At 53.2% G+C, this 57,671-nt stretch carries 51 protein-coding genes (2 of these 51 running past the window's edge); 34 read left to right on the top strand and 17 right to left on the bottom strand.

Translation table 11 applies throughout. The features are described 5' to 3' along the window. Positions 1 to 1,388, bottom strand: partial view of a ribulokinase gene (locus ETA_RS09970; protein ID WP_012441506.1) — the 5' portion only. The gene continues 304 nt to the left of window position 1, outside the view; 1,388 of the gene's 1,692 nt are visible here — the first part of the coding sequence; the start codon lies at positions 1,386 to 1,388; the stop codon falls past the left edge of the window. A 358-nt stretch (positions 1,389 to 1,746) separates the two neighbouring features. Between ETA_RS09970 and ETA_RS09965 the strand changes: the two genes are divergently transcribed. From ETA_RS09965 to ETA_RS09945, 5 genes are all read left to right on the top strand, one after another. Next, entirely contained in the window at positions 1,747 to 2,730 is a 984-nt protein-coding gene (locus ETA_RS09965; protein ID WP_012441505.1) for an arabinose ABC transporter substrate-binding protein, read from the top strand. Positions 2,731 to 2,791: 61 nt separating this feature from the next. After that, the gene (araG, locus tag ETA_RS09960) at positions 2,792 to 4,339 is read left to right on the top strand and encodes an L-arabinose ABC transporter ATP-binding protein AraG (protein WP_012441504.1); all 1,548 of its coding nucleotides are present in this window, start codon (positions 2,792 to 2,794) and stop codon (positions 4,337 to 4,339) included. Next, entirely contained in the window at positions 4,332 to 5,312 is a 981-nt protein-coding gene (araH, locus tag ETA_RS09955) for an L-arabinose ABC transporter permease AraH (RefSeq protein ID WP_012441503.1), read from the top strand. Before araG ends, araH begins: the two co-directional genes overlap by 8 nt. Positions 5,313 to 5,323: 11 nt before the next feature. Then, complete coding sequence (gene araC, locus ETA_RS09950) at positions 5,324 to 6,235, top strand: arabinose operon transcriptional regulator AraC (protein WP_012441502.1); 912 nt, start codon at positions 5,324 to 5,326, stop codon at positions 6,233 to 6,235. Positions 6,236 to 6,310: 75 nt separating this feature from the next. Beyond that, positions 6,311 to 7,351 (top strand): oxidoreductase, encoded by a 1,041-nt coding sequence (locus tag ETA_RS09945; RefSeq protein ID WP_012441501.1) that lies wholly within the window; start codon positions 6,311 to 6,313, stop codon positions 7,349 to 7,351. Positions 7,352 to 7,425: 74 nt separating this feature from the next. On the opposite strand, the gene add is transcribed toward ETA_RS09945, so the two are convergent. Both add and ETA_RS09935 read right to left on the bottom strand, forming a co-directional pair. Next, positions 7,426 to 8,424 (bottom strand): adenosine deaminase, encoded by a 999-nt coding sequence (gene add / locus ETA_RS09940; RefSeq protein ID WP_012441500.1) that lies wholly within the window; start codon positions 8,422 to 8,424, stop codon positions 7,426 to 7,428. Positions 8,425 to 8,578: 154 nt separating this feature from the next. Next, the gene (locus ETA_RS09935) at positions 8,579 to 10,075 is read right to left on the bottom strand and encodes a YdgA family protein (RefSeq protein WP_012441499.1); all 1,497 of its coding nucleotides are present in this window, start codon (positions 10,073 to 10,075) and stop codon (positions 8,579 to 8,581) included. A 403-nt stretch (positions 10,076 to 10,478) separates the two neighbouring features. On the opposite strand from ETA_RS09935, the gene fumC reads away from it, so the two are divergent. Next, positions 10,479 to 11,876 carry a class II fumarate hydratase gene (fumC, locus tag ETA_RS09930; protein WP_012441498.1) on the top strand — a complete coding sequence of 466 codons (1,398 nt, stop codon included), beginning with the start codon at positions 10,479 to 10,481 and terminating at the stop codon, positions 11,874 to 11,876. 64 nt (positions 11,877 to 11,940) lie between these two features. On the opposite strand, the gene tus is transcribed toward fumC, so the two are convergent. Next, entirely contained in the window at positions 11,941 to 12,870 is a 930-nt protein-coding gene (gene tus, locus ETA_RS09925; protein ID WP_042958913.1) for a DNA replication terminus site-binding protein, read from the bottom strand. 243 nt (positions 12,871 to 13,113) lie between these two features. On the opposite strand from tus, the gene ETA_RS09920 reads away from it, so the two are divergent. Then, entirely contained in the window at positions 13,114 to 13,911 is a 798-nt protein-coding gene (locus tag ETA_RS09920; RefSeq protein ID WP_012441496.1) for a DUF1460 domain-containing protein, read from the top strand. A gap of 89 nt (positions 13,912 to 14,000) precedes the next feature. Here ETA_RS09920 and ETA_RS09915 read toward each other — a convergent pair whose 3' ends face one another. After that, a complete protein-coding gene (locus ETA_RS09915) occupies positions 14,001 to 15,269 on the bottom strand; it encodes an MFS transporter (protein ID WP_012441495.1) in 1,269 nt (422 codons plus the stop codon). Between the two features lie 99 nt (positions 15,270 to 15,368). Between ETA_RS09915 and ETA_RS09910 the strand changes: the two genes are divergently transcribed. The 3 genes from ETA_RS09910 (at position 15,369) to bioD (ending at position 18,472) form a co-directional block, all read left to right on the top strand. Then, complete coding sequence (locus ETA_RS09910) at positions 15,369 to 16,256, top strand: LysR family transcriptional regulator (RefSeq protein ID WP_012441494.1); 888 nt, start codon at positions 15,369 to 15,371, stop codon at positions 16,254 to 16,256. Positions 16,257 to 16,447: 191 nt separating this feature from the next. Next, positions 16,448 to 17,665 carry a sugar metabolism global transcriptional regulator Mlc gene (mlc, locus tag ETA_RS09905; protein ID WP_012441493.1) on the top strand — a complete coding sequence of 406 codons (1,218 nt, stop codon included), beginning with the start codon at positions 16,448 to 16,450 and terminating at the stop codon, positions 17,663 to 17,665. Positions 17,666 to 17,782: 117 nt separating this feature from the next. Continuing rightward, on the top strand, positions 17,783 to 18,472 hold the full coding sequence (gene bioD, locus ETA_RS09900) for a dethiobiotin synthase (protein ID WP_012441492.1): 690 nt from the start codon (positions 17,783 to 17,785) through the stop codon (positions 18,470 to 18,472). A gap of 93 nt (positions 18,473 to 18,565) precedes the next feature. Here the strand turns inward: bioD and ETA_RS09895 are convergent, their stop codons facing one another. Further along, complete coding sequence (locus ETA_RS09895) at positions 18,566 to 19,477, bottom strand: LysR family transcriptional regulator (protein WP_012441491.1); 912 nt, start codon at positions 19,475 to 19,477, stop codon at positions 18,566 to 18,568. A gap of 104 nt (positions 19,478 to 19,581) precedes the next feature. On the opposite strand from ETA_RS09895, the gene ETA_RS09890 reads away from it, so the two are divergent. Both ETA_RS09890 and ETA_RS09885 read left to right on the top strand, forming a co-directional pair. Beyond that, on the top strand, positions 19,582 to 20,778 hold the full coding sequence (locus ETA_RS09890; protein ID WP_012441490.1) for an MFS transporter: 1,197 nt from the start codon (positions 19,582 to 19,584) through the stop codon (positions 20,776 to 20,778). A gap of 120 nt (positions 20,779 to 20,898) precedes the next feature. Continuing rightward, the gene (locus tag ETA_RS09885) at positions 20,899 to 22,356 is read left to right on the top strand and encodes an MDR family MFS transporter (protein WP_012441489.1); all 1,458 of its coding nucleotides are present in this window, start codon (positions 20,899 to 20,901) and stop codon (positions 22,354 to 22,356) included. Between the two features lie 43 nt (positions 22,357 to 22,399). Here the strand turns inward: ETA_RS09885 and ETA_RS09880 are convergent, their stop codons facing one another. From ETA_RS09880 to ydfG, 3 genes are all read right to left on the bottom strand, one after another. Then, positions 22,400 to 22,696 carry a DUF1161 domain-containing protein gene (locus ETA_RS09880; protein ID WP_012441488.1) on the bottom strand — a complete coding sequence of 99 codons (297 nt, stop codon included), beginning with the start codon at positions 22,694 to 22,696 and terminating at the stop codon, positions 22,400 to 22,402. Between the two features lie 48 nt (positions 22,697 to 22,744). After that, positions 22,745 to 23,092, bottom strand: coding sequence for a DUF1283 family protein (locus ETA_RS09875; protein ID WP_012441487.1), 348 nt, complete (start codon positions 23,090 to 23,092; stop codon positions 22,745 to 22,747). Positions 23,093 to 23,269: 177 nt separating this feature from the next. Beyond that, positions 23,270 to 24,016: a bifunctional NADP-dependent 3-hydroxy acid dehydrogenase/3-hydroxypropionate dehydrogenase YdfG gene (gene ydfG / locus ETA_RS09870; RefSeq protein ID WP_012441486.1), complete on the bottom strand. Its 747-nt coding sequence runs from the start codon at positions 24,014 to 24,016 to the stop codon at positions 23,270 to 23,272. A 366-nt stretch (positions 24,017 to 24,382) separates the two neighbouring features. Here ydfG and guaD point away from each other — a divergent pair, with 366 nt between their 5' ends. Then, the gene (gene guaD / locus ETA_RS09865) at positions 24,383 to 25,750 is read left to right on the top strand and encodes a guanine deaminase (RefSeq protein WP_042958909.1); all 1,368 of its coding nucleotides are present in this window, start codon (positions 24,383 to 24,385) and stop codon (positions 25,748 to 25,750) included. A gap of 107 nt (positions 25,751 to 25,857) precedes the next feature. Then, positions 25,858 to 27,996 carry a peptidyl-dipeptidase Dcp gene (gene dcp, locus ETA_RS09860; protein WP_042958906.1) on the top strand — a complete coding sequence of 713 codons (2,139 nt, stop codon included), beginning with the start codon at positions 25,858 to 25,860 and terminating at the stop codon, positions 27,994 to 27,996. A gap of 51 nt (positions 27,997 to 28,047) precedes the next feature. On the opposite strand, the gene hpxO is transcribed toward dcp, so the two are convergent. After that, positions 28,048 to 29,205 (bottom strand): FAD-dependent urate hydroxylase HpxO, encoded by a 1,158-nt coding sequence (hpxO, locus tag ETA_RS09855; RefSeq protein ID WP_012441483.1) that lies wholly within the window; start codon positions 29,203 to 29,205, stop codon positions 28,048 to 28,050. Between the two features lie 252 nt (positions 29,206 to 29,457). On the opposite strand from hpxO, the gene ETA_RS09850 reads away from it, so the two are divergent. The 3 genes from ETA_RS09850 (at position 29,458) to ETA_RS09840 (ending at position 31,104) form a co-directional block, all read left to right on the top strand. Continuing rightward, positions 29,458 to 30,090: an aspartate/glutamate racemase family protein gene (locus tag ETA_RS09850; RefSeq protein WP_012441482.1), complete on the top strand. Its 633-nt coding sequence runs from the start codon at positions 29,458 to 29,460 to the stop codon at positions 30,088 to 30,090. Positions 30,091 to 30,188: 98 nt separating this feature from the next. Beyond that, positions 30,189 to 30,635 (top strand): DUF441 domain-containing protein, encoded by a 447-nt coding sequence (locus ETA_RS09845; RefSeq protein ID WP_012441481.1) that lies wholly within the window; start codon positions 30,189 to 30,191, stop codon positions 30,633 to 30,635. A gap of 49 nt (positions 30,636 to 30,684) precedes the next feature. Next, positions 30,685 to 31,104, top strand: a complete 420-nt coding sequence (locus tag ETA_RS09840) for a hypothetical protein (protein WP_012441480.1) — start codon at positions 30,685 to 30,687, stop codon at positions 31,102 to 31,104. Positions 31,105 to 31,214: 110 nt separating this feature from the next. On the opposite strand, the gene ETA_RS09835 is transcribed toward ETA_RS09840, so the two are convergent. Continuing rightward, positions 31,215 to 32,489 carry a Glu/Leu/Phe/Val family dehydrogenase gene (locus tag ETA_RS09835; RefSeq protein WP_012441479.1) on the bottom strand — a complete coding sequence of 425 codons (1,275 nt, stop codon included), beginning with the start codon at positions 32,487 to 32,489 and terminating at the stop codon, positions 31,215 to 31,217. A gap of 500 nt (positions 32,490 to 32,989) precedes the next feature. On the opposite strand from ETA_RS09835, the gene fabV reads away from it, so the two are divergent. Further along, complete coding sequence (gene fabV, locus ETA_RS09830; protein ID WP_012441478.1) at positions 32,990 to 34,189, top strand: enoyl-ACP reductase FabV; 1,200 nt, start codon at positions 32,990 to 32,992, stop codon at positions 34,187 to 34,189. Between the two features lie 137 nt (positions 34,190 to 34,326). Here the strand turns inward: fabV and ETA_RS09825 are convergent, their stop codons facing one another. After that, entirely contained in the window at positions 34,327 to 35,244 is a 918-nt protein-coding gene (locus ETA_RS09825) for a bestrophin family protein (RefSeq protein WP_042958905.1), read from the bottom strand. Between the two features lie 217 nt (positions 35,245 to 35,461). On the opposite strand from ETA_RS09825, the gene ETA_RS09820 reads away from it, so the two are divergent. From ETA_RS09820 to ETA_RS09795, 6 genes are all read left to right on the top strand, one after another. Continuing rightward, positions 35,462 to 36,808, top strand: coding sequence for an LLM class flavin-dependent oxidoreductase (locus ETA_RS09820; protein WP_012441476.1), 1,347 nt, complete (start codon positions 35,462 to 35,464; stop codon positions 36,806 to 36,808). A 113-nt stretch (positions 36,809 to 36,921) separates the two neighbouring features. Further along, the gene (locus ETA_RS09815; RefSeq protein ID WP_012441475.1) at positions 36,922 to 37,401 is read left to right on the top strand and encodes a GNAT family N-acetyltransferase; all 480 of its coding nucleotides are present in this window, start codon (positions 36,922 to 36,924) and stop codon (positions 37,399 to 37,401) included. A 183-nt stretch (positions 37,402 to 37,584) separates the two neighbouring features. Then, complete coding sequence (locus ETA_RS09810; protein WP_012441474.1) at positions 37,585 to 39,222, top strand: ABC-three component system protein; 1,638 nt, start codon at positions 37,585 to 37,587, stop codon at positions 39,220 to 39,222. After that, on the top strand, positions 39,215 to 40,015 hold the full coding sequence (locus ETA_RS09805) for an ABC-three component system middle component 1 (RefSeq protein WP_012441473.1): 801 nt from the start codon (positions 39,215 to 39,217) through the stop codon (positions 40,013 to 40,015). Before ETA_RS09810 ends, ETA_RS09805 begins: the two co-directional genes overlap by 8 nt. After that, positions 40,005 to 42,449 (top strand): ATP-binding protein, encoded by a 2,445-nt coding sequence (locus tag ETA_RS09800; RefSeq protein ID WP_012441472.1) that lies wholly within the window; start codon positions 40,005 to 40,007, stop codon positions 42,447 to 42,449. Before ETA_RS09805 ends, ETA_RS09800 begins: the two co-directional genes overlap by 11 nt. Before the next feature lie 235 nt (positions 42,450 to 42,684). Continuing rightward, entirely contained in the window at positions 42,685 to 45,069 is a 2,385-nt protein-coding gene (locus ETA_RS09795; RefSeq protein WP_012441471.1) for a TonB-dependent receptor domain-containing protein, read from the top strand. Between the two features lie 47 nt (positions 45,070 to 45,116). On the opposite strand, the gene ETA_RS09790 is transcribed toward ETA_RS09795, so the two are convergent. Both ETA_RS09790 and ETA_RS09785 read right to left on the bottom strand, forming a co-directional pair. After that, positions 45,117 to 45,410, bottom strand: coding sequence for a SelT/SelW/SelH family protein (locus ETA_RS09790; protein ID WP_012441470.1), 294 nt, complete (start codon positions 45,408 to 45,410; stop codon positions 45,117 to 45,119). 100 nt (positions 45,411 to 45,510) lie between these two features. Next, positions 45,511 to 46,143: a TetR/AcrR family transcriptional regulator gene (locus ETA_RS09785; protein WP_012441469.1), complete on the bottom strand. Its 633-nt coding sequence runs from the start codon at positions 46,141 to 46,143 to the stop codon at positions 45,511 to 45,513. Positions 46,144 to 46,248: 105 nt separating this feature from the next. On the opposite strand from ETA_RS09785, the gene ETA_RS09780 reads away from it, so the two are divergent. Then, positions 46,249 to 46,911, top strand: a complete 663-nt coding sequence (locus ETA_RS09780) for a DUF3313 domain-containing protein (RefSeq protein WP_012441468.1) — start codon at positions 46,249 to 46,251, stop codon at positions 46,909 to 46,911. Positions 46,912 to 46,962: 51 nt separating this feature from the next. Here ETA_RS09780 and ETA_RS09775 read toward each other — a convergent pair whose 3' ends face one another. Next, positions 46,963 to 47,862: a LysR family transcriptional regulator gene (locus tag ETA_RS09775; protein WP_012441467.1), complete on the bottom strand. Its 900-nt coding sequence runs from the start codon at positions 47,860 to 47,862 to the stop codon at positions 46,963 to 46,965. 98 nt (positions 47,863 to 47,960) lie between these two features. After that, positions 47,961 to 48,356, bottom strand: coding sequence for a (R)-mandelonitrile lyase (locus ETA_RS09770; protein WP_042959313.1), 396 nt, complete (start codon positions 48,354 to 48,356; stop codon positions 47,961 to 47,963). Positions 48,357 to 48,705: 349 nt separating this feature from the next. Between ETA_RS09770 and ETA_RS09765 the strand changes: the two genes are divergently transcribed. The 6 genes from ETA_RS09765 (at position 48,706) to ETA_RS09740 (ending at position 52,994) form a co-directional block, all read left to right on the top strand. After that, the gene (locus ETA_RS09765; protein ID WP_012441465.1) at positions 48,706 to 49,893 is read left to right on the top strand and encodes an aminotransferase-like domain-containing protein; all 1,188 of its coding nucleotides are present in this window, start codon (positions 48,706 to 48,708) and stop codon (positions 49,891 to 49,893) included. Between the two features lie 84 nt (positions 49,894 to 49,977). After that, complete coding sequence (locus tag ETA_RS09760; RefSeq protein ID WP_012441464.1) at positions 49,978 to 50,631, top strand: SDR family oxidoreductase; 654 nt, start codon at positions 49,978 to 49,980, stop codon at positions 50,629 to 50,631. A 228-nt stretch (positions 50,632 to 50,859) separates the two neighbouring features. Then, positions 50,860 to 51,069: a glycine zipper 2TM domain-containing protein gene (locus tag ETA_RS09755; RefSeq protein WP_012441463.1), complete on the top strand. Its 210-nt coding sequence runs from the start codon at positions 50,860 to 50,862 to the stop codon at positions 51,067 to 51,069. Between the two features lie 108 nt (positions 51,070 to 51,177). Next, positions 51,178 to 51,651, top strand: coding sequence for a GNAT family N-acetyltransferase (locus ETA_RS09750; protein WP_012441462.1), 474 nt, complete (start codon positions 51,178 to 51,180; stop codon positions 51,649 to 51,651). Positions 51,652 to 51,706: 55 nt separating this feature from the next. Next, positions 51,707 to 52,168, top strand: coding sequence for an acetyltransferase (locus tag ETA_RS09745; RefSeq protein ID WP_012441461.1), 462 nt, complete (start codon positions 51,707 to 51,709; stop codon positions 52,166 to 52,168). Between the two features lie 76 nt (positions 52,169 to 52,244). Beyond that, complete coding sequence (locus tag ETA_RS09740; protein ID WP_042958903.1) at positions 52,245 to 52,994, top strand: 5'-nucleotidase, lipoprotein e(P4) family; 750 nt, start codon at positions 52,245 to 52,247, stop codon at positions 52,992 to 52,994. Positions 52,995 to 53,082: 88 nt separating this feature from the next. On the opposite strand, the gene ETA_RS09735 is transcribed toward ETA_RS09740, so the two are convergent. After that, complete coding sequence (locus ETA_RS09735) at positions 53,083 to 54,552, bottom strand: catalase (RefSeq protein WP_012441459.1); 1,470 nt, start codon at positions 54,550 to 54,552, stop codon at positions 53,083 to 53,085. Positions 54,553 to 54,847: 295 nt separating this feature from the next. Between ETA_RS09735 and ETA_RS09730 the strand changes: the two genes are divergently transcribed. From ETA_RS09730 to ntrB, 3 genes are all read left to right on the top strand, one after another. Beyond that, complete coding sequence (locus ETA_RS09730) at positions 54,848 to 56,065, top strand: nitrate regulatory protein (protein ID WP_042958902.1); 1,218 nt, start codon at positions 54,848 to 54,850, stop codon at positions 56,063 to 56,065. Positions 56,066 to 56,350: 285 nt separating this feature from the next. Then, positions 56,351 to 57,613 (top strand): CmpA/NrtA family ABC transporter substrate-binding protein, encoded by a 1,263-nt coding sequence (locus ETA_RS09725; protein WP_012441457.1) that lies wholly within the window; start codon positions 56,351 to 56,353, stop codon positions 57,611 to 57,613. 45 nt (positions 57,614 to 57,658) lie between these two features. Then, on the top strand, positions 57,659 to 57,671 hold the beginning of the coding sequence (ntrB, locus tag ETA_RS09720) for a nitrate ABC transporter permease (protein ID WP_012441456.1). Its footprint extends 851 nt past the window's final position; the window shows 13 of its 864 coding nt (coding positions 1–13); its start codon is at positions 57,659 to 57,661; its stop codon lies beyond the right edge, outside the window.

The raw sequence follows: 57,671 nt of genomic DNA, 5'->3' as shown, positions 1-57,671 counted from the left end.
CCGCCCAGCGCCAGGATCTGCTGCACCGGGAGATCCTGCTGGTCGAAGCACTCCATAATGGTGCGTGCGCCAAAGGCGGTGGCGGCAATAAAGCCGCCGAACAGCGCCGGGGCATCCGTGCCGAGATTCAGATCGGCGATCGTGCCTTTCAGGCGCTGGTTAGCAAAAGGCGTGCGCCGACCGTTAAACCAGTCAAGCACCACCGGCAGATGGTTGAGCTGCGGATCGGCAGCCCAGGCGGTGGTCAGATCCTCCAGCAGCGTTTCACGGACGTGCTCAAACTGCTGACTCAGCGCAGGCTGCTGCCGCGCGGCCTGCACCAGCGGCCAGCCCAGCAGGCGGCTGAACCAGGCGTACATATCGCCAAATGCCGACTGCCCGGCCTCCAGCCCAATCATTCCCGGCACTACGCTGCCGTCCACCTGTCCACAAATGCCGTTTATCGTCCGGTCAGCGACCCTTTGTGCATCGGCGATCATAATGTCGCAGGTCGAGGTGCCGATCACCTTCACCAGGGTGTAGGGCCGCGCGCCTGCCCCGACCGCGCCCATATGGCAGTCGAACGCGCCGCCAGAGATAACCACATCCTCCGGCAGGCCGAGGCGAGCGGCCCACTCGCGACTGAGCGTGCCCACCGGGCGGTCGGCGGTCCAGGTGTCCTGGAAAAGCGGATAGTCCAGGCTGCGCGTCAGCAGGGGATCGAGGGCGTTAAGAAAGCTCGCCTGCGGCAGGCCGTGCCACAAAGGGTGCCAGAGTGACTTATGTCCGGCGGCACAGCGGCCACGTTTCAGATCGCCGGGCGCCGTCGTGCCGCTTAACAGAGCCGGTACCCAGTCGCACAGTTCGACCCAGGAAACCGCCGCGTCACGTACGGCTTCGTCAACGTGGCTGATATGAAGAATTTTGGCCCAGAACCACTCCGACGAATAAACGCCGCCGACAAAGCGTGAATAGTCCTGATACTCACCGCTACGACAGAGTTGGGTGATCGCTTCCGCCTCCTCAATCGCGGTGTGGTCTTTCCACAGCACAAACATCGCATTGGGGTTGTCGGCGAACTCGGGGCGCAGGGCCAGCACCCGGCCTTGCCGATCGATGGGAGCAGGCGTAGAGCCGGTCGAATCCACGCCGATACCCACCACGTCACGCCGCTGTTGCGGCGTGAGCTTAGTGACAACGTCACGAACGGCCCGTTCCATCGCGTCAATATAATCCTGGGGATGGTGGCGAAACTGATTGCGTGCGGGAAGGCAGTAGCGCCCGTCCTGCCAGCGTGGATACGCCGCCGCCTGCTTATGCAGCTCGCGGCCGGTAGCGCACTCCACCGCCAGCGCCCGTACCGAGTCGCTGCCGAAATCCAGGCCGAGGGTAATCGCGCCCTTATACATAGTGATCCTCCAGCTTGCCGTAATAGTGACCTCTATCCTGGGAAGTCAGGGAGATAACGGTTAGCCCGCTCAGGCTGTAAATATGTATTTTTCTGTCGTGGGCGATGCTTATGTGATGATGCGCAAATGTTGACTTAAGGTTAAATCGACTGAAGTTATGGAGTAATCAGCTGTAATTTCAGGGTGTGATAACGCTCTACCTATTTTTTTCCGCTTGCAGGTAGAACTAAGCACATACCCCACTACGAGGCTGCCGGTGTTCAGGTAATTACTTGTTAAAAAGCATCAATTTTTATTCTCGTCATTTTGTTACCGGTTACACAAACCGCCTGATACGGGCACTGAAGCGGAGAGCATCATGCACAAACTGACTCAATCACTGGCGGCGATTGGCCTCGCTGCCGTTATGTCACAATTCGCTATGGCAGAAACGCTGAAGCTCGGCTTTCTGGTTAAGCAGCCGGAAGAACCCTGGTTTCAGACCGAATGGAAATTTGCCGACAAGGCGGGCAAGGAACTGAATTTTGAGGTGATCAAAATCGCCGTACCGGACGGGGAGAAGACCCTGAACGCCATCGACAGCCTGGCGGCCAGCGGTGCCAAAGGGTTTGTCATCTGTACCCCTGACCCGAAACTCGGCGCGGCGATCGTGGCGAAAGCGCGCAGCTATGACCTGAAGGTGATCGCCGTCGACGACCGGTTCGTTACGGCAAAGGGTAAACCGATGGATAGCGTGCCGCTGGTGATGATGGCGGCGACCAAAATTGGCGAACGGCAGGGCAACGAGCTGTATCGAGAGATGCAGAAGCGTGGCTGGGAGACAAAAGAGACCGCGGTCATGGCGATCACCGCCAACGAGCTGGATACCGCACGCCGTCGCACAGGGGGATCTCTGGCGGCGCTACGGGCTGCCGGCTTCCCGGAAAAACAGATCTATCAAGTGCCGACTAAATCGAACGATATTCCCGGCGCGTTTGATGCCGGTAATTCCCTGCTGGTGCAGCATCCCGAAGTCAAACACTGGCTGATCGTCGGCATGAATGATAACACCGTGCTGGGCGGCGTGCGCGCCAGCGAAGGGCAGGGATTTAAGGCCGCGGACGTGGTTGGTATCGGCATTAACGGCGTGGATGCCGTCAGCGAGCTGTCAAAAAGTCAGGCGACCGGATTCTATGGGTCGCTGCTGCCGAGCCCGGACGTTCACGGCTATCGCAGTATCAAAATGCTGCACGACTGGGTGGTAAACGGCACTGAACCGGCGAGATTTACCGAAGTGACTGATGTCGTGTTGATAACAAGAGATAACTTCAAAACCGAGCTGGCGAAAAAAGGGCTGATGTAATCTGCTCACGCGGCGAGGGCGATACGCCCGGCTGCGGCCAACAACCTCACCGGAGGACATGATGACTCAACAAGCCGCCCTGCTGCGCTTTCACGGCATCGGTAAAAGCTTTCCCGGCGTCAGGGCACTACAGGATATCAGCTTCGAGTGCCGTGCCGGGGAAGTCCACGCTCTGATGGGTGAAAACGGCGCGGGCAAATCGACACTGTTAAAAATACTTAGCGGCAGCTATCAGCCGGGGGCGGGTGAGATCCGCCTTGAGGGGCAGCCGGTAAAATTTATGCGGGCCACCGATGCGCTCAACGCTGGGGTAGCGATTATCTATCAGGAGCTGCATCTGGTGCCGGAAATGTCGGTAGCGGAGAATATTTTCCTCGGCCAGCTACCGCAGCGCGGCGGGCTGGTTAAACGTGGCAGGCTGAGATCAGAAGCGGCACGGCTGTTGAAAACCCTCGGTATGGATATCGATCCTGATTTGCCGCTGAAATATCTTTCACTGGGCCAGTGGCAGATGGTTGAGATCGCCAAAGCCCTGGCGCGCAATGCCCGCATCATCGCCTTTGATGAGCCGACCAGTTCGCTGTCGGCGCGGGAAATCGATCGGCTGTTCCGCGTTATCCGCCAGCTTCGCGCCGACGGCAAGGTGGTGCTGTACGTGTCGCACCGCATGGAGGAGATCTTCGCGCTGAGCGATGCGATCACCGTGTTCAAAGACGGGCGCTTTGTACAAACCTTTAACGACGTGGCGAGTACCAGCCAGGATCAGCTGGTGGCGGCGATGGTGGGGCGTAAAATTGGCGATATTTATGGTTACCATCCGCGTCAACAGGGCGAAGTGCGTCTGCAGCTAAAAAACGTGCAGGCGCAGGGGGTGCGCAGCCCGATATCGCTTAGCGTGCGCGCCGGGGAGATTGTCGGTCTGTTCGGCCTGGTGGGCGCAGGGCGCAGCGAACTGCTTAAGGGCATCTTTGCGGCCACGCGCCTCTGCGGCGGCGAACTGTGCCTTGATGGTAAAAAGCTGAATCTCAAAGCGCCGGGCGATGCGATCCGTGCCGGGATCATGCTGTGCCCGGAGGATCGTAAGGCCGACGGCATCATTGCGGTACATTCGGTGCGCGACAATATCAACATCAGCGCCAGGCGGCATCATCTGAAAGCGGGGTGGCTGATCGACAGCGCCTGGGAAACGAAAAACGCCGAGGTACATATTCGCTCGTTAAATATCAAAACGCCGTCAGCCGATCGGCTGATGATAAATCTGTCCGGCGGCAACCAGCAGAAGGCGATCCTCGGCCGCTGGCTGTCGGAAGAGATGAAGGTGCTGCTGCTGGATGAACCCACGCGCGGCATTGACGTTGGGGCAAAAAATGAAATCTACCGGCTGATTTACGCACTGGCGCAGCAGGGGGTCGCGGTACTGTTTGCTTCCAGCGACCTGCCGGAGGTGATGGGGCTGGCAGATCGTATCCTGGTGATGCGTGAAGGGGAAATAGCCGGAGAGCTTGACCATAACGATGCAACGGAAGCCCTGACCCTGAGTCTGGCAATGCCTAAATCCGCCCGACCGGTATCCGGCTGGCCTGATCCCACAGGAGGAAATCATGTCTGACACGTCATCTACCACGTCAGTTACACCGTCACTTTTTAGCCCCGCGCGTATCTGGGAGAATTTCGGCATGCTGGTGGTCTTTGCCGCCCTGTTTATCGCCTGTACGTTGTTTATTCCTAACTTTGGTTCACTGATCAATATGAAAGGGCTGGGCCTGGCGATATCAATGTCCGGCATGGTGGCCTGCGGCATGCTGTTCTGCCTCGCTTCCGGTGATTTTGACCTGTCGATTGCCTCGGTCATTGCCTGCGCCGGGGTTGTCTGTGCGGTGGTGATTAATCTGACCGAAAGCCTGTGGTTTGGCGTGACCGCCGGACTGCTGCTGGGCGTGGCCTGCGGGTTTATCAACGGCTTTGTGATTGCCAGACTGAAGATCAATGCGCTTATCACCACGCTGGCCACCATGCAGATCGTGCGCGGGCTGGCCTATATCTTCTCCGACGGTAAGGCGGTGGGGATTGAAGACGAACGCTTTTTTGCGCTCGGCTCTGCCAGCTGGCTCGGCGTTCCGGCCCCGGTATGGCTGACCGTCATCACCCTGCTAATCTTTGCTTTTCTGCTGAATAAAACCACCTTCGGCCGCAATACGCTGGCGATTGGCGGTAACGAAGAGGCGGCGCGTCTGGCCGGAGTGCCCGTTGTCCGCACGCGCATCATTATCTTTATCCTGTCCGGTTTGGTCTCGGCGGCGGCGGGAATTATCCTCGCTTCACGTATGACCAGCGGTCAGCCGATGACATCTCTGGGCTATGAGCTGATCGTTATCTCCGCCTGCGTATTGGGCGGCGTATCGCTGAAGGGCGGCGTCGGAAAAATTTCTTACGTGGTGGCCGGTGTGCTGATCCTCGGTACGGTTGAGAATGCGATGAATCTTCTCAATATCTCGCCTTTCTCACAGTACGTGGTGCGCGGACTGATATTGTTAGCGGCGGTCATCTTCGACCGCTACAAACAGAAAGTGAAAGCGGTCTGACGGGAGGGGGTATGTATCATCGTCTGGCGCCTGTGGCGCAATCCAATCCGCTGCTACCGGGCTATCCTTTTAGCGCCTGGCTGGTGGCGGGGTTAACGCCCATTGATGCGGCAGGCCCGCTCGACTTTTTTATCGACCGGCCACAGGGCATGCAGGGTTTCATTCTTAATCTGACGATTAAAGGGTGCGGGCGCGTTGAGCACGGCCAGCAGGCTTTTGACTGTGAACCCGGTGACCTGCTGCTGTTTCAGCCGAAAACGCCGCACTATTATGGCCGCTCGTCGGCCAGCGACTGCTGGTGTCACCGCTGGATCTATTTCCGTCCGCGTGCCTACTGGGGTGACTGGCTGGCGTGGCAGGAGCAGGCCGAAGGGATCGGCCGTTTGCGTCTGACGCAGGCGCTGCGCGACGAATTTGAGCGGCTGTTTGAAGGCATTGAAGAAACGCACAATTCCGGGCGACGTTATGCCGAAGAGCTGGCAATGAATCTGCTGGAACGCCTGCTGCTGCGCGCCATTGAGGAAGATCCGCACAGCCATCAGCAGGTGCGCGATGCGCGCGTGGTGGAAGCCTGTCAGTACGTTATGCAGCATTTGGCGGCAGAGGTAAAAATAGATGAGGTCGCGAGGCATGTCTGCCTGTCTCCTTCGCGCCTGGCACACCTTTTCCGCGAGCAGATGGGGGTCAATCTATTGCGTTGGCGCGAAGATCAGCGGGTGATACGTGCCAGGCTGCTGCTACAGAACACCCTGCAGCCCATTGCCAGCGTGGGCAGGGAGGTCGGCTACGACGACCAACTCTATTTCTCCCGCGTGTTTCGTAAACGGGCAGGCGTTAGCCCCAGCGATTTTCGCCGCCGACGTCTGGATACCCCGGAGGCGCAGGGCGAAAGCTGGCATTTAGCCGACGATGCTATCGGGTAAGTTTTCAGCCAAATCCGGCTTGTCCTGCTGCGGTTGATGGTCTTAAATCAACGCACAACTACGTGAGGGACAAAAATGAGTGATAAAATCCGTGTTGGATTGGTGGGCTTCGGCTTCGCCAGCAAAACCTTCCATGCGCCGCTGATTTCCGGCACGTCCGGCATGGAGCTGGCAGCCATTTCCAGCAGCGATGCGGGCAAAGTGCATGCCGGGTATCCATCGATGCGCGTGGTATCCGACCCGCAGCAGCTGTTTAACGATCCATCATTAGAGCTTATCGTCATCCCAACGCCTAATGATACTCACTTCCCGCTGGCGAAAGCGGCGCTCAACGCGGGCAAACATGTGGTGGTGGACAAGCCTTTTACCGTCACACTGTCTCAGGCGCATGAGCTGGAAGCGCTGGCTAATGCCAAAGGACTGCTGCTGTCAGTCTTCCATAACCGGCGCTGGGACAGTGATTTTCTGACGCTGAAAGCGCTGCTCGCCGATGGCGCGCTGGGCGACGTGCGCTATTTTGAATCTCACTTCGACCGCTTCCGCCCAGAGGTTCATCAGCGCTGGCGCGAGCAGAAAGGCGCAGGCAGCGGCATCTGGTTCGATCTGGGCCCGCATTTGATTGACCAGGCGCTACAGCTGTTTGGTTCACCGGTCGCGATCCATCTTGATATTGCCAACCTGCGGCCGGGCGCGGTGACGACCGATTATTTCCACGCCACGCTGATCTACCCGCAGCGCCGCGTGATCCTGCACGGCAGTATGCTGGTGGCCGCTGAATCGCCGCGTTATCAGGTACACGGCACGCACGGCAGCTTCGTTAAGTATGGTCTCGACCCCCAGGAGCAGAGCCTGAAAGCCGGTGCACGCCTGCCTCAGGAAGAGTGGGGCTACGATATGCGCGACGGCGTGCTGACGGTAGTGGAGGGGGATGGGATGGTGGAAAAGACGCTGCTGACTATTCCGGGCAACTATCCGGCTTACTATGCGGCAATACGCGATGCGGTGAACGGGGCGGGTGAAAATCCGGTAAAAGTGGCGGAGGCGATTCAGGTGATGGAGTTAATAGAGCTGGGACTTCAGTCGGCTGAGAGGCGTCAGACCGTTTCGCTGAAATAGTCCGGCACGTTGCGCGCCGGTCATGCTTATTTGCCTTAGCCGCGCGCGTCGACAGCAGACGCGCGCGGGAGAGGTTAAGCCGCCAGACGGGCGCGAACGGCGGCTTTCTCCTCCTCGCTCAGGAAAGCAATTTTAAGGCCATTTTCCTGTGCCACGCGCATCTGCTGCACGCTCAGGCCAGCAGCCGGGGCCGCCACATGATATTCGTGTTCGATCTCAATGCCCTGTACCGCCGGGTCATCAGTATTGATCGTTGCCAGAATGCCGTGATTAAGGAACGTTTTCAGCGGATGATCCGCCAGTGTCGCAACGGTGCTGGTCTGGATGTTTGACGTCAGGCAGGACTCAATGCCAATACCTTCCTGTGCCAGGAAATCCATCAGCGCCGGATCTTCCACCGCTTTTACCCCGTGACCAATGCGCTCGGCGCCCAGTTCGCGGATCGCCTGCCAGATACTTTCCGCGCCTGCCGCTTCGCCCGCATGCACGGTGATGCGTAGACCGGCATCGCGCGCACGGTTGAAGTGACTGAGGAAGCGGCGGCCCGGGAAGCCCAGCTCATCGCCAGCGAGATCGAGTGCGGTAATGCCATCACGATGGGCAAGCAGGCCGTCCAGCTCGCGCAGGCAGGCGTCTTCACCAAAGGTACGGCTCATAATACCAATCAGTCTTACGTCAATATTGTGGGCGGCACAGCCGGCCCTGATGCCGTCGATAACCGCTTCTACCACGCCCGCCACCGGCAGACCGTGCGTCATGGCCATGTAGCCCGGCGAGAAACGCAGCTCGGCATAGTGGATCCCCGCGCGTGCAGCGTCTTCAACATTTTCCAGCGCCACGCGGCGGCAGGCGTCCAGAGAGCCCAGCACTTTGACCCCCCAGTCCAGCTTGTTGAGGAAACTCACCAGGTCCGGTTCAGCTTCAATGACCTGCACGTGCGGACGCAGAGCGGCAAGCGTGGTGGCGGGCAGGGTGAGATTAAACTCACGACCCAGGTCAAGAATGGTTTGCGCACGAATATTGCCGTCAAGATGGCGATGAATATCGGTAAGGGGAAGCTGAGAATCGATCATTTCGGCACTCTCTGTATTTATCAGTCAAAGTGCAGAACATTATAAAAACAGTTTGCGCAACAGCGCCAGCAAATTGCGCAAAGGACTCGCCGGTTGCTGAAATATCAGGCTGCTATGCAAAAAAAAGAGCGCCTGGTGGCGCTCTGAAAGGAAATTACTCTGAAGTGCCCGGGATGGCGGTGCCCAGCATATAACGCATCAGGAACTGATCGAGCGGCATTTTCTCGCCGTTCATGGTGACCTGACCGGCGCCATATTGCAGGCTGGTCACAATATTGTTGTCCTGCTGGGTGGTTATCTTAAACATCTGGCCCATCGCAGCCAGTCCCTTAACCTGCTGCTCGGCCAGCTTAGCGGCCTCTTCCTTCGAATAGCCTTCAGCCAGCGCCACGTGAGTCATGGTATCGGTAGCCATATCCATTGAGATGGTCAGTTTGGTGTCCAGCGCTTTCAGCACGTTATCAAGCTGCTGAGGCGGCGTTTGGGCCGTCTTGGGAGCGTTGGCCGGATCTTTGAACTGGGCCGACAGGGTAAAGCTGCTCTCACCCTTCTCATTTTTCCAGCTGAGTGGCGCAACAGTGATGGAAGGATCGCCTTTCAACAGCAGCGGGAGATTAGCGGTGAGGATTTCGCCCGCGCGCTGCTGGTACAGCTCAGGGTTGGCCTGCAGCGCGGTATCCGCACTCAGTGCCTGTAGCTGGCTGTTATAGTTTTCAGAGAAGGCCTTCATCGCTTTGCCGTCGAAGTCCGCCAGCTTCATGGAGAGTTTGCCCTGCCCGAAATTCTGACCTTCTATTTTCAGCGCGTCGAGGGTGTAGTCAATCTGACCGCTTACGCGGTTTTCTTTAGAATCAAAGCTCGATTTACCGTTCAGGCCTTCGGCAGTCAGCGCCTCTTTACCGTCGACCGAAGCCACCAGTTTTTGCAGCTTGACAACCTGGTCGCCAATACGCATTCCTTCCGGGCTGAGGTGGGTATTCGCATCCAGACGCAGGCCGCTAAGGTTAACGGTAACTGCGGCGTCCAGCTGGTTTTTTCCGGTCAGCTGCAGGTTGCCAACGTCACCGCTGAAGGTGACTTCGTCGCCCTTGTCGTCGGCGGCGATTTTCAGCATACCGCCATCAAACGCGAAGCGTTCTCCGCTCTCGGCATCGCTGTAATCGGTTGGCAGCAGGTGGATATCGGAATGCGTGCTTCCGCCATAGCCAATACGGGTTTCACCCTGCACGATCGACTTGCCTTTGGTGATTTCAAACAGCTTTTTCACCGCGTCAGTGTTGAGCAGCTCGGTGTGAACCGACGCCATGCTGGGGAGCAGGTTGAATTTTTTCAGCTGGCCGAGCGGGAAGGGACCGTGATCGATGGTCTCTTTGAATTCCACCGTCTGACCGGGTTTTAGCACGGAATTATCTTCAGTTTGCGAGCTGCTTTGTAAGACAAATCGGGTCGTACTGCTGAAAACGCCGCGCTGGAAATCCTGGTAGCTGACCTTCAGGCGGCTCTCCGGGTAGACTTCCTGAATCTGTTCATTGGCCTGTTGCACCATCTGATCCATTTTCTTTTCCAGCTGTTTACCGGTAAACCAGGCTCCAGCAGTCCAGACTACGCCAAGAGCGACAATCACCCCCACGGCAATTTTTGTTTTATTCATCTGTATTGTCGTCCTTATTTCAGTTCACGAACGCCGTGTGTTCCGTTTCAATCAGCAGGCAATCTTCTGGCGACGAAAACGCCTGCGCGGCGTAATGGTTAGTATTTTATTGATATTAGCAATTCTGCCTGCTGCCGTCAGCGCAATTCGGCAAATCCTTATAAACCTTAGTTAAAGAAAGCCTGTTATCTGCGGGTAGCCGACTCTGAATATGACCGATCCCGCGGTGTTTTTAGATTTTATACGCGAGCTGCATTCTGTGGTCAGCTGACATTGAAGGTGCAAGAAACGCGAATGAGTCGCATAATCTTAAGCAAGGCTATGTCAGACTGTCGCCGCACATCAGACCATGAGGTGCTTAAAAATTAAGGTTTATCATTACTTTATATAACAGGAGAGAGGAATGGCCGCGAATCGCGTTGAAAAAGACTCAATGGGACCGATTGATGTACCTGCCGATAAACTCTGGGGCGCGCAGACGCAGCGCTCGCTGGAACACTTCCGTATCTCCTCGGAAAAAATGCCGATCGAGCTGGTATACGCGCTGGCGCAGACTAAACGGGCCGCCGCCAGGGTGAATTGCGACCTCGGGCTGCTGCCCGCAGAGCGTGCCGAAGCGATTGTTCAGGCCGCTGACGAAGTGCTGGCCGACAAACATCCGGGTGAGTTTCCGCTGGCGATCTGGCAGACCGGCTCCGGCACGCAAACCAATATGAATATGAACGAAGTCCTGGCCAACCGCGCCAGTGAGATCCTCGGTGGCGAACGCGGGATGTCGCGACGGGTTCATCCTAACGATGACGTGAATAAAAGCCAGAGCTCTAACGACGTTTTCCCCACCGCGATGCACGTTGCGGCGGTGGTGGCGCTGCGCGAGCATCTTATCCCCGAATTGCGGGTGCTGCGAAAAACGCTGCACGAGAAGGCGGGATCTTTCAAAGATATTGTCAAAATTGGCCGTACTCACCTTCAGGATGCCACGCCGTTAACTCTGGGGCAGGAGATCTCCGGCTGGGTGGCAATGTTGAGCCATAATTTGAAGCATATAGAGGACAGCATTCCCCATTTGGCAGAGCTGGCGCTGGGGGGAACGGCGGTAGGCACCGGACTGAATACCCACCCGGAGTATGCGGAGCGTGTCGCCCGTGAACTGGCCTCTCTGACCGGACTGCCGTTTGTCACTGCGCCGAACAAATTTGAAGCGCTGGCGACCTGCGATGCGCTGGTTCACGCGCACGGGGCGCTGAAGGGGCTGGCGGCTTCGCTGATGAAAATTGCCAACGACGTGCGCTGGCTCTCCTCCGGCCCACGCTGCGGCATTGGTGAACTCGCTATTCCGGAAAATGAGCCGGGCAGTTCCATCATGCCGGGTAAGGTAAACCCAACCCAGTGTGAGGCGGTGACGATGTTATGTTGCCAGGTGATGGGTAATGACGTGGCGGTGAATATGGGGGGGGCATCGGGAAACTTTGAGCTGAACGTTTACCGGCCGATGATTATTCATAATTTCCTGCAGTCAGTCCGCATGCTGGCTGACGGCATGGACAGCTTCAATCACCACTGTGCGCAGGGTATTGAGCCCAACCGTGACCGTATTTCGCAACTGCTTAATGAGTCACTGATGCTGGTCACCGCGCTGAATACTCATATCGGCTATGACAAGGCGGCAGAAATTGCGAAAAAGGCCCATAAAGATGGGCTGACGCTGAAGGGAGCCGCGTTGAAGCTTGGCTACCTGACGGAAGAGCAGTTTGATGCCTGGGTTCGGCCGGAAGAAATGGTCGGCAGTATGAAGGTTTAAGCCGGATTTCCCTCACTGGGGCGACGCTGCCTCAGTGAGGAGCATTTCTTTATCGCGCCGGGCCTCACGCCAGGCGATCGGTATAGAGATGCAGTCGTGGAATAATCAGGTGCAGCGGCTGTGCATCCGGCTTGTAGCGGTGCACCACCTTATCCGCATCATAATTCAGCAACTCACCCAGCCTGGGCACGCTGTTGGCATCCGGGCATAACACCAGCAGCGGAGAAGGGCAGGCCAGCTGGATCTGTTTCTGCTGCTCTGCATGCCAGACGCGGGCTATTGGCTGAACTTTTACCGGACGTTTTATTTTTAACACCGCACCCGCGGGCAGCGCCTTCAGGAGCATTATCTCGTCCTCCACGCGTTCAGCCCACTGTTCACGCGACCAGGGCGCGACGGCCCGCCCCGCCTTGAGGCTTTTCTGAAGCTTCTCCAGTATCTCGCTGAGGCTAACCTTCTTGATAATGTGCTTATTTGCCCAGCCAAAACGCACCGAGTCCGGCGAGTCGATCAAAGCGATGTTGCGATAAGCATTCAGGGTGATCAGCCCGTGCAGGTGAGTATGCACAAACTCAAAACGCTCTTCGCTCGGTAGCCCGGATTCAACGGTGATGAGCTGTTCAAGACGCCGCTTAAGCTGATTAATGGTTTCTGTTTGCTCTCGCAGCAGGGCAGACTGCGTGCTGCTGGTTTCCATGCAGATAGCGCCGGGTAGACGCACTGCGGCTTTGGTACTGAGCTTTTCCGACTGATGTTGCATAAACAGCCGGTTGAAATGCGCCAAAGTACGTTGCAGCGCCGGCTGCCCCGTCAGTTGTCTTACTGAAATCTGCGTCAGCGGCTCGTGTTCCTGACCTTTTGCCACATCAGGTAACTCGAAAACGCGTGCAGCCAGCAGTCGCAGGCTCATTATCTGCTGTTGTAACCCGTGCAGCTCATGCTCCAGTTGAGCGACAACGGCATGAAGCTGTTCGATAACATCATAACGACTCATTCCCACCTCGACATTTAGTTACAACATACTAATAATTATATAAGGGATGGCGATGAACATCAACAACGAAGACTGTAGATGTCGGGCAGGGGGATAAGGCGGCATTTACGCGTTAATCCCCGGCGAAACAGGGCCACTATTATCCATTAATTAACAAAATGTAAACGAACGGGTATTAACGTTTGCGGTCACAGGGATATGTCATTAAATGTGTGCCGGGAATCATTATTAAGGAAGATACCAATGAAAAAGACGGCGTTGTTTCTATTACTTTCCGCCTGCCTGGCCTCTTGCACCAAAAGTAACGGCAATCAATATGAGGTGAAAATGGATCGGTTCACTTTCGAAAAGGTGAACGAGGTTATCCGCGAAAAGGTGATGACGTCAGGAGAGGTTGAGCACGGGAATCTGGTCAGCTCTGTGTCATCGGCCTTTCTGAATACGCCATACAAGGGCAACACGCTGGTGGGTTCTGCGGATACTAATGAAATCCTGGTAGCAGATTTTAACGGGGTCGATTGTTTCACCCTGATTGATTACGTTGAGGCGCTGACGCGAGCTAAAGATTATAAATCGTTTATTAACAAGTTAGTTGAGACCCGCTATGCGCAGGGAAATGTTGCCTATTTCAGCAGGAAGCATTTTTTCACCGACTGGTCTGCGGTGGCTCCCTACAATGCTACCGACGTCACTCGTAAGATAAGTTCAGATTACGTCAGCGTGCAAAAGAACCTTAACGCCAAGGCAGACGGTGGCGAATATATACCCAACCTTGGCATTATCCCCAGAGAAATAAACTACATTCCCGGTCACGCGATCGACGCGGCGGTGCTTGCTAAGCTTAAATCCGGTGATTATATCGGGGTTCATTCAAAACTTCCGGGGCTGGACGTTTCACATACGGGGATAATCATAAAAACCGCCGGAAAGGTTTGGTTTAGAAATGCTTCATCACTGGCGAGTAATATGAAGGTAGTTGATTCGCCGTTTGTCGAGTATATGACCTCAAAACCCGGCTTTATCGTGCTGCGCGCAGATTAGAAACCCTCAATTTGAAGGACGAACACGCTGTCGGGCTTAACGCTGACATCTGCGCCGGGCGATCCCGGCGCAGATTCGACATATTACGATTAAAGCTTTCTGGCATGCAGTCGCGAGCCTACCAGTAATGCCATCAGCAGCAAAATGGCGATAAATGCGGTAATGCCGTGCCAGCCGAAGTTATGCCAGAACACGCCTCCTAATGTTCCTGCCACGCTTGAACCCAGATAGTAGAAAAAGAGATAGAGCGAGGAGGCCTGGCCGCGAGCGCGCCTTGCACGAGCGCCGATCCAGCCGCTGGCAACCGAGTGTGCGGCAAAAAAACCTGCGGCAAACAGCATCATGCCCAGCAGGATTAGCCAAACATTACCAGCCAGGGTAATCAGGAGTCCGGTCAGCATAATGGCGGTGGAAAACAGTAATACCGGTGCACGCCCGTATTTTGCCGTCATGACTCCCGCTTTAGGGGAACTCCAGGATCCGGTCAGATAGACCACTGAAAGCAAACCAACCACGGCCTGATTAAGGGAAAAGGGCGCAGACAACAGGCGGTAACCAATGTAGTTAAACAGGGTAACAAAAGCCCCCATCAACAAAAAGCCTTCTGCAAACAGCAATGGCAGCCCGTGATCGCGCCAGTGCAGGCGGAAGTTTAGCATCAGGTTGCGCGGCTTGAGTGAGGTTGGGCGGAAGTGGCGTGATGCCGGCAAGATTTTCCAGAACATCAGTGCCGCTGCAAGAGACAGACAGCCGATCGCCATCAGCGCGATCCGCCAGCTGCTAAAATCCGAAATGACGCCGCTGAGCAGGCGGCCGCTCATACCGCCAATTGAGTTACCGCTGATATACAGCCCCATTGAAAAGGCTACCACGCCGGGATGCATCTCCTCACTGAGATAAGTCATCCCCACCGCCGCCACACCGCTTAAAGCCAACCCGGTCAGCGCGCGCATCACTAAAATCCCGTGCCAGCTTGACATGGTGGCGGAAATTAAGGTGAAGATAGCCGCAAGCAGCAGTGCGGTAACCATTACCGACTTACGCCCAACGGCATCGGACAGGGGGCCAGTGACCAGCAGTCCGAGTGCCATTAACCCGGTGGCTACAGATAACGATACGCTGCTCGCCGCGGGCGATACGCCGAACTCCTGTGACAGGATCGGCAGGATCGGCTGGACGCAATAGAGCAATGCAAAGGTTGCAAGCCCTGCTGAAAACAGTGCCAGGGTCACGCGCATAAACTGGGGCGTACCGCGTTTGATATACAGATTTTTGGTTGTAGCAGGAGTAGAAACGGGGGAGGACGTTAGCCGTTCATCGCATGTGGGCTGCGTGACGGCCTGAGAAAAGCGGTTCACTTCGCATCCTTAGGTATTATTAAATTCGACCTGTAAAGGGTAAGAAAGTTAGTTTATGATGTCTAATATATTAATAATCTCAAATAATATCTTTTAAATATGAATGTCGAATTGCGTCACCTGCGTTACTTCATTGCCGTGGCCGAAGAGCTGCATTTTGGTCGCGCCGCAATGCGGCTAAATATGTCACAGCCACCGCTAAGTCAGCAGATCCAAATCCTTGAACAGGAGGTCGGCGCGCGTTTGTTCGCCCGCACTAACCGTAGCGTACGGTTAACCGCTGCCGGCCAGCAGTTTTATCAGGACGCGTGTCTTATTATGCAGCAGGTTGAGCAGGCTGCTGACAAAGCGGCGAGACTGCATCGCGGCGATGAAGGGGAGTTGCGTATTGGCTTTACCTCATCCGCACCGTTGATTAGCGCGGTATCACATGCGCTATTTACCTTTCGACAACGCTACCCGGCCGTGCATGTCGAAATGCAGGAGATAAATACGCGTCAACAGTTGGCACCGCTTAGCGATGGACGGCTTGATTTGGGCGTTATGCGCAATACGGTTCTGCCAGAAACTTTTCATCACCAGCTGCTGCTACGCGAACCGATGTACGCGCTGGTACACCGCGCACACCGTCTGGCACACCGCCAGCAGATTGCGCTAAGTGAACTGGCGCTGGAGCCCTTCGTTTTCTTCGCCCCCGGAGTAGGTACTGCGCTGTATGGAGAAATTATCCAGCTGCTGCAACGGTATGATATCCAACCTGATATTGCGCAAGAGGTGGGAGAAGCGATGACCATTATTGGCCTGGTTTCGGGCGGCTTAGGCGTGTCGATTTTACCCGCCTCATTTCACCGGGTGCGGCTAAATGACGTCGTCTGGATCCCCCTGCAAGAGCAGGATGCGCGTTCGGAGGTCTGGTTGGTATGGTCGAAGCAGCGTGAAATGCCTGCGGTCGCCGCGGCGATGAAGGCATTATTGCTGCCCGGCTAGGGCAGGTATCGTTAAAAGCATCCCGTTTGACTGGCGTTTTGTGTCTTAGATCACTTTTCCAGTCACCTCGTTGACGCCAATTGATAAGTATTTCACCCTAAACAGGCGGCTTCATTTAACATTAAAAATATGAGCCACCGTCGTCGGCAGATATCAGCACCTTAAACAAACGACGACAACCAGGAGAAATTGTGATTACGGATAACCTGCCTGGCCACATTGACCATATTAAGCAAATCAACGCCGGGATTGTTTACCGCCTGATCGATCAATATGGCCCGGTGTCGCGCATTGACCTGTCTAAAAAGGCGCACCTCGCCCCCGCCAGTATTACTAAAATTGTGCGTGAACTGCTGGGGGCCCATTTAGTGCAGGAAACCGAATTCCTGGATGCCGGATGCCGTGGGCGTCCTGCTGTTGGACTGATGCTTGACAGCCATGGCTGGCACTATCTTGCCGTGCGGATTGGCAATGGGGACATAACCCTCGCGCTGCGCGATCTGAGCAGTAAGATGATAGCCGAACAGCAGTTCCCATTACCGACGGTGGCTGAAAAACCCCTGCTGGCGCGTATTTTGCAGCAAATAGACCGCTTCTTCATCCAGCACCAGCATCAGCTTGAACGACTGACCGCTATCGCCATCACGCTAACGGGAACGATGAACGCTCAAACGGGTATCGTTCACAGCATGCCATTCTATCAGGTCGAGAATATGCCGCTTGGGGGCGAACTGGAGAAGCGCACCGGATTATCCGTTATTATTCAGCACGATATCTGCGCCTGGACTAAGGCCGAATCATTATTCGGCGCTTCGCGTGAAGCCAGCGACGTTATCCAGGTGAGCATCCACCACAACGTGGGGGCTGGGGTTATCACTGCCGGTCAGCTGCTGCACGGGGGCAGAGCCACTCTGGTCGAGATGGGACATTCACAGGTCGATGCCGATGGCAAACTTTGCTACTGCGGTAATCACGGCTGCCTGGAAACGGTGGCAGGTATCGATAACGTCTTAGAACTCGCCGCGCAGCGTTTGTCGGTATCGAAGAACTCCATTCTGCATCATCAGCCACTGACGATAGACGCTTTGTGCGATGCCGCGCTGGGCGGAGACCCGCTGGCATGCGAGATTATTTATGACGTTGGCAGCAGCGTGGGAAAAATACTGGCCGTAATGGTTAATCTTTTGCATCCACAGAAAATCCTGATTGGTTCACCGCTTAACCGGGCAGGAGCGATCCTGTTTCCCGCCATTGCTTCCCGCATTCGTCAACAGGCCCTGCCAGCCTACACGGCCGGGCTGCGCGTAGAATCCACTCAGTTTGTTCAGCCCGGCACCCTGTCCGCAGCCGCGCTGGTGAAAGAAGCGCTGTATAGCGGATCGCTATTAATCAAATTGTTACAAGGCTGATAAACCTACCAAACATTGCGCTAACGCAATCTCCCGTGACAACGGCTGTCCTAAACTTTTCGTTCACTTAATAACGTTAATACTTAACGCCCGAGTCGGGCATGCTGGAGTGACCCTATGTCAATACGATTATTTGTCACAGGAACGGATACGGAAGTCGGGAAAACGGTAGTGTCGCGCGCGCTGTTACAGAAGCTGGCGGCAGAGGGCCAGCGCTGCGTAGGGTATAAGCCCGTGGCAAAAGGCAGCAGGCAAACCCCGGAAGGGGCGCGTAATCAGGATGGGCTGGTGTTACAGGCATCTTCTTCCGTTGCTTTGCCCTACCAAGCCATAAACCCACTGACCCTGTTGGATGATGAGATCAGTACCAGCCCAACCCCAGTCAGTTATGATGTGTTGAGTGCCGGGCTGAAAGCGCTCGATGACCATGCAGATTATATCATTGTTGAGGGCACGGGAGGGTGGTGCAGCCTGATGAGCGATCTGCGGCCGTTATCTGAGTGGGCTGTTCGGGAACAACTGCCGGTGGTGCTTGTTGTGGGGATTAAGCTGGGCTGCATCAGCCATGCGCTGCTTACCGCACAGGCGGTGATCAACGATGGATTACCGCTACTGGGTTGGGTTGCTAACCGCATAAACCCGGGGCTATCGCACTACGCAGAAATCATTGGAGTATTGCGCGATAAACTCCCGGCACCGCTGCTGGGAGAGTTACCCTATTTGCCACGCCCTGAAACCCGCGAACTGGCGTCTTACCTCGATCTGTCACCTTTGGTTTCCTCAGACCATAAAGTGCTGACTGGTTGACATCGACAGAGATGCGGCCTGGATTAGGCGCAGGTCATCGTTCGCAGTGGCGATATGACCCCCTGGTCGTGCCGAAACAGGCATCTATACCCATCAGAGAGGGATGTTCACCAGGCTTTGGTGTATAAAATCAATAAAAGTTCGTGTTCTGGCGGGCAAATAACGTCCGTTTGAATAAAGTGCAAACAATTGCAATGGAGCCGCTTGCTGTGGAAGTTCAACCTCGATTAACCGTCCATTGCTAATGTAGGGTTGGCAGGCTTGTTTTGACAGAATGGCAAAACCGACACCTGATACCGCAGCTCGTCCTGCCATCTCTCCGCTGTTTACCCGATAGTGCCCTTTCACCTTAATGCTCTCGAATCCTCCCTTTATATTGACAAACTGCCAGGGTGCGCCTTTCAATGCATTTACCGTTGTAATACAGGGTAAATCTTCAAATTGCTGGATATGAGAAGGGGTGCCATAGCGCTGAATAACGGAGGGGGCTGCAACAATGGTGCAAGGGATAGTCACCAGATGACGGGCTATGCAGTCACAGTCATCCATCTGACCGCGGGTAACAATGATCGCCAAATCCAGATCGTCTCGCAGGGATTCTAAACCCGCAAGGTTTGTAATGCAGCTGATCTCCACATCCGGATACTTGCAGGCAAAATCAGCAATAGCAGAACTCAGAAGCGCAGGTCCGATTTCATTGGGAATACATATACGTAATGGTCCTTTCAGCTGAATTTGCCTTAATGTTAATTCAGTTTCAGTTTGTTCCAGCATCTCCAGTAACGGCTTTGCCCTGGTGTAGAGCAGCTGGCCTGACGGAGTCAGTTTCATGTGTCGGGTGCTGCGTTCAATAAGCTGAAGATTCAGTTTTTTTTCTAACTGAGACACACAACGGCTCACGTTTGATGTCGGCATTTCAAGCGCTTTGGATGCGCCGACAAAACTTTCTCTTTCAACTACGGCGACGAAAATTTTCAGGGTAGCGAAGTCAAGGGCTGGGCGCATTCATTATCCTATATTTGATAAATATGAATATCTTTTTACCATCTTATTCTCAATTCTGATAGTAGTTAAACTCAAGGATATCTTACATCTACAGGCTGCCTCCGATGCCACCAATCCCGCACAGGTTTAATCACAAAGTCCTTATACGCATAGCCGTTGTAACCTCCTTTATTCAGTTTGCGAATGCGCTGGAATACATGGCGTTCAACCCCATTTTTGCCTATATGGCAGCAGATTTTGCCGTTCCTGCGTCCTTTTCTGGCTATGTATCAGGTATGTATACGTCAGGCGCGGTCATTTCGGGAATTGCCGCTTTTTATTGGATACAACGGTGCGATCGGAAGCGTTTTTTGCTTATCAATATGGCACTGTTAGGCATATTGACATTACTAACAACGCTAACCACAAGTTTTGCTGTTCTGCTTGCGTTACGATTCCTTGCGGGGGTACTTGGAGGCACGACAATGGGAGTGGGCATCAGTATATTGTTAAATCACACGCCAGCTAACCTGCGGGGCAAAATGCTGGCAACGGTGATTGCTGCATTTTCGATGGTCAGCATTGTCGGCATGCCTGCCGTATTATTTTTTTCTACACATTATGGCTGGCATGTCGCACTTTGGTTAATCAGCGCACTTTGTTTGCTGGCATTACCCATGATTATCATCACGATCCCCAAAGATTCAGGTCCTTCAGAAGCTCTGCCCCCCCCGCGCAAAATGTCCCTTAATAGAGAAACGTTGCTGTTTGCTTCCAGTAATGCGCTTGGGCAGTTCAGCTCAATGCTTGTTATTCCCATACTGGTGCCCTTAATGACCCAACGGTTAGGTGCATCACAAAACCTGTTACCGTGGCTGTTCTTCGCTGGAGGTATCGCCGGTTACCTGTCCACTAAAATGACAGGCGTGTTTATCTCCCGTATCTCTGCTCCCATCCTGGCTACAGGTTCAACCCTCGTTCTTCTGCTGAGCTTGCTGATAGCGGTTTTGGGCTATCAACATTCGGCATTATTTATTATTTTATTTCTTGCTGCATCTTACAGTCGTCTGGTCTCATCATCAGCGGTTGCGGTTCACTACCCTGATGATAAGCAACGGGCCGAATTTTCTTCATTGCAGACATCAATGATGTATATGATTACAACCATTGCATTTTTTGTGTCCGCTTTGCTGTTACCCACTCAAGGTATGATACAGCAACACCTGAACACGCTGCTGGCGGTAAGTGCAGTTACTGCATCAGGCTTCCCGTTAATTGTTATCATCCTGCAAAAGAAACTGGCTGGACGTTTTCCCCAGTGAAAGGGCGGTTAAATACTCAAGTTAAAAAGTGACATTGTCACTCGTATCATTAGCACAAATAGGAAACTGCTCTACAAAATATCATGCACACTGACGTGAAAATCGCTGGAAATAAAAAAGATGTCGCAAAATATGAAAAATCAGGTTACGCATCGTCACTGGATATTGGTCGCCTCAATGTTGGCGATGTTTATGGCTGCCATCGAGGTCACCATAGTGGCTACCGCCATGCCCACTATCATTGCTGAATTGGGAGGGTTTTCGCAGTTTGGCTGGGTATTCTCTATCTATTTACTCACCCAGGCCATCAGCGTGCCTGTCTATGGCAGACTGGCGGATCTGTGGGGCAGAAAGCGGGTGTTTTTTATCGGCACCGGGCTGTTTCTTACCGGATCGGTGCTGTGTGGATTTGCCGGTACGATGGGAGGGTTAATACTCTTCCGCGCGGTTCAGGGTTTGGGCGCGGGGGCAATTATGCCGCTGACCTCAACGATCATTGCCGACGTCTACCCGCCAAAAGAGCGGGCGGCCATTCAGGGCTGGCTGTCGAGCGTCTGGGGCGTAGCGGCGATCGTCGGCCCGTTGACGGGCGCCTGGCTGGTACAGCATTTCAACTGGGCGCTGATCTTCTGGGTCAATGTGCCCATTGGCCTGGTCTCCATGCTGCTACTAGGCCGCTACTTTCCTGAGTCAAAATCAACCGGCGCGCATCGACTTAATTTAACGGGCAGCGGCTTGCTTATGCTGAGCGCCAGCGCACTGCTGGTTGCGCTATTGCAGGCACAATCACTTGCCGGATGGATAGTCGGGGGATTGCTGCTACTGGCACTGTTGGCGGGAGCTATGCTGGTTCGTCACGAGCGGCGGTCCGCTATGCCGCTTTTTCCGTTGAGTATCTGGCGCAGCCGGGTGCTGCTGGCGGGGAATGCCGGTAATCTGCTGATCGGGGCGGCAATGATGGGCATCAGCGCTTTTCTCCCTACCTGGATTCAGGGAATACATGGAGGAACGCCGTTGCAGGCGGGCAGCATGCTGGCAATGATGTCAATTGGCTGGCCGCTGGCCAGCACCCTGAGCGCCCGTTTGATGCAGCGAACGTCATATCGTTTCACCGCGCTGCTCGGATCTCTGCTGCTTATCGCGGGTAGCGGTTTACTTCTTACGCTTCAACGTGAAAGCCCGATTTGGCACGCCGGCGTCTTTGCGTTTGTCATCGGCACCGGAATGGGGATGACCAGCACCACTTTCCTGATTGCCGTGCAAAATACGGCAGACTTTGCCATTCGCGGCGTTTGTACGGCGTCGATAATGTTCAGCCGTATGCTGGGTTCAGCATTAGGAACCGCCATAATGGGGGCGGTGCTTAACTATAATCTGTTGGTGCGGCTTCCGCAGTATCAGGACCCGGTACAGCAGGTGATGTCTCACAGTGAGCGGCAACACATCGCACCAGCAGGACTGGAGATAATGCTTGATCAGATTGCGCATTCGCTGCACTGGGTATTTGTGGTATCGGTGCTGATGGCCTTTATGAGCCTGGTCGTTTCGCGTTTGATCCCAGCGCGACGGCCGGATTGAAGGGAGAGAGGGCGGCCCGAAGCCGGGCCACCTTAACACGTCACTATTGTGAGCTATCCTGCGACGTTCCGGTGCTGGCAGACGCATTGCTTTCACCCGCACTACCGGTCTTTTTATAAACGATTTTGTGCGTATCACTTTCGCAATGACCGACGACCTGGCCTCCCGCCTGGTCGAGCTGATCATTAGGCACGATTTCCAGGCTAAACCCGGACGCAGAAACGCCATTGTTGATAATTTTCTGGTTAATATCAGCTTTTACTGACTCGCAGGATGCCGTCGCTGCCAGCGGGGCGGCGAGAGTAAGCGCCAATAAAGTCAATTTGAAACGTTTCATCATCCTATCCTTTTGCGGTAAATCTGAGCTAATACTCTAGCAGTAAATCAATTATGGCGTGACCGGGCGACCCGTACGGCGATCGAGACAACGCAGGGTATTGGGTTCCCAATAGGCGTTAACGTTCAGGCTCTGTTCGCAGTTGTCCTGATTATCATAGGCGCGGTCAGCCTTATCGAACTCTTTTTCAACACGATTATTCACTTTACCACGCAGGCGGTGGGTCGCGTCCCACTGTTCTTTTTGCTCGCGCGCCTGCTCTTTGGTCAGCGCGCTATCACCATTTTCAATGATCAGGCGATCGGTTTGTGCATGCGCGCTGTGAGTAGCGGTAAAAAGTGCGGCCAGCACGACCAGCGGTAGCGTGGCCTGAGCCAGACGTTGTTGCATTGTCTTCATTATGGGTTCCTTTCTTTAGGCTGCCAGTCATTATGACTGCACGTATCACATCGGCCATTATATCACCAGCTGCAAAGCGCTCACCAGTCAGCCGGCCCTGTCGTTTAAGTTAAAGCGAGATTTGCATCTTGCAGAGGGCCCCTGATAGCGGAAAGTGCCAGAGGGATCCTGCACGGACTACGCTTTATGGACGCGAAGCCCTGCCTGACTCTGCCCGACCGGCATCATCTCCAACGCGTTGATATTGACGTGTTTAGGCAGGTTTGCCACCCACCAAACGGATTCCGTAACATCTTCTGCCGTTAATGGCTCGACGCCCTGATAGACATTGTCAGCGCGCGCATCGTCGCCTTTGAAACGCACATTAGAGAACTCGGTGCCGCCCACCAGCCCCGGCTCAATATCGGTAACGCGCAGCGCGGTGCCATGCAGATCGGTTCGCAGGTTAAAGCTGAATTGCCGCACAAACGCTTTGGTGGCACCGTAGACATTGCCGCCCGGATAAGGCCAGCTGCCGGCGATGGAGCCAATATTGATAATATGCCCGACGTTGCGTTCAACCATTCCCGGTAGAATGGCGCGTGTCATGTACACCAGGCCCTTATTATTGGTGTCGATCATATCTTCCCAGTCCTGCACGCTGGCGTTTTGTGCAGGTTCAATACCCAGAGCCAGTCCGGCGTTATTGACCAGAATGTCAATACTGCGCCACGCTTGCGGCAGGCTGGACAAGGCTGATTCAATTCCGCTGCGGTCACGTACATCCAGCACCAGAGTGTAAACGCTGTCACCCAGCTCTTCTTTTAAGGCATCCAGCCTCTCCTGACGACGGCCGGTGGCAATAACCTGATGGCCATTAGCGACAAAGCGGCGGGTAATGCTCTGACCAAATCCGGCTGTAGCACCGGTCACAAATACGATCATTTCACTGTTCCTCTATACATATTGAATGGATGTCACCTTAACACCTGAATGTTGTCCGCCAACAAGCGAATTATCATCATTGTAAGACAAAAAGCTGCACCTATAACGTGCGACCTTTATCTTCATTGCTTGAGCAGAGTGCGCGAGCGGGTGAGATCGGGGCTTTGACGGGGTCAGCTCATCGATTATTTCCGCCGGAAACCCCCCGCCTGCTGACTTGGCAACCGATTGCGTACATGCCGACTTTAATGAACCCTAACTAGCTGTAATCTAAGTATTAACAGACTACACGTGCGCTGGCATAACAATTGCACAAATTTAGCTATCGGCCGATGCTCCCGTATGCCGCACTATTAAGGAAAAATTATGACAGTGAACGAGACGCGTGCCATTCGTGCCAGTTTCTTTGATATCACCCGAACCGTTGACACCCCACAGCAGCTGCCCGAAGCCGCGCGCTATCTGGAAGACGGGCTGATGTTGTTGGACAGCGGCCATATCGCGTCATTAACCGAATGGGAGCAGGGCAAACATTTGCTACGGCCGGGCGAACGCGTGCTGGACTATCGCGGTCACTTAATCGTTCCGGGCTTTGTGGATACTCATATTCATTATCCACAAACTGAAATGATCGGAGCCTTTGGCGAGCAGCTTCTCGAATGGCTCAATCGTTATACCTTTCCGGTTGAAAGCCAGTACCACTGCGCGCAACACGCGGCTAAAATGTCGGCGTTCTTCCTCGAACAGCTGCTCAGTAACGGTACCACCAGCGCGCTGATTTTTGGCACCGTTCACCCGCAGTCGGTTGATGCGCTGTTCGCTGCGGCGTCAAAACTGGATATGCGGCTGATTGCCGGTAAAGTGATGATGGATCGTAATGCGCCGGATGACCTGACGGAAACCCCCGAAGAGAGCGATCGTCAGACGCGGGAACTGATAGCCCGCTGGCATAATAAAGGCCGTCTTGGCTATGCGCTGACGCCGCGTTTTGCCCCCACGTCTTCACCGCAGCTGCTGGAAAAAGTGCAGCAGCTACGCGGTGAGTTTCCCGATATCTGGTTACATACCCATCTGAGTGAGAACCAGCAGGAGGTCGCCTGGGTGAAGGAACTCTTCCCAGAGCACGACGGCTACCTGGCGGTGTACGATCATTATCAGCTCACCGGCAAACGCAGCGTGTTTGCTCACTGCCTGCATATGGAGGGTCGGGAATGGCAATGCCTGCATGATACCGACTCGGCGATAGCCTTCTGCCCGACCTCGAACCTGTTTCTCGGCAGCGGCCTCTTTGATCTTCAACGTTGCTGGCACCAGGACGTAAAGCGTGGGATAGGTACAGACGTGGGTGCAGGCACCAGCTTCAGCATGCTGCAAACGATGGGTGAGGCTTACAAAGTGGGCCAGCTGCGCGGGTACAGGCTATCCGCCTGCGAGGCTTTTTACCACGCCACGCTCGGTGGGGCGCAGGCGTTGGATCTCGATCGTTATATCGGCAACTTTGCCCGCGGCAAAGAGGCCGATTTCGTGGTGCTTAATCCGGCGGTATCGGCTCTACAGAAGATGCGCCACGCCAACAGTCGTGATATCTGGGAAAAGCTCTTTCTTCTGATGACGCTGGGCGACGATCGCAACATCGCAGCAACCTGGATAAAGGGTCGCTGCGTTTGGCAGCGCGCGCAGCTGGAGGAACATAAACACTCCGTTGGGCAGGCAGAAGAATGGCCCGGATGCTGAAGCCGTTTCGGACAAAATCATTGCCGTTTATCCTCACCGGAAATGATTTTGCACCGTAGAGCGCCTATGCTGAAATCTCAGTCGCAAATCTAAAGGAGAGCAGGGGAATGAGGATGAAACCGTTGGTCTGGGCCATCAGTATTGCCTTTACCGCCAGTGCACAGGCGGCAGGATCACAGCAGGAGGAGAGTCGCCAGATGTCGTCGCAACAGAGTAATCCGTTCAGTCATGCCAGCTCACTGCCATTTCAGGCTCCGCCATTCGACAGGATCAAAACCGCCGATTACCGACCTGCACTGGTCGCCGCCATAGCCGAAAAGCGCGCTGAAGTTGAACGTATCGCCAATAACCCCGCGCCCCCTGACTTTGCGAACACCTACCGGGCGCTTGAGCAGAGCGGGGAAAGGCTACGGCGTGTATACAACGTATTCAGCGCGATGACCTCAGGTAATACTAACGACGAGCTCCAGGCGCTGGATGAGGAGATGTCCCCCGCGATGGCGGCGTTGGGCGACGATATCATGCTGAACGCCAAACTCTTCGCCCGGCTGGATGACGTTTATCAGCAACGCCTTCATTTGCAGCTGGATGCGGAGTCGCTGCGGCTGGTAGAGGTCACATGGCAGTCGTTCGAACTGGCCGGAGCGCGTCTTAATGACGCAGATAAGGCGCGGCTCAAAGCCCTTAACCAAGAATCGGCCATTCTCAGCACCCGTTTTAGCAGCCGCCTGCTGGCAGCCACGAAGTCAGGAGGCGCGCGATTCAATGACTCACAGCAGCTGGCCGGGCTAAGTCAGGATGAACGGGCCGCCGCCGCCGATGCCGCCGAGGCCCGTGGTCAGAAAAACCAGTGGCTGCTGATGTTGCAGAACACCACTCAACAGCCCGAGCTACAGAAATTAAGCGATCGTGAGGCACGCAAGACGCTGTTTGACGCCAGCTGGACGCGGGCAGAAAAAGCCGATGCCAACGACACGCGCGAAGTGATAATACGCCTGGCCCAGGTACGCGCGCAGCAGGCAAAACTTCTGGGTTTCGACAGCTATGCGGCGTGGAAACTTCAGGATCAGATGGCGAAAACCCCGCAGGCCGCCCTGGACTTTATGCGGCAAATCGTGCCGGCCGCGACCGCGCGCGCGCGCCGCGAGGCGGCAGATATTCAGGCGGTAATCGATCGGCAGCAGGGCGGGTTTACTCTGGCCCCGTGGGACTGGCAGTTTTATGCCGAACAGGTCAGGCGCGCCCAGTACGATCTCGACGAATCCGAGATCAGGCCTTACTTTGAGCTGAACAACGTGCTGGAAAACGGCGTATTTTATGCCGCCACGCAGCTGTACGGTATCACCTTTAAACTACGCCCCGATCTGCCGGTTTATCAGCCGGACGTCAAGGTCTATGAAGTCTTTGACAAAGACGGAACGCCGCTGGCGCTGTTCTACGCTGACTGGTTCAAGCGCGATAATAAAGGCGGTGGGGCATGGATGGGGAACTTCGTTGACCAGTCAACGCTGCTGGGCAGCAGGCCGGTTATTTATAACGTGGCCAACTTCAGCAAACCTGCGCCCGGCCAGCCGGCATTGCTGTCGTGGGATGATGTCATCACCCTGTTCCACGAGTTCGGTCACGCCCTGCACGGTATGTTCGCCGACCAGCGCTATCCGAGCCTGTCCGGTACGGCAACCCCGCGCGACTTTGTTGAATTCCCATCCCAGTTCAACGAGCACTGGGCCAGTCATCCACAGGTGTTCGGCCACTTTGCCCGGCACTACCAGAGTGGCGAACCAATGCCGGCCGCATTGCGTGATAAGATGCTGCGCGCCAACAAATTTAACAAAGGCTATGATATGAGCGAACTGCTGGCAGCCGCACTGCTCGACCAGCACTGGCACGCCCTTAAGACCGGGCAGCCCTCACCGCAGGTCGACAGTTTCGAGCAGGAAGCGTTAGCCCAGGAGAAGATTAATCTGCCCGCGGTTCCACCGCGCTATCGCTCCAGCTATTTCCAGCATATATGGGGTAACGGCTATGCCGCTGGCTATTACGCCTATCTCTGGACACAAATGCTGGCGGATGACGGTTTTGCCTGGTTTGATGAACATGGCGGCCTGACGCGAGAAAACGGTCAGCGTTTCCGTGACAACGTGTTATCGCGCGGTAATAGCGAAGATCTTAAGCAGCTCTACCGCGACTGGCGTGGTCGCGATGCGGAAATTGCCCCGATGCTGTCTGACCGAGGGCTGCAATAACAGGTTAACTGACAGCCCCTGTTAAGGGGCTGATATCCTGACCGATGAGACTCAACCCAGCGGGCCGCCCCGGATCGTCTCACACATCCCGCCGATGATGCGCTCGCCGCTCTCTTGCTTCAGCCCCGCGTACCATTCGGCAGTCGTTGCCGCATCTTTTGCGTGGGTAACATCGCAGCGTTTCCGTGCTTTCAGCACCAGGTCTTTTACCCGTTCGGCACGTTTATTTTGATAACGTAGCAGCGCATCCTCAATGCCCAGCGAGTTGCTTTGTAACGTCATCGCCAGCACGACCGCGTCCTCCATCGCCGCGCAGCCGCCCTGACCAATATCCGGCGTGGTGCTGTGTGCCGCATCGCCCAGCAGCGCCACGCGGCCTTTCACCAGTGGTGAAAACGGCTCAATGTCATGGATTTCGACACGGTTCGTGGTTTCTGGATCGAGCCGGGCAATCAGCTGTTGCACCGGGGAGGCCCAGCCAGCAAAGTAACGGGTTAGATCGGCGCGTAGCGAAGTGCGATCTTCCGCCAGCCCTTTTGGCAGCGGGACATCAAAAAAGAAATAGAAACGATTTCCGGCTACCGGCATCAGCGACACGCGCTTGCCTTCGCCGACGAAAGTGGTCCACTGATTAGCGGGAGCCAGCGACGGGTCGATCTCTACCAGCCCGTTCCAGTTAACGTAGCCGGCGTAGCGGCGCTCGGTACAATAGCCCAGCACCGACTTACGCACCACCGAGTGCGTGCCGTCGCAGGCGATAAGCAGGTCGCCATGCGCCTCGCTGCCATCCTCAAAAAACGCCGTGACGCTGTCACTTTTCTGCTCAATGTTAACCAGCCTTTTGCCAAACTGCACCCGATCGCGACCAAAGTTATCCAGCAGCATCGCCTGTAGTTCGGCCCTGACCACCGGATAGGGGCGCTCACCGGAATGCTGAACCAGGGGGGCAAGGCTGAACTGCGTCAGGGTATCCGCGCTGCGAAAATCCTTGTAAGCCATAAAGTCCATTGGCCCGCCTATCGCGCGCAGATCCTCTTTCATGCCCAAATAGTTAAGGCATTTAACCCCGTTTGGCCAAATGGATATCGCGGCTCCGACCGGCTTAATCTCCTTAACCGCCTCGTACACTTCGCTCTCAATCCCGCAACGACGCAGAGCAATCGCCGTGCACATTCCGCCGATACCGCCGCCGATAATAATCGCTTTCATTTGTTTCTCCTCCATGCGTCATAAGGTTAAATAAGCAATTTTCATACCACGAACGAAACCGGCCCGAAACGCCGCCGGCAGCAGTTTCAGACGATGAGTGAAACAAAAGTTACGCAAAAATATGCGCCAACATGGGGCCTGGCACCTTTTTGGTGCGTCACACCTGAAACGTTCGTTCTCTTTCGTGTAAAACGACTGGCATTTACGGCGCTTTTTGCCACAGTTAAACTTTATCCTTCAGGAGTTTTCATTATGGCCGTTATTGCCTGCCTGCACGCAGCCCAAAGTAATATCGAGGTTTTTGAGCAGGCACTGAGCGCACTCGATGAGGATGATATTCAGCTGCTGCATCGCGTTGAAGACGCGCTTTTCGCACAAACGCAGGGGGATCGGGCGATGAGTGCGCCCGTTATCTCCGCCACGCGCAAGGTGATAGAGGTGCTGTGCCAGCAGGCGGATGCCGTGATCGTCACCTGTAGTACATTGGGCGTTGCCGTTTGGGAAGCGCAATTCAGCAAACCGGTACTGCGCATCGATGCCACGCTGGCAAAATTTGCGTCGCGCTACCACGGCACCATCCTTGTACTCTGTACCGCTCAGTCAACGCTTGAATCCACTACCCGTCTATTCAACGCCTTTATTCCCGGCGACCGGCTGTACGTTGAGCTGATCCCACGGGCATGGGCGTGGTTTAACCAAGGGGATATTGAAGGTTATCACCGGGAAATAGCGCACTATATCCAGCAGCGGCCAGACAGCCCGCTGGGTTGCATCGTTCTGGCGCAGGCCTCGATGAGCGGAGCGGAAAAATGGATCCACAGTACGCTGGCCGTTTTGAGCGGCCCGGAGGTGAGCCTACAGGCTGCGATTGACGCACTGCGTTAAAATAACGAGTAAGCCGTAGATAAAAAACAGATTATCTGGCAAAAGTGATTATGCTGATATCACGCGATGCACTCAATCTGTTATATCAGGAAGAAAAAATGTTCGATCTGACGCTAGCCATCATGCTGTTTCTTGCCGCTTTAAGTTATTTTAGCCACAACATTACGGTCACTATTGCACTTTTGGTACTGATCGTTATCCGTATGACGCCGTTGCAACAGACCTTTCCATGGATTGAAAAGCAGGGCATGACGGTAGGGATCATTATTCTGACGATTGGTGTTATGGCACCGATTGCCAGCGGCACGATACCGTCCTCCACTCTGATGCACTCCTTTTTACACTGGAAATCATTGACGGCGATTGCCATAGGGATTTTTGTCTCGTGGCTGGGGGGACGAGGGGTAACGCTGATGAGCACTCAGCCAACGGTGGTAGGCGGCCTGCTGATCGGCACGATTATCGGCGTCTCTCTGTTCAGGGGGGTACCTGTCGGGCCGCTGATCGCTGCCGGCCTGCTGTCGTTGATGCTCGGGAAAGGATAGCAATTTATGGTATGCTGCCAGCCGAATTTTCAACTGACAGAGAAACGGTGTGAGCAGCAAACAGGATAAACGTCATAAACGCGCCAAGGCGAAGGCGAAACAGGTGAATAAGGCCCGCGCCCACGGACGGCAACTAGACGCCATCGGTCGCCAGAACTATGTTGCCACCCCGGAAATGCAGGCGCTATTTTCCACCCTCCCGGAGCTTGACGAGAGCGGGGATATGCCGTTCGTTGCGGCAATCTATCACTGGTCAGCGGCAGAGTATCAGTTTGATGGCACGCAACAGGAAGGTGAGCAGCTACAGGTCGCCGCGCTTTGCGTTCTGTATATCCACTGGAAGACAAGTGGCGGCGGAACGACCCTGGTGCAAAACGAGCTGATTGAAGCCGCTCTGGCCCTGGTGGAAAAAAATGCCGCTTTCAAACAGCATTATCAGCAGGCCCAGGCGTTGAAAGAAGAAGAATAACGCGGCTGTCACGGTGAACGGGTCTGTTACTCCTGTTAAATTTTATTAATTCACAGGCAGTGGACCTACGGACCGGGGCGGGCCAGACCGCCCCGGTCAATATCAATCTATCAACCTGGATAGATCCCGCGATCTTTGCGAGCCATCAGAATGCGTTCACAGGCCACAATATAGGCAGCAGTGCGCAGACTACACTCTTTTTCACGCGCTTTGTCCCACACGTGAACCATCGCCTCCGTCATGATTTTATCCATGCGCTCGTTAATTTCCGCTTCGCTCCAGAAGAAGCTGGCCATATCCTGCACCCATTCGAAGTAACTGACGGTAACACCGCCCGCGTTACAGATAACGTCGGGTACTACCGTAACGCCGCGTGAGGTCAGAACATCGTCAGCCTGTGGGAAGGTTGGGCCGTTAGCTCCCTCCAGCACCAGGCGGCAGTGCAGTTTTTCTGCTCGCTGGGGAGTAATCTGACCTTCAAGCGCCGCAGGGATCAGGATGTCCATTTTTACATCCCAGAACGCTTCGTCATCAATTTCCTGCGCACCGCTGAAACCGGCAATCTTCTTATTGGCGCTTTGCCATTCCCCTAATGCGACCAGATCGATACCGTTTGCATTAAACAGCGTGGCGCTGTGGTCCTGAATGGCGATCACCCGTGCGCCCGCTGCACGAAACAGGCGAGCCGCCTCGCTACCCACGTTACCAAACCCCTGTACCGCGACGTTCGCGCCTTCAATTTCAATTCCACTACGCTGTGCCACTTCACGGCCGGTGATGAACACACCGCGCCCGGTGGCTTTCTCACGTCCCAAAGAACCGCCGAGGTGTATTGGCTTACCGGTGACCACGCCGGTAATAGTCGTTCCCTGATTCATTGAATAGGTGTCCATCATCCAGGCCATGACTTTGGCGTTGGTGCCGACATCCGGTGCGGGAATATCTTTTTGCGGGCCGATGATCAGGCCAATTTCGCTGGTATAGCGACGCGTCAGGCGCTCAAGCTCGCCTTCGGACAGACGAAAAGGATCGACCCGGATGCCCCCTTTGGCGCCGCCGTAAGGTAAATTGACGGCCGCACATTTGATCGTCATCCAGGCAGAAAGCGCCATGACTTCATTGAGGTCAACATTGGGATGGTAGCGCACGCCGCCTTTGCCAGGACCCCTGGAAAGATTGTGCTGCACGCGGAAGCCTTCAAAATGACGGATGGTGCCGTCATCCATCTGTAGCGGGATATCCACAATGAGCGCACGTTTTGGATGACGCAGGGTGTCCACCCAGCGCGACAGTTCTCCAAGATAAGGGGCAACGCGATCGATCTGTTGCAGATAGGTTGACCAGGCCGTTTTACTGCCATCAGAAACGTAAGAAAGCTTTTCCATTACAAACCTTTTCTGTTAGCGCCTCTCCGTTGGCAAGTGCGGGCCTGACGGGTAGCGCTTTGTGATAAATACTGGATTACCGTGGATGTCTCAGTGCATCTCACTGAGTGTCGGGCAATCTAGCATTAAAAAAAGGTTTCCAGATCTTTAAATGATTGTGAATATTTATTGTTTTTAGGGTGTTACCATGTTGAAAACTGCATAGTTATTTGGCTTTAGGACGATCGCCTGCCAAAAATAGAGAATTTGAGCGGTAGTTATGTAGTAAAAATGAATGAATTTTTTCCCTTGAAAATTTCCTGAAGTTTGAATCCGATCATACTTTTGACAGGTCGTGCAGCTGGGGGGGAATCCCCCTACCGCCGGGGCCAAATGACGAAAAAACCCACTGGGAAGCGATAAGCGCGTTTCCGCACTTTGCCTGAACCGGCATAAGCGGTATTCTAGCGGCCGTATTTAATCAGTAAGTTCATGAAAAAAGTTTCATAATTGAGGTCGACATGATTATTAAACCACGCATCCGTGGCTTCATCTGTGTTACTGCCCATCCGGCGGGTTGTAAAGCTAACGTAGAAAAACAGATCGAATACGTCACCGCTCAGGGCGCGATTACCTCCGGCCCGAAAAAAGTGCTGGTGATTGGCGCCTCTACGGGGTACGGACTGGCTGCCCGTATCTCTGCCGCATTTGGTTGCAATGCGGACACGCTGGGCGTTTTCTTCGAACGTGCTGGCGAAGAGAACAAACCGGCGACGGCCGGCTGGTACAATTCTGCTGCGTTTGAAGAACTGGCAACGGCCAAAGGGCTGTATGCGAACAGCATCAACGGCGATGCGTATTCAGATGCCGTTAAGCAGAAAACGATTGAAACGATCAGGCAGGACCTGGGGCAGGTTGACCTGGTGGTCTACAGCCTTGCCGCACCGCGCCGCACCCATCCGAAAACCGGCGAAGTCTTCAACTCTACCCTGAAACCGATCGGCAAGCCGTTGACGACCCGGGGTTTGAACACCGATAAAGAAACCATTACCGACGTCTCGCTGGAACCCGCCTCTGCGGAAGAGATCGAGGGCACCGTAGCGGTGATGGGCGGTGAAGACTGGCAGATGTGGATTGACGCACTGCTGGAAGCCGGCGTGCTGGCGGAAGGGGCCAAAACCACGGCCTTTACCTATCTGGGTGAGAAAATCACGCACGATATTTACTGGAACGGTTCAATCGGTGAAGCGAAGAAGGATCTTGATAAGCGCGTACTGACCATCCGCGACACCCTGGCGGCCCACGGCAACGGCGACGCCCGTGTTTCCGTGCTGAAAGCGGTCGTGACACAGGCAAGCTCGGCGATCCCAGTGATGCCACTCTATCTTTCCCTGTTATTCAAGGTGATGAAAGAGAAAGGCACTCATGAAGGCTGCATCGAGCAGGTATACGGTCTGTTTAAAGACAGCCTGTATAACGCCGCGCCGATTGTCGACGAAACCGGTCGTCTGCGCGCAGACTACAAAGAGCTACAGCCGGAAGTTCAGGATGAAGTCTCCGCATTGTGGCCAACCGTCACCAATGAGAACCTGAACCAGCTGACTGACTTTGTTGGATACAAAAAAGAGTTTATGCACCTGTTTGGCTTCGGCCTGGAAGGTGTGGACTATGATGCGGACGTCAATCCGGACGTCAAAATCAAAAATCTGGTGCAGATGTAATTTTCAGCCGGATGGACCAGGGGCAGCCGGCGGCTGCCCTTTTTTTTATTTCTTGATTCACCCGTGGTAAAAGCTTGTTCAAACGGGTCCAGAGAATGTCTACAGACCGGGTTAAACACCTCCTGTTACCGGGCAAACTATATCAAATTATAGCGGCCATCCGGCTTTGCCACGGCAGGCAACGGCAGGCGATCGTCCATTTCTTTAAGAAGCCGCTCCGTTGCCGTACAGAGTGCGTTTAACGGCAGGTCGTTGGCCGCGGTGCCAAACGGCTCCTCCAGCTCCTCCGCCAGTGACTCCAGCGACAGAAAAGTATAAGAAATAAAGACCGATACCAGCGGCGTCATCGCGTGCAGGTCGGACACCAGCGCAAAAGGCAGCAGCGTGCAGAACAAATAGACGGTGCGATGCAGGATCAGCGAATAGGCAAACGGGATCGGCGTGGAGCTGATACGTTCGCAGCCGCCAAGAATATGCGCCATCTCATTCAGGTTACTGTCCATGGCGTTATACAGCAGGTCGCTAATGGTTCCTTCTTCACGGCGATCCGCCAGCCAGCTGCCCAGGCACAGCAGCAGGCGGTTAGCGCGAAAAGGACTGGCGAGCACCTGCGCGCGATACTGCTCCGGCACCAGGCGCTGCACATCCTCACTATCATCGGTAGCACGCAGCTGATGTTTTAAGCTCCAGCTGAACGCCATCAGCAGAGCACAGAATCGGCTTACCTCCAACGGATCGTTGCGCAGCACGCCTTTGGCCTGGCGCAATAGTGAACGCTGGGCAATCAGCAGCGATCCCCACAGGGTACGGGCCTCAACGAAGCGCGCATAGCTGGCGCTATTGCGGAATCCGAGAAAGATAGCAATCGCAACGCCCAGCAGGCTGAATGGCGCGGTAGTCAGCCGGATCCCCAGGGTTTCATACCACTGAAAACAAATCACGGCAAAAATCGACATCATCAGATTGAGGCTCAGGCGAAACAGAATTTTCGACAGCACGGCTCCGTGCCATGAAAACAGTCGTGGAAACCAGTGCTGTAGTGGGCGAACGATCATAGCGGCAGATCCGGAAATAAATGAGGGTATCAACAAGACGCTCTATCATACGCCGCAGACGCAGCGTGCAAAACTCTTTCGTAGCACAACTATTACGCCTGGCGATACCTCCTTTGTTAGCGATAAAACGGCATTATAAAGGGGATTTTAATATTTAATTCCGCGCTGATTTTATGGAAGTCTGACGTTCTGTTCTCTCAGTACGGAGTTATCCCCCATGAAGCAAACCCCACGCCGGATCAAGCTCGGCCTGATGTTACAGGGCGCAGGTGGATTTATGAACGCCTGGCGTCACCATCGCGTGCCTGTCGATGCCAGCGTTAACGTCAGCTGGTATCGACAGTTGGCACGTCAGGCGGAAGAGGCCGGGCTCGATTTTCTGTTCGTTGCTGACGGGCTGCACATTAATGAAAAATCGCTGCCGCATTTTCTCAATCGCTTTGAGCCGCTGGCACTGCTTTCCTCCCTGACGGCGGTCACGCAGCGTATTGGCCTGGCAGGAACCATCTCCACCTCTTACAGCGACCCGTTTACCGTGGCGCGTCAGCTCGCTTCACTCGACCTGTTGAGTAATGGCCGTGCAGGCTGGAACGTGGTGACCTCGCCGCTTGCAGGCTCGGCGCGAAACTTTGGCAGGGAGCATCCTGAACACGGGCAGCGCTACCAGATCGCCGGTGAATATATCGAAGTGGTGCAGGGGTTGTGGGATTCATGGGAAGAAGACGCATTTATTCGCGACAGGCAAAGCGGCGTTTTTTTTGATGCGAATAAGCTGCACAAGCTGAATCACCAGGGCGAGCATTTTACCGTGGAAGGCCCGCTGAATATTCAGCGCTCCGCGCAGGGACAGCCGGTGATATTCCAGGCAGGGGCCTCGGAGTCCGGCATCAGGCTGGCGGCAGCCTCGGCGGATGCGGTATTCACCAATGCCAGAACGCTGGAAGAGGCGCAGCACTATGCCACGCGCCTTCAACAGGAGGCACAGATGGCCGGGCGTCAACCGCCCGGTATTTTCCCCGGCATCAACCCGATTATTGGCGCAACGCTGGCTGAAGCCGAAGAGAAATATCAGTATCTGCTGTCATTGCTGTCGCTTGAGCAGGCGCTTGACTATTTGGGCCGCTTTTTCGATCACCACGACTTCAGTCAGTATGACCCGGATGGCCCGTTCCCTGACCTGGGGGAATTGGGGCAGAACAGCTTCCGTTCGACTACCGATCAGGTTAAACGCCAGGCCACCGAGGAAAATCTGACGTTGCGTGAAGCGGCATACAGAACCGCGCTGCCAAAAGGCGATTTTTTTGGCACGCCGCAGCAGGTGGCGGAAACGCTGATCCGCTGGGTGGAGCAGGGGGCGGCCAGCGGATTTATTCTCTGTGGCCCGGTGCTGAACGAAGCCCTTGAGGATATCACCCGTTTGGTGTTGCCAATCCTGGAAGCGCGGGGTTATTGGTATCAGGACGACAGAAGCACGTTGCGAGAACGTCTGGAGATCCCGGTACGCCCTAACCGCTATACGCAGGCACGCAGTCGCCTGCAACAAGCGGAGCGATCGGCCTGCTGATACGTGTCAATCCACGGTGCATAAACTCACTGGCAGCAAAGGGCGGTGGACTTCATTCAGTGCACATTAACTGTTAAGCTGGCGACCAACATCAGTAAGGAAAAGGAAAATCCATGACTATCGTTATCCGCCGTGCCGTACGCGAGGATGCAAAAACGATCCTCGCGATGATCGCCGAACTGGCCGAGTATGAGAAGGCATTGCATGAAGTGGTTGCCAGCCAGCAGGATATAGAAAATTCGCTGTTTGCCGCCGACTCCGTTACGGAAGCGCTTATCTGTGAAGTGGACGGAGAGACGGCGGGTTATGCTGTGTTCTTCACCAGCTATTCGACCTGGCTGGGTAAAAACGGGATTTACCTGGAAGATCTCTACGTTTCACCGCGTTTTCGTGGCCAAAAAGCCGGTAAGCAGCTGCTGCGCCATATTGCCCAGCTGGCGGTATCCCGCAACTGTGGTCGCCTGGAGTGGAGCGTGCTTGACTGGAATCAACCGGCCATCGACTTCTATAAAAGTCTTGGTGCCAGCGCGCAGGATGAGTGGGTACGCTACCGAATGGAAGGGCAGGCGTTGAGCGATTTTGCCGAATCCTGATAATTTCGCCAGTGAAAAAACCGCTGTACCCCTGAAGGGGCAGCGGTTTTTTTATATGTAAAAATAATTTTATCTTCAGGGGTTCCGGTTCGCACAGCCGCTGGTGTATCCTTGTTTCATTAAATTAACACTTAAATATTTGTTAATATTCCGGGGCTGGCGGGTACGGACGGTGAAGAGTTCATGACGGTAAGTAATAAGACCAAAGGAATGCTGTTTGATGCGACTAACAGCTGGAATGGCTACAGCTATCAGGGGCGGGTAGGGCTATATATTTGTCTTAGTACCATCGCCCGGTTGCTGGTGAACGGTGATCAGGCTGAGCTGGATGAAATCAGTCGCTACTCTTTGGAATATGAATGGCTGGAAGATTTCGCGCTACTTAGAGACGAAGAGTATATTAGTCTTCATCAGGTTAAACACTATAATGAAGCACAATTCAGTAACTATATTAGTGCCTTCACCACTATCTTCGACAGAAAGCTCGGTAAGGTTTCAGGACAGGATCTGGAGTTATATTTGAGAGCCAGATTTAACTCTAATGGAGACAATAAAGAGAAGCTGGCAGAAACTGTTGAAAATATAATGTCTTCCTTTGTTTCTGACCAGGTAACCGATGAAGATCATTACCTGTCAGTTCCATATAAAAATTACTCAGGTCAATATAGAGACGAAGTGAGTTTATATCTCAAGGATGCCATTAATATTTCCAATATATTTAAACGCTGTCCTGTTTATATTCATACTTCACTGGAAATTGGCAGGATGAAAAAGCCTACCATCTTGTGCTATGATGCTTTTTCAAAGATTCAAAATAGGGTGGAAAACAAAAGCGAACCTGTACTGGAAAAAAACTGTATCTTTCACAAGCTTAAGCAAGGCAGTGGTGTTAACTTCGAGTTATCACTAAGTGATAGTGAGCTGAATGAAAAAATCGATAGTCTGATAAAAGGTCTTTTAAACATCTTATGCCCGAATACGCTGGAGAAAACCAATGAGCTATATCAGTACCATCTGCTGTCACTGATAGATACTCACATTCAGGACCGTCATGGTGATTTGAAAAATAAAATGACCAGTGGCTATCTTTCACAAGCTAAAAAACGAATTTCTTTTTTACCTGTTCTTGATATCTTGAGAAAAAAACTGGTTGAGCAAAACTTAGCACACTGGCAGTTACTTTGTAAAAAAAATATATACCTTGCATACAATGGATATTCGGAAATACTGCAAAACTTGCTTAATAATCAAAATGCGTCTGATGAAGAAATAAAGCAGTGTAGACTTGAGGTAGATGCTCTCGAACATTATTTTTCTCTTATAAAAGAGAGGTTTCTGGATAAAGGAAAAGCAATAGAGTTGTTGGAAAGGCTACATTTTAACAGAAGTAATCCAACATATCCGCGAGACTCAAATTTTTATCACTACATATCAGAAATGAACTATTTGCATAGTAATTTTTTCAGTTTCCTTGTGGAGTTAAATGTTCGTGGAGATAACCCCATATTGTTTACTACTTCAACGGATCAAATCTACCATGCCAGCGCTGTCAGACTCTGCAAAAGAGTACGGGGCAATATCTCTACAGAGCTAAACAAATTCAGAATGGGTATAGAAGACCACAGCGGAATGATTTCCCTGGGGGTTAGCCATATCATTCTTGATTGTGAAGAGGCAGATGGTCAAACGGCGATGTTAAAGAAAATAATTGATGTCTCGAATGTTATTGATAAAGAGTGTGACGACAGTAACAGTATTAGTTCAGGCAAGAGTATTTTTCTTATTCATCGCGATACAGCAAGAGATAATTTGAATGAATAACGTTTTTGAATCATTTTTATTTAAGCTCCTTGACAAAGAAGAGTGGGCGCTGGCAAAGATTGATAATATCACCTGTCGTGACTTTACCACCGCTGCTGTTTTAGCCAGGAAAGGTGGCCGGGGTGACTTCTTTATGTTTGTATCTATTCCGCAAGAAGAAATGCAACATATTAATAAAGTCATTCAAATAGAGCTTCTGGGCGGCGTGAAGACGGCTTTTTTGTCGCCAGAATCTGATGTTCAATTGCATATCAGTCTCGAAGAAGAATATGCTAACTATAAAAATAAAATAACGCTAACTCATGAGTTTAATCAAGACACTAACCTGATTATCTTATCCCCCTGCGGCAATAACGATACGGAAGCCTTACGCCATATTGTTGAGATAGAAGAGAACGAGTTTTTTTTCAAAAAACACGTAATAAGAATGAGCCCTGGGTTGTCAGTCTTTTTAGCAGAGCTTTCACAGCTTAGTGATTCTGATAAGGTGATAAACGACCTCAATCATGCCGTTAATGATGATGCGGCGTATAAAGATTTTATTTCTGGTAAGAGGAGCAAAAAAGATACGCGCTTTATCTGTGCCGCACATCTGTTTGAAAAACTGCCATTTCTGAATTTAAAAATAAAAGAGAGTCGCCGGCAGCCATTAATTGATAAGATAAAAAAAGAGCTGGAGAAAAAAGAAGTTGATTATGATTTTGTAGAGCGAATTTTGCAAATGAATACTGACGATGAGATGTTCAGCGCTGACTACGAGAAATGGAAATCTGAGGTACTGAATGAAAAGTAAAAACAAAAAAAACCTATTAAATAACTTCAGAATAGGAAGGATCAGGCTCACCAACTTCAAATCATTTTCAGAACCGCTTGAACTTAACTTTGGCGACCATCAGCTTATCATTCTCGATGGGCCTAACGGTTTTGGTAAAACCACGATTTTTGACGCCATTGAAATTTCCATGACGGGAAAATTGCTAAGGGTGCGAGATAGTGATGGTAAGGTTAAAGATAAGCACCTGCTGATTAATAATTTATCTTCTTATGCGGAAATTTATCTTGAACTTCTGGACTTCAGCGGAGCAGGGCATTTAGTGATACATACCCATATTTGTGATTACAGAGGTGCTGCCAAAGATTACGATAAGAATATTGTGCGAAAAATACTTTATTACTGGCCTTTCGATGACACCGCTAATAAAGTCTTTACCACGCCATTAAATATCAGCAAATTGCAGGATATGTTGAGTTATCCAGCTATTGACTCCATGTTTACTATATTAAATTATATCCAGCAGGAAGAAGCGCTGCATTATCTGCGGGATGACCAAAAAAAACGCTACGAAAAAATTCAGCATCTTATCGGTAAAGCCGAAGGCGTAGAGGATTCTGCCAGGCTTAAAAAATTTTCAGACGAACTCAAAAAAGACATTAACAGTGAACAAGCGAGTCTTGATGAGCTGAACTCAACGTTAATTTCGCTTGAGAAGGCATCAACTGAATTATCAGCAGATGACCCGCATAGCGAGATCGTCACATTATCAGGCTCCACCATTCCGGCAGTATCAATTGATGACAGCAGCAGCCAGCTGGAGAACTGGTTGAATGCCTTAAATAAATGCAAGGTCATCTTTGAGGATGGCGAAACGTACAATAAAATAGTACTCAAGCATGAAGTCAGTAATTGGCTGAAACCTCAATACAAAAAGCGTCTAATTAATGTACTGAACTTTTCCAGCCACTCCGCGCCAGAGAAAACGGCAGTAAAATTAAATAAGCATCTAATCAGTATCGAAAAAATAATCACCAAAAACAGATCATATCAACTGATTAGTACTGAGTACAATAACCGCAGTGCGACCACCATGATGCTGGATGAAATAAAAAAGGTGTTTTCAAATCAGTACCGGCTGCATGCTACTGCGATCGGCTTTTGGAATGGAGCTAAAAATAGCGTAGACGTGATGGGTTCGATGATAAACACCGTTATCGCCAGCAGGGAAAAATTGTACGATGATTTCCACGCTCACTGGAGTAAACAACATTCAGAGGCGCAGACCGCTGTTGAATGTCCACTATGCGGCAGCATGTTCGAAGAGTTCAGCCTGCTACGTGAGGCCTGTGAGAAACAACATAGTGACCTTGTCTCTTTGCAGGATACGGCCTCTTCAGCATTAACAGAAGCAGAAAATAATTTGTGGGAAAAAATGATTTCCCCCTTAGTCAGGCGGAGTAAAAAGCTGAATAACCGGTACCAGCGTATCGATAGAAATTATGCACAGCGCTTAGCATCCCGTAGGGTGAGTCAGGATGAAGTCGCTCTGATTGCGTCTGACAGAAAATGGTTTTCTGAGTATTATCCCTCCTATAGTCAATACATATCTCCTGATGTGATTTCCGCTGGTTACAATGATGAAGATAGCTACAACCGCTTGGTTAAAACGATGTTAAATTATGACAATGAACTGCGCTTTAATGTTGACGGTGATTATGATGAAATTCTCTCAGCTGCTACCACAGCCAGACTAAAATCTAATGAGGCAGGGCAGTGGATGGGCAGCCTGGCTGATATTGATAATGATATAAAATGCATCAATAATGTGATAACTCTGAAGAAAAACAATAATTATCTGACTGCGAAAGCCAGTGTTGATGGTTCCCACGCAAAGCTTGAAAAACTTCAGAAAATTAAGGTTAAGCTTGAATCAGCAGTGAACATCTACAAAAAAAGCATTGAAGCTGATGATAAATTGATGTCAAAAGCCGTGCGTATCCCCTTTTATATTTACAGCAGCAAGATCCTACAAACGCGCTTCAGCGGTAACTTGCCGTCCAGCGGCATTGTTTTACATAGTGCAGAGAAAGGACAAGAGAGGGGCTTTTACCGGTTTTGTGCCGAGCTAAATGATAAGCACGACGCATGGAACACCATGAGTTCGGGTCAGCTCGCTGGTGTTGTGATTGCTTTTATGTTGACCATGAACAAAGTTTACCCTTCGGGTCTGAAAACCCTGCTTATTGACGATCCGGTTCAGGCGATGGACGATATCAATATGGCCTCATTCGTGCATCTTATGCGCGGGGAATTCAGCTCTCACCAGGTTATCCTCTCAACGCATGACAGCAAAGTTGCTAACTACTTGGCTTTTAAATATCAGGCATCGAAACTGAATGCGCAGCATATCAATTTGAAGAAGATCCGCCGCAGCATTGAGCCTGCATCCTGAATCCCTATTCAACGGGGAGCATGGTTCATTCATCTCCTCGTATAAACACCTTCCCCGCCAAACTAAATATGTGCAAATGTAAATTTCTGCATGCTATTATTGATAATGATTATCATTTGTATATGATAGCGCACGTCATCCAAACTTTTGCCCCGCGAAATGTCGTTTGGGGCTTTTACTCCCGTAATGGAAGCCATGCCTGAGCCGATACCCATAATATATTCAGGTATTTACTATGTTTAATTTATCAATACGTCAGGGATTTTTGCACAGCTCAATGATGATGGGAACGCTGTTTAGCGCCGCCGCAACGTCCAGCAGCGTGATGGCACAGCAAAACGACGGGGCGCCTGGCATCCCCACCAGCCAGCAACAAAAGGCAGCGCCCGCGTCTGACGAGGCGCTGATGACGGTACTCTCTCCACCGGTCAAGAAGGTGGCCGGTAGTACCGTGAGCATCAACGCCGCCGAAATGCAGCAGCGCGGCGTTAACGATTTTGGCTCAATCATGCGCTACCAGCCGCTGATCGGCGCGGTCGGCAGCAGCGGGGGTTCCGGCAGCGGAAAAAGCGGTTTCGACCGTGCGGGCTATGCGGGCTATAACATTCGTGGCCTGGAAGGTAACCGGGTGGCGCTCGACGTCGATGGCATTCCGCAGCCGGACGCCACCGGGCGCAGCTACGCCGGTCGGGCAGGAGTGAATACCTTTGGGATCGGGCGAGATTACATCGATCCGTACCTTTACGGACGGGTGGATATTGAAGCCGGGGCCACGGCAACATCGCGTGCTAACACGGCACTCGGCGGCTCTGTATCCTTCCAGCCGAAATCAGCGGATGATTATCTGCTGCCCGGCAAACCGAGCTATTTCGGCTATCAGAGCGACTACGACTCTTCGAACCGCAGCTGGCATAGCGGCATTACCGCCGCCATGGGCGATGACACGCTGCGCGGGCTGATCGCTTACAGCCGCCGCGATGGCCAGCAAACCCGCAATAACAGCGGCGTGCTGGATGCTTATCCCGCCAACTGGCATTCTGATGCGGTACTGGCTTCGGGGATTTGGCAGCCCAACGATCAGCACCGGCTTATCGGTACGGTTGATTTTTACAGCAAGGTGAATCATACCCGCTATGACAGCTGGAACAGCAGGTCAACGGCGGTTCTGGGAGATGCTAATCAGCAAAGCAACACGCGCCGCTGGGGAGTCAGCCTGAAGGATGAATGGACGCCGGATAACAACGGGATCGATTCTCTGAGCAACAAAATCTATTTCCAGCGTACCGAAGCGCATGACAATACGCTGTCGCCGCAGGAGCCGATTTCCAGAGGCTATCAGCGCACCTATTCTGATTACAACGTGAATATATGGGGTTATGAAGCCCAGCTGGCGAAAACGCTCGGCCGCCACACTCTTTTAAGCGGCGTCAACGCCAGCGTTGCGGAGACCGAACGGCCTTTCAGGCAGTCGCCAACGCAGTCGGTAACCAAACCCCAGGCCGACAGCCGCACGCTGGCGCTGGGGGCCTTTGTACAGGACAGCATGCAGTTTGATATCGCGGGTCACGGTCTGGTTGTGGTTCCGGGGTTGCGCGTGGCTCATCAGGAAACCAAACCGCAGGATGTGGGTAATTTGGCAGCAGGCACCGCCGTGCTGACACCTGAGGTTGCGCAGTCACTTTACGGCAAGACTAACAGTGATACTCAACTGCTGCCCTCCATTAGCTTCAACTATGATCTTACCCCCGGCCTGATGACTTACCTCCAGTACAAGCGCGGTGCGCAGTTCCCAAATGCCAACCAGCTCTACGGCTCCTGGAATCTGGGGAGTAACTATATCCCCGGCGCACAATATGCTTTAGTGGGCAGTACCGAACTTGATACCGAAACCAGCAATAACGTCGAGTGGGGCGTTAAGGGGCAGGTCAGCGAAGGGGTGACGTTAAACGGCTCGCTGTTTTACAACACCTATAAGAATTTTATTGCTTATACCCGCTACACCCGCGCCCAAAGTCCTGAAAAGTTCGTGAATGTTCCATCAAACCTGGCAACGATTTACCAGGCGGAAAACCGCGATAAGGCCTACATCTGGGGCGGGGAAATCAGTACCAAAATCAATTACGGAACTTGGTTCGAAGAGGTGAATGGACTGAACACGACTTTTGCCCTTGGTTACAGCCAGGGTAAATCTAAGTCCAGCTATAGCGGTGATAAGTATGTCGACCTGGATAGCGTAGCCCCTGTTAAGGCTATCGTTGGCATGGGCTGGGACGATCCGTCGCAGCGTTTTGGCGCGGCCGTCACCGCAACCTTTGTCAAAGGCAAAAAGGCAGAGGCCACTAACCGCGAATCTTACACCAATAATGGCAGTTCCCTGACCGATCCGAGCAGCGAATATACGCGCGTTCCGGGTTACGGAGTCGTGGATCTCAGCGCATGGGTGAAAGTGAGCAAAAACGTTAAGTTAAGTGGCGGTGTTTATAATCTGACCGATCGCAAATACTGGGACTACCTTAGCAGCCGCGATCTTACAGGACAGACCGCTCGCGATCGGAACGACCGTGCATTAGCCGTGATGCCGGGCCGTCATTTCCAGCTGGGCGTTAATGTCGATTTTTGACAAGGACCATGACGTTTTTCAGGCCGCGCCACGCGCGGCTTTTTTTATTACGTTTTCTCGGTATGGCCGTCGATATGTCCGAGGTCACGCTGCGGGAAGCAAACGGCTCGCAGGCGTCGCTTGATCTCGGCGGCATCCGGGAAGCCAATATCCACTTTACGATCCCAGATAAGCTGTCGATCGACGCGTATTTCATAAATCCCGCCCGTGCCGGGGATCAGCGTCACCCCACCCAGGTCGGTGTTAAAAGTGTGCAGCAGCTCCTGGGCCATCCAGCTGGCGCGCAGCATCCAGTTGCACTGGGAGCAATAGTGAATGGTAACGGTAGGCAGAGCAGTCATCATGCTTCCTCTCGCGATCTCAACGCGCAAAAAATTATCGCTGTTGGTGCAGCTGGTATTGAAAGCCGATTGATTTAGCAGACCTGTACCGACATTCGGGCTAATCAGCAGGTGCAGCGGCAATGGCCGCTCCGGCCATAAACATTCTTACCGCGCAGGCGGTCATTTCCTGCACTCGTTTAAGGCTTAATGGCGGCGCGGTGCGCTGATAAATACGCTCTTCGATTTCTGCCGTCAGTAAGGCGAGGAATTGCAGCGCGCGGATGCGGGGATCGCCGATACGCAGCACGCCGTTATCCATCGCGGAGGAAAGCAGCCGTGCCAGTTTTTCAACGCTTTCACGCGGCCCGGATTCATAAAACAGCATACCCATTTCCGAGCGTCCGGCTTCTGCCACCACCATGCGATAGACGGACAACGCCGTATTGTCAGTGGTCATCACGTTAAGCATCTGTTCACCAAAATGCTGCAGCTTTTCTTCCAGCGTCACGTTTTGCTTTCTCGGCAAATCGAGCGCGCTGGCGGCATCCGTAAGATGCCGGGTAGCATAGGTGCGGATCACCGCGCTGAACAGCTCCTCTTTCGACGGAAAATAGTTGTACAGCGTGGCTTTTGACCCCCCCAGACGTTTTGCCAGTTCGTTCATGGAGGCTCGTTCGTAGCCCATTTGCTGGAACAGCTGTGCGGCAGCGGCAACAATCGCCTCCCGGCGCGCTTCAGTGCGGACTTTCATCGCATTTCTCATGAAAAATAAATCCGAGTGTACATTCTATTGACAGAAAAATCCTGCCAGGGCATAAATAAACCGTACAGTACGGTACACTTATGAGGTTTCCCAATGTTGACCCAGATACGGCCTTTTCAATTCGTTATTATCCTGCTCTCACTGACTTTAGCCGGTTGTGCAGGCACTCAGCCCCCTCGTTATGCAGGATTAGCCAGCGCAGAACAGCTGCGGCCTAATGAGGGTGACAAGGCTTACCGGGAGCCGTGGCGTACCGGCAGCACCATTGACTGGCGTAAGTACCGCGAAGTGACGCTCGATCCGGTCGTTATTTATAGCGGTGCAGATAATCAGCTTGGCGATTTAAGTCAGCCTGACCGGGCGGAACTGGCGGACTACTTGTACCAACGTCATGCCGAAATGCTTAAAACACGCTTCACTTTTGGCAAGCGCCCCTCCGATCGCGGGTTACGCATCAGGTTGACGTTAACAGGGGCTGAGACCACCACGCCGGTGATTGGCACTTTCACAAAATTTGACCTGGCAGGCGGGCCCTACAATATCGTGCAGGCGGTGCGGGGAAGGGAGGGGTTAATGACTGGCTGGGTGAGCTATGCGGTGGAAATTTATCAGGCTGATAACAATCAATTGTTACAGGCATACATCACTAAACAATATCCGAATGCGATGAACGTCAGTGCAAGTATTGGTTCACTCGCAGCCGCCAGGGTAGGCATTGATAAGGGTGCCGACCAGCTGTTGTCCATGCTGGAGTAAACGTAATTTCCGTCAACCAGCGGGCGGCCATCGTGCCGCCTGTTTACACACTTAAGCCGATCGGGGATAGCGCAGGGCCTCAATCAAACGGGCAAATGCCAAGGTATGCTGTTTGCGGCTGGGATAGTAAAGATAATACCCGGTGAAAGGTTCAGACCAGTCGGTCAATACACGCTCTAAGCGGCCATTCTCCAAATGAGCATTAACGGCATCTTCCGGCACGAAGGCTAACCCCAATCCGCCGATGGCCGCCTCAATGCGCGGCTCCAGGCTGTTAAAAATCAGCTGTCCTTCCACACGTACCCGTATTTCTCTGCCTTCTTTTTTGAACTCCCAGGCATAAAGATCGCCCATCGTGGGCAGGCGTAAATTGATGCAGGAGTGATGCTGCAAGTCCTGCGGCGATTGCGGCCGGCCGTGGCTGGAGAAATAATCTGGCGAACCGACCACGGCCATGCTCCAGTCCGGCCCGATGCGCACGGCGACCATGTCCTTAGCCACCTGCTCCCCCAGACGGACTCCGGCGTCATAACGGCCGCTGACAATGTCGGTCAGGGTATTGTCGACGGTGATTTCGACATTGACGTCGGGATATTGCTTTAAAAAGGGGTGTAGCGCGGGCCAGAGGGTCGTTTTTACCGCATGATGGCCGGCGTTGAGACGAATATTTCCCGCCGTCTTCTCACGCATTTCGCTCATAGCAACAAGCTGTGACTCTATCTCTTCCAGCCGGGGGGCAATGGCATTGATCAGCCGTTCACCCGCTTCCGTTGGCGAAACGCTACGCGTGGTGCGAGTGAGAAGGCGCAGGGCCAGCCGTTCTTCGAGTGCACGGATCGAGTGGCTGAGCGCCGACTGTGACACGCCCAGTCGGGCCGCTGCCCGGGTGAAGCTGCGTTCCCGTGCTACCATCATCAGGGAAATCAGATCGTTGAAATTATCCTTTAACACGCTTCACCCTCTCATTCGCCGTTACGCCGCATTCAACCAGTGTAGCGCTACCTTCAACCAAGACGAAAAAACTCAAAAAGGTGGCGCTGCTGCGGTCTTTACTGCCGGTACTGTTCGTCGGAAACCTGCTCCAGCCAGTCCACAACTTTACCTTCCTGCGCTTCGGCAATTGCGATATGGGTCATGGCGGAATCGGCAGCGGCCCCGTGCCAGTGTTTCACCTCCGGGCGGATCCAGACGATATCACCCGCGTTAATCGCCTGAGCTTCCTGCCCCCACTCCTGCACCCATCCCTGGCCGGCGGTCACGATCAACGTCTGACCAAGCGGATGGGTATGCCAGGCCGTGCGTGCCGAGGGTGAAAAGGTCACCGTCGCACCGCCAACCCGTGCCGGTTCACTGGCGTTGAACGGTGCGTTTATCTTCACCGCGCCGGTAAAGTAATCTGCCGGCCCGTCGACCGTGGGTTTGCTGCCGTGCTTAATAATCTCGATCATCAATCTCTCCTCTGTTCAGTGACGTGGCCGTGCGCTGCTGATGCGCCTGCCGCCGTCCGGTCTCAATGAATGACTGCTTAATCATAAGGTATTTCGCCGGGCGCATTCAGTACGCATGGCAGCTAAACGTCATGAGATGAATTCATTAATAGTGCAAATTCTCTACCATCGCGGGTTATTGCCGCGGCTTGCCGCCTGTCACGCCGTACCGTCGCAGACCTGCCGCCCGTGCACCCGCATCTGGTCATCGGTTAATTGCTATCAAACTGGGCTAAGTGATTGACAATACATAGAGAGTTCTCATAACGTGAATGACCGCCTGATATCATTGTAGAGAATATGGAATATGACCACGCGTTATGCTGACAGAATGGAGGGCGTGAAGCCTTCGGCCATCAGGCAGCTGCTGCAGTACGGGGCCGACCCGAACATTATCTCATTCGGTGGCGGTTATCCCGACGCCAGCCTGTTTCCCGCCAGCGAATTACAGGCAATTTTTACCGAGCTGCTTTCCGGGCCGGGTGAACTATCTTTGCAATACACCCATTCTACCGGTATGCCCAAGCTAAGAGAGCAGATAGCGGCCAGAATGGCGGCTGACGGCGTGACGACCGAACAAGATAATGTATTGATATTGCAGGGAAGTCAGCAAGGACTGGATTTGGCAGCCAGGCTGCTGATCAACCCTGGTGACCTGGTGGCCACCGAAGCGCCCACTTTTCTCGGCGCGCTGATCGCCTTCAATCCCTGTCAGCCTGAATATCTCGCTATCCCAATGGATGAGGATGGCATGATGACCGAGGTGCTGGAGCAGCAGCTCCAGGCCGGCAGGCGGATCAAACTTCTTTATACCGTGCCGGACTTCCATAATCCCACCGGGATTACCCTGTCGCTGGCGCGCCGCCGCCATCTTATCCGGCTGGCGAATCAGTACGACTTTATTATTCTTGAGGACTCGCCTTACCGTGAGGTGCGCTATCAGGGGGAAAAGGTCGCCACCCTGAAAAGTATGGATAGTGAAGGGCGGGTGATCTACTTTGGCAGCTTCTCGAAAATTCTTGCACCTGGCCTGCGTCTGGGCTGGTCGGTTGCCTCTTCTGAAATCACGGAAAAGCTCGGTCTGCTGAAGCTGGCGGCGGATACGCAGTGCAGCACGCTCAATATGGCCGCGGTGTCGCTTTATCTTGAACGCCACGATCTTGACGCACATATTCAGGTCATCAAAGCGCGCTATCTGGCTAAAAAAGAAACGATGATGTCGGTGCTGAAAAGCGAGTTCCCGGCGGACATCCGTTACACCAATCCGCACGGTGGGCTGTTTACCTGGCTGGAATTCCCTGAAAGCTTTGATAGCGAGAAGTTTATGCTCGAGTATGCGGTGCCGCAGGCCAGGGTTGCCTGGGTGCCGGGGGCGACCTTCTTCCCGACGCAACAGCGCAAAAACTTTGCCCGCTTCAGCTACTCCACGCACAGTGAAGAAAAAACGCTTCAGGGGATGTCAGCGCTGGCCCGGCTGTTGAAGAAACATCTGTAATTTTCTGGCGCACCGCACGGAGATCGAAAGCGATTTACCCTTAGTCAGCTAAACTGGTTGCTGAATCGCAATCCGGAGGAACTGATGAGCAAAGTATTTATTATTGGTGCGGCGGGAAACGTGGGTCGCCGTCTGGTAAAACGCCTGGTGCAGCACGGGCATCAGCCCGTGGCGCTGCATCGTCAGGCAGAGCAGGGTGAACAGCTGAAACGGCTCGGCGCGCTCCCCGTCAACGGCAGCCTGACCGACGTCGACGAGGGCGATTTTTCCGGGCTGATGCAGGGGTGCGACAGCGTGATATTCACCGCCGGAGCAGGTGGGAAAGGTGGCGAGGAGAACACCAACGCCATTGATGGCCGGGGGCTTGAGCTGGCTGTTACGGCCGCGCAGCAGGCTGGCATCTCGCGCTTCCTGCTGGTTTCTGCCTTTCCAGAAGCCGGGCGCGGACGACAGCCGTCACCCGGTTTCGAGCACTATATGGCGGTGAAGAAGCAGGCAGACGTGCATCTGGCCGCGAGCGATCTTGACTGGGTGATCCTGCGACCCGGCACGCTGATGGATGACGCTGGTAATGGTAAAGTGAGCGCCGGACTGGCCGTTCCTTACGGCAATATTTCCCGCGACAACGTGGCGGCCGCGCTGGTCGCGCTGGTCGAACAGCCGCAGGTGAAGCGCGTCATTATTGAGCTGACGGATGGTGATACGCCTGTGGACGATGCGATAAAAGCGCTAGCCTAAGCTGTTGTCGGGGCGCGGCGGGATAATACCTGCTGTGATTAACATTCTGTCGCGCCAAAGTATCGGAATAAGGGGTCAAAGACCTTATTCTCGGAATCTTTACCTGTGAAAGCTCCTCGCTAAGCATTATATTCCGCACAGAACACGGCAGGCGTTAAGCCGCGTTGAAAAGAGTGAGAGTGAATGGCTGACTCTTATATTTCATAATGACTATGTGGCGAGATAAACATGCTGTTAAAACGCAGTGGTACTATTGCAGTTGTTCTGTTGATAACGTTTGCCGTATCGGCCTGTGGCATGTCTCATCGCGGCAGGAACACCGCTATCGGCACGGGCGTTGGTGCAGTCGGCGGTGCCGTCCTGACGGGCGGCAGCACATGGGGAACTCTCGGCGGGGCGGCGATAGGCGGTATCGTCGGTCATCAGGTTAGCCGTTAACTCTTGGGGTGTCGGGGGCGGTGAATCTGCTCTCCGGCACCCGTCTTTGCCGGTTGTGCGACCAATAGTCCAATTCACTTAAACTTTCACTATTCAACTGGCATTTATATGGAAATGATTATCAGAAGATACCTACCCGCCGATTTTCCACAGGTTATTGCCGTTTTTCGGCGAGCGATACGCAGCATCTCTGCAAGGGATTACAGTCAGCAACAGACTGATGCCTGGAGCCAGGCCGATCCTGACGAGCTACGGCGGCGGTTAGACAGTAGCGACGTGTGGGTCGCCAGTCATGATAATATCATTGCAGGTTTCACCAATCTTGAGGCCGGCGGTTATCTCGATTTGTTATTTACCGATCCAGAATACCAGCGTAACGGCGTGGCGACATTATTGTTGGATAAGCTGGAGCGGGCCGCGATTGAAAAAGGGCTGACGCATATCATGACTGAAGCGAGTATCACGGCCAAACCCTTCTTTATGCAGCGAGGCTATCAGCTGGTAGAGCAGCAGAGCGTAGTCGTGCGTGGTCAGGAATTTATCAACTTCCGTATGCGCAAGCCTCTCCTGTCGTTGGGCTAATAAGATTGCACCGAAACAGCCAAAACTGATACCAATTGTTCAAAGGGATTGAATAATGACTGTCAACCTTCGACGTTCGCGCCAGGATGAAGCAGAACAACTCCTTGCTATCTGGTGCCGTTCAATAGACGAAACGCACGATTTTTTATCACCCGCAGACCGGAAGGCGATTGAATCAGAGCTACGTGATTTTTTGCCTGACGCACCGCTATGGGTTGGCGTGACCTCTCAAGATCGCCCGATTGCCTTTATGCTGCTGTCAGAACATCATCTGGAGGCCTTATTCGTCGATCCTGATGCGCGCGGGGGCGGCGTTGGCAGGCTGTTGGTGTCCCATGCACTGACATTGATCCCAACGCTAACCACTGATGTTAATGAGCAAAATCATCTGGCGGTAGGATTTTATAAAAAGCTGGGGTTTGTCGTTACCGGAAGATCGCCGACCGACGATCGGGGACGTCCTTATCCGTTATTACATTTAAGTTACTGTCACCCTTCCTTCATAAAAAAAGTGTAGATGTTATTATCTCAGCAAGGCGGAGTAGGAAGATTGCACGTCTTGTATGTGAATTTTAATGTTTGAGAGGGAAATTATGCACGTTTTACCAAAGTCGATACTTTTGACACTGTCGTTCGCCAGCGCGTCAGTCTTTGCGGCACAGACTTCATCGACCTGTCCTGTACAGAATTATGACATGGCACTGCGCTACCAGCAGAAATCTGCCGAAGTCATGGCCCTACAGCTACAGACCTATCGACTTGCTCAGGAACGTTTCGATCAGAAGGTCAGTCAGTTAAGCGCGCCGGAAAAAGCCGCAGTGGTACTGGATTTGGATGAAACGGTTATTGATAACAGCGCCCTGCTGGTGAGAGATGTTGAGAAATGCCATGACTATACCCAGTGGGATACCTGGAACAGTTGGGAACAGCACGGTAATCCCACTCTGATCCCAGGGGCAAAAGCCTTCCTCGACAATGCAGATAGCAAAAAGGTCCGTATTTTTTATGTTTCCGATCGCTTTGAGAAAAATAAAGCTCAGACTATCGCAACATTAAAAAAATTAGGGCTGCCACAGGTTTCTGAACAGAATATCTTGCTGGATACTGAACCTAAAGAGCAGCGCAGGCAGAAAATAATGCACGATTACCAGATCATCATGCTGTTTGGTGACAGTTTGCCTGACTTCGCGGTACAGTTTAAACCTAAGAAAAGTGCTGACAGCCAGCGTCAGTTAGTCACAGAGAGCGCCAAACACTTCGGCGACGACTGGTTTGTACTGCCAAATGCCGGCTATGGTGCCTGGTCTAAATACGAGACCGAGGCGTGGAAAGAGAATAAATAACGGTCATCCGCGCCTGTCTGTTTCATCTGCCCCGCAATACCGACAAAAAAAAAGCGCCCCTTTGGGGGCGCTTTCCGCTGGTAAGGCATTAACCGCGTTTCGCTCTTTCCTGCAATACGTTGGCCGCAATACGATCGCCCGTAGCCTTATCGATATTACGCCAGTACTCGAACGCGCGTGAAAGGACCGGTTCTTCCACACCGTTCAGCAGGTGCCCGGTGACATTATTCACCAGACGGTCACGCGCAGCGGCATCCATGACTTTGTTAACCAAATCATTGGCCTGGCCGTAATCATCATCATCGGCGCGCAGGGTGTAGGCAGAGCGCACCATATCCCCCTGGGAAGACCAGGTCGAATCCGTTGGATAGCGTTCGCCGTCTGCCGCAGGCCCACCTTTTGAATTAGGTGCATACACCGGATCGGAAACGGGGGTGATGCGCATCGCGCCGTCTTTGCTGTAGCTGTTCACCGGTGACTGAGGCGCGTTGACCGGGATCTGCTTGTAGTTCACCCCCAGTCGCGCGCGGTGAGCATCGGCATAGGCAAAGATACGACCCATCAGCATTTTATCCGGGCTCAGGCCAATCCCCGGCACCAGGTTATTCGGCTCAAATGCCACCTGCTCAATTTGCGCGAAGTTATCCGTAGGATTGCGATCCAGCACCAGTTTACCGACCTTGATCAGCGGATAGTCGCTATGCGGCCAGACTTTGGTAAGGTCGAACGGGTTGTAGCGGTAGGTTTCGGCATCAGCAAACGGCATGATCTGCATGTGCAGCGTCCAGCTTGGTGCATTGCCACCCTTTATCGCGTTAAACAGATCGCGCGTGTGATAGTCGCCATCCTGACCGGCCAGCGTATCGGCATCTTCCTGGGCCAGAAAATCAACGCCCTGGTCGGTTTTAAAGTGGTATTTCACCCAAAACTTTTCGCCCTGGGCGTTGACCCACATATAGGTATGGCTGGAATAACCATTCATATGACGCCAGGTTTTTGGAATGCCGCGATCCCCCATCAGCCAGGTAACCTGATGGGCAGACTCTGGAGATAACGTCCAGAAATCCCACTGCATATCATTATCACGCAGGTTGTTATCCGCACGGCGTTTCTGGGAGCGGATAAAATGCTGGAATTTCATCGGGTCGCGGATAAAGAACACCGGAGTGTTATTCCCGACCATATCGTAATTACCTTCGCTGGTATAAAACTTTATGGAGAAGCCGCGCGGGTCACGCCAGGTATCCGGACTGCCGCGTTCACCCGCCACGGTAGAAAAGCGCATCACCACATCGGTTTTTACGCCGGGCTGGAAGAGGGCGGCCTTCGTATATTGGCTAACATCTTCAGTCACCTCAAAGTGACCGAAAGCACCGCTGCCTTTGGCGTGTGGCTGACGCTCCGGAATACGTTCACGGTTGAAGTTGGCCATCTGCTCGATCAGGTAATGATCGTGCAATACGATAGGGCCATCGGGACCGACGGTTAAAGAATGCTCGTCACTGGCTACAGGAATACCCGCGTCAGTTGTTGTTGGCTTACGCACGTCATCGCTCATTGCTTATACTCTCCATGTTTCAATGGTTATTGCTGCTGTAAGAGTAGTACATAAACTCTGAAAATGGGTCGAGCTTTGCGTATTTCTTAATCAACTGATTGCATTAGGCTTAGGATGATACTTCGCCGCCGGCCACAGCCAGATAATCCCTGGGTTTGATCTGTGCTACAGAGGGCGACGGCCATAAGGTGGGGTCATTTAAGCTGGCTTTTTCATCTTCAACTTTTATGACTCTCTCCCATGGCATAGTTCTTGCTATTCAATCAATATGGTTTTTTTATTTACAGGTTCGACTATGGCCCTCTCAGCTCTGGATTTTCTCCTCGCTTCAAAGAAAAGTGAAATCACTGGTCTACAGCAGCTATTGCAGATGGGAAAGTTGGTAGGGGCGATAAGTCAACTGGTCCACGTCCTGCAAAGAGAGCGCGGCACTGCTAATATCTATCTTTGTTCGCAGGGTAAAATGTGGGGCGATCGGCTGTATGGTCGGGCTTTAAAGGTTCAGCAGGCGGAGCAGATAGTGCATCAGCAGCTAGCCGAATTAGATCCAATGAACTCTGGCTTATCGAACGCTTCACGTCTTTTTAGCCGCATCGCCGCCTTTTTACACAGCCTGAGCACGCTGCCGTTGTTAAGAAAACAGGTACAGGAGCTGACGATCGGTCAGCCAGAGGCCATGCTGCAATATTGTGAGGCGATCCGCACCCACCTGGCGCTGATCTTTGAGGCCGCTGACGCGTCGTGCGACCCACTGATTTCACGTTCGTTGCTGGCTATGTTCAGCTTTATGCAGGGAAAAGAGCTTGCCGGTCAGGAACGCGCGCTAGGCGCCGCCGGTTTTGCTGCCTGTCATTTTACCGACCGTACGCATCAGCAGCTTCTCGATCTTATTGACGGGCAGGAGCGCTGTTTTCAAACTTTCTTCGAGTTTGCCGATGCCCGTTGTGTGGCACTTTGGCAGCGGCAGTTAGCCCATGACAGCAGCGAGTTTGAGCGTTTGCGGCGTATCGCCTGCACGCTGGTAACGCCGATTGGGCAGCCGCAGGAGCTGGCGCTGCGCTGGTTTGAACTGGCCACTACGCGCATTGACGGCATGAAACAGGTTGAAGAACGGCTGGAAACCATTCTTATGGCGTGCTGTCGCCAGCGTATCCTTGACGCCGAAACTTCACGGCTGCGTCAGGAAAAAGAGATGGTACTGATCCCCCCCCATGACAATCACTACCCGGCGCTTATCCCCCCGCAGCTGAGCCGCTCAATCCTGGAACTTGTCCAGCAGCAGTCTCGCCAGTTACAGGCTCAGGATGCAGAGCTGGCAAATTTGAGATCGACGCTTGCCGAGCGCAAGCTTGTTGAACGAGCAAAGGGACTATTAATGCAACATCACGCAATGACAGAACCACAGGCACATAAGGCGCTGCGCGAGATGGCGATGAAACAGAACAAAAAGCTGGTGGAAATTGCTGAAGCCATCATCTCGGTAGCCGCCGTACTGGGCAAGACCTCTTTGTGAGAACCTATGAATTGCCTGCACTGTTAGTGTGCCATCAGGCGGTGCATGATTAACCGCAGCAGTGCAATAGCGATGTTTTAGCAAGTCTGATTTTTAGCAAACCATTGATATAAATCTATTTTTGAGTTGTTGGCATACATCCTGCATAATAAAATTCACATTATGTACTAGGCCAATGGCGGTTTAGTCGTCATCTCGGATAAAGGCGTCCGTTAGCGTTCAGAAAACTGAATGCTAACCGGACGCTTTTTTTTTGCTCTTTTTTCAACGTCACGGGAAGCTGCAATGGCGCAAAACGATAGAACACCTGAAAGGTCGCTGACTCGCCGCCGGTTTATAGCAGGAAGCGCAGCGCTGGGCACCAGCATGATAATGCCGGGCTTTATGAACAGCGTTTGGGCCGCCGGATCGGATGCACCAGAGAAGAAAGAGATTCGGGTCGGCTTTATTCCTCTGACCGACTGCTCTTCTGTGGTGATGGCGGCAGTGAAAAAGTTTGATGAGAAATATGGTATCAAAATCACACTGTGCAAGGAGTCAAGCTGGGCATCAGTGCGAGACAAACTGGTGTCGGGTGAGCTGGATGCCGCACACGTCCTGTACGGGCTGGTCTATGGGCTACAGCTCGGCGTCTCCGGGCCGCAGCACGATATGGCGATGCTGATGACGCTCAATCAAAACGGGCAGGCGATCACCCTGTCAAATCAGTTAAAAGCCGCCGGGGTGACGGACGCCGCGGCGTTGAAAAAGCGGATCGATGCCAGCGCTAAGGGAACCTATACCTTTGCGCAGACGTTCCCAACGGGTACGCACGCCATGTGGCTTTATTACTGGCTGGCAAACGCCGGTATTCATCCGTTTAACGATGTGCGTAACGTTGTCGTACCGCCGCCGCAAATGGTGGTGAATATGAAGACCGGCAATATGAACGGCTACTGCGTGGGCGAGCCATGGAACCAGCGGGCCATTCTCGATGATATTGGCTATACCGTCGCCACCACACAGGAGATCTGGCCAGATCATCCCGAAAAAATTCTTGGCACAACCTCCTCATGGGTTGCGGAAAATCCCCATTCTGCCCGCGCGCTGACGGCTGCGGTGCTTGATGCCTCGCGCTGGATAGACACCTCGAATGCTAACCGGATCGAAACGGCGCAGGTCGTCGCGGCGCGTGCCTATGTCAACACCTCGGTTGAAACCATTCAGGGGCGGATGTTGGGCGATTATGAAAATGGTTTGGGGAAAAAATGGAAAGACGCCCACGCCATGCGCTTCTTCAACGACGGGGCGGTCAACTATCCCTATTACTCTGACGGCATGTGGTTTCTCACTCAACACAAACGCTGGGGGTTACTCAACACAGACCCTGATTATCTGGCCGTTGCACAAAAAATCAATCGTATCGAAATCTACAAACAGGCCGCTACGGCGGTGGGCGGTATCAACCTGCCCGCACACGATATGCGCAGCAGCACCCTGATTGATGGGAAGGTCTGGGATGGCAGCAATCCCGCTGAGTATGCCAACAGTTTTGCCATGAAACGCTAAGTGAGGCCAGAGATGTCTATAAACTCAAAAAGCAATGTCGTTGAAATGACCGAGCCTG

Origin of the sequence: Erwinia tasmaniensis Et1/99 (assembly GCF_000026185.1) — a bacterium.
GTDB classification, from domain to species: domain Bacteria; phylum Pseudomonadota; class Gammaproteobacteria; order Enterobacterales; family Enterobacteriaceae; genus Erwinia; species Erwinia tasmaniensis.
Note: the sequence above shows the minus strand (reverse complement) of the source record. Positions and strands in the feature narration are given on the sequence as shown.

Bases quoted from the DNA above. Each gene is read 5' to 3' on its own strand.
- ETA_RS09965 (WP_012441505.1), top strand. From the start codon at position 1,747: ATGCACAAACTGACTCAATCACTGGCGGCGATTGGCCTCGCTGCCGTT.
- araG (WP_012441504.1), top strand. From the start codon at position 2,792: ATGACTCAACAAGCCGCCCTGCTGCGCTTTCACGGCATCGGTAAAAGC.
- araH (WP_012441503.1), top strand. From the start codon at position 4,332: ATGTCTGACACGTCATCTACCACGTCAGTTACACCGTCACTTTTTAGC.
- araC (WP_012441502.1), top strand. From the start codon at position 5,324: ATGTATCATCGTCTGGCGCCTGTGGCGCAATCCAATCCGCTGCTACCG.
- ETA_RS09945 (WP_012441501.1), top strand. From the start codon at position 6,311: ATGAGTGATAAAATCCGTGTTGGATTGGTGGGCTTCGGCTTCGCCAGC.
- add (WP_012441500.1), bottom strand. From the start codon at position 8,424: ATGATCGATTCTCAGCTTCCCCTTACCGATATTCATCGCCATCTTGAC.
- ETA_RS09935 (WP_012441499.1), bottom strand. From the start codon at position 10,075: ATGAATAAAACAAAAATTGCCGTGGGGGTGATTGTCGCTCTTGGCGTA.
- fumC (WP_012441498.1), top strand. From the start codon at position 10,479: ATGGCCGCGAATCGCGTTGAAAAAGACTCAATGGGACCGATTGATGTA.
- tus (WP_042958913.1), bottom strand. From the start codon at position 12,870: ATGAGTCGTTATGATGTTATCGAACAGCTTCATGCCGTTGTCGCTCAA.
- ETA_RS09920 (WP_012441496.1), top strand. From the start codon at position 13,114: ATGAAAAAGACGGCGTTGTTTCTATTACTTTCCGCCTGCCTGGCCTCT.
- ETA_RS09910 (WP_012441494.1), top strand. From the start codon at position 15,369: ATGAATGTCGAATTGCGTCACCTGCGTTACTTCATTGCCGTGGCCGAA.
- bioD (WP_012441492.1), top strand. From the start codon at position 17,783: ATGTCAATACGATTATTTGTCACAGGAACGGATACGGAAGTCGGGAAA.
- ETA_RS09895 (WP_012441491.1), bottom strand. From the start codon at position 19,477: ATGCGCCCAGCCCTTGACTTCGCTACCCTGAAAATTTTCGTCGCCGTA.
- ETA_RS09890 (WP_012441490.1), top strand. From the start codon at position 19,582: ATGCCACCAATCCCGCACAGGTTTAATCACAAAGTCCTTATACGCATA.
- ETA_RS09885 (WP_012441489.1), top strand. From the start codon at position 20,899: ATGTCGCAAAATATGAAAAATCAGGTTACGCATCGTCACTGGATATTG.
- ETA_RS09880 (WP_012441488.1), bottom strand. From the start codon at position 22,696: ATGATGAAACGTTTCAAATTGACTTTATTGGCGCTTACTCTCGCCGCC.
- ETA_RS09875 (WP_012441487.1), bottom strand. From the start codon at position 23,092: ATGAAGACAATGCAACAACGTCTGGCTCAGGCCACGCTACCGCTGGTC.
- ydfG (WP_012441486.1), bottom strand. From the start codon at position 24,016: ATGATCGTATTTGTGACCGGTGCTACAGCCGGATTTGGTCAGAGCATT.
- guaD (WP_042958909.1), top strand. From the start codon at position 24,383: ATGACAGTGAACGAGACGCGTGCCATTCGTGCCAGTTTCTTTGATATC.
- dcp (WP_042958906.1), top strand. From the start codon at position 25,858: ATGAGGATGAAACCGTTGGTCTGGGCCATCAGTATTGCCTTTACCGCC.
- hpxO (WP_012441483.1), bottom strand. From the start codon at position 29,205: ATGAAAGCGATTATTATCGGCGGCGGTATCGGCGGAATGTGCACGGCG.
- ETA_RS09850 (WP_012441482.1), top strand. From the start codon at position 29,458: ATGGCCGTTATTGCCTGCCTGCACGCAGCCCAAAGTAATATCGAGGTT.
- ETA_RS09845 (WP_012441481.1), top strand. From the start codon at position 30,189: ATGTTCGATCTGACGCTAGCCATCATGCTGTTTCTTGCCGCTTTAAGT.
- ETA_RS09835 (WP_012441479.1), bottom strand. From the start codon at position 32,489: ATGGAAAAGCTTTCTTACGTTTCTGATGGCAGTAAAACGGCCTGGTCA.
- fabV (WP_012441478.1), top strand. From the start codon at position 32,990: ATGATTATTAAACCACGCATCCGTGGCTTCATCTGTGTTACTGCCCAT.
- ETA_RS09825 (WP_042958905.1), bottom strand. From the start codon at position 35,244: ATGATCGTTCGCCCACTACAGCACTGGTTTCCACGACTGTTTTCATGG.
- ETA_RS09820 (WP_012441476.1), top strand. From the start codon at position 35,462: ATGAAGCAAACCCCACGCCGGATCAAGCTCGGCCTGATGTTACAGGGC.
- ETA_RS09815 (WP_012441475.1), top strand. From the start codon at position 36,922: ATGACTATCGTTATCCGCCGTGCCGTACGCGAGGATGCAAAAACGATC.
- ETA_RS09810 (WP_012441474.1), top strand. From the start codon at position 37,585: ATGACGGTAAGTAATAAGACCAAAGGAATGCTGTTTGATGCGACTAAC.
- ETA_RS09805 (WP_012441473.1), top strand. From the start codon at position 39,215: ATGAATAACGTTTTTGAATCATTTTTATTTAAGCTCCTTGACAAAGAA.
- ETA_RS09800 (WP_012441472.1), top strand. From the start codon at position 40,005: ATGAAAAGTAAAAACAAAAAAAACCTATTAAATAACTTCAGAATAGGA.
- ETA_RS09795 (WP_012441471.1), top strand. From the start codon at position 42,685: ATGTTTAATTTATCAATACGTCAGGGATTTTTGCACAGCTCAATGATG.
- ETA_RS09790 (WP_012441470.1), bottom strand. From the start codon at position 45,410: ATGACTGCTCTGCCTACCGTTACCATTCACTATTGCTCCCAGTGCAAC.
- ETA_RS09785 (WP_012441469.1), bottom strand. From the start codon at position 46,143: ATGAAAGTCCGCACTGAAGCGCGCCGGGAGGCGATTGTTGCCGCTGCC.
- ETA_RS09780 (WP_012441468.1), top strand. From the start codon at position 46,249: ATGTTGACCCAGATACGGCCTTTTCAATTCGTTATTATCCTGCTCTCA.
- ETA_RS09765 (WP_012441465.1), top strand. From the start codon at position 48,706: ATGACCACGCGTTATGCTGACAGAATGGAGGGCGTGAAGCCTTCGGCC.
- ETA_RS09760 (WP_012441464.1), top strand. From the start codon at position 49,978: ATGAGCAAAGTATTTATTATTGGTGCGGCGGGAAACGTGGGTCGCCGT.
- ETA_RS09755 (WP_012441463.1), top strand. From the start codon at position 50,860: ATGCTGTTAAAACGCAGTGGTACTATTGCAGTTGTTCTGTTGATAACG.
- ETA_RS09750 (WP_012441462.1), top strand. From the start codon at position 51,178: ATGGAAATGATTATCAGAAGATACCTACCCGCCGATTTTCCACAGGTT.
- ETA_RS09745 (WP_012441461.1), top strand. From the start codon at position 51,707: ATGACTGTCAACCTTCGACGTTCGCGCCAGGATGAAGCAGAACAACTC.
- ETA_RS09740 (WP_042958903.1), top strand. From the start codon at position 52,245: ATGCACGTTTTACCAAAGTCGATACTTTTGACACTGTCGTTCGCCAGC.
- ETA_RS09735 (WP_012441459.1), bottom strand. From the start codon at position 54,552: ATGAGCGATGACGTGCGTAAGCCAACAACAACTGACGCGGGTATTCCT.
- ETA_RS09730 (WP_042958902.1), top strand. From the start codon at position 54,848: ATGGCCCTCTCAGCTCTGGATTTTCTCCTCGCTTCAAAGAAAAGTGAA.
- ETA_RS09725 (WP_012441457.1), top strand. From the start codon at position 56,351: ATGGCGCAAAACGATAGAACACCTGAAAGGTCGCTGACTCGCCGCCGG.